This window comes from Bradyrhizobium sp. UFLA05-153, from assembly GCF_054185185.1.
The window spans coordinates 1-57,671 of record NZ_JBBIAM010000057.1; the positions used below are offsets into that span (position 1 = coordinate 1).

At 58.8% G+C, this 57,671-nt stretch carries 47 protein-coding genes and 3 pseudogenes; 27 read left to right on the forward strand and 23 right to left on the reverse strand.

Annotated features, from left to right (window positions below):
* Positions 1-771: 771 nt before the first annotated feature.
* Positions 772-975, forward strand: a complete 204-nt coding sequence (locus tag Q2941_RS28670; RefSeq protein ID WP_458194453.1) for a hypothetical protein — start codon at positions 772-774, stop codon at positions 973-975.
* A gap of 433 nt (positions 976-1,408) precedes the next feature.
* On the opposite strand, the gene Q2941_RS28675 is transcribed toward Q2941_RS28670, so the two are convergent.
* Positions 1,409-1,792: a VirK family protein gene (locus tag Q2941_RS28675; RefSeq protein ID WP_458194454.1), complete on the reverse strand. Its 384-nt coding sequence runs from the start codon at positions 1,790-1,792 to the stop codon at positions 1,409-1,411.
* A 2,158-nt stretch (positions 1,793-3,950) separates the two neighbouring features.
* On the opposite strand from Q2941_RS28675, the gene Q2941_RS28680 reads away from it, so the two are divergent.
* Together Q2941_RS28680 and Q2941_RS28685 are read left to right on the forward strand one after the other, a co-directional pair.
* Positions 3,951-4,370, forward strand: a complete 420-nt coding sequence (locus tag Q2941_RS28680) for a hypothetical protein (protein WP_458194455.1) — start codon at positions 3,951-3,953, stop codon at positions 4,368-4,370.
* Between the two features lie 547 nt (positions 4,371-4,917).
* Positions 4,918-5,238 (forward strand): DUF736 domain-containing protein, encoded by a 321-nt coding sequence (locus Q2941_RS28685; protein ID WP_458194456.1) that lies wholly within the window; start codon positions 4,918-4,920, stop codon positions 5,236-5,238.
* Between the two features lie 123 nt (positions 5,239-5,361).
* Here Q2941_RS28685 and Q2941_RS28690 read toward each other — a convergent pair whose 3' ends face one another.
* Both Q2941_RS28690 and Q2941_RS28695 read right to left on the reverse strand, forming a co-directional pair.
* Positions 5,362-5,874 carry an Mpo1-like protein gene (locus tag Q2941_RS28690; RefSeq protein WP_458194457.1) on the reverse strand — a complete coding sequence of 171 codons (513 nt, stop codon included), beginning with the start codon at positions 5,872-5,874 and terminating at the stop codon, positions 5,362-5,364.
* A gap of 532 nt (positions 5,875-6,406) precedes the next feature.
* Positions 6,407-7,372 (reverse strand): LysR family transcriptional regulator, encoded by a 966-nt coding sequence (locus Q2941_RS28695; protein ID WP_458194458.1) that lies wholly within the window; start codon positions 7,370-7,372, stop codon positions 6,407-6,409.
* A gap of 170 nt (positions 7,373-7,542) precedes the next feature.
* Here Q2941_RS28695 and Q2941_RS28700 point away from each other — a divergent pair, with 170 nt between their 5' ends.
* Together Q2941_RS28700 and Q2941_RS28705 are read left to right on the forward strand one after the other, a co-directional pair.
* Positions 7,543-8,616 carry an aromatic ring-hydroxylating dioxygenase subunit alpha gene (locus Q2941_RS28700; RefSeq protein ID WP_458194459.1) on the forward strand — a complete coding sequence of 358 codons (1,074 nt, stop codon included), beginning with the start codon at positions 7,543-7,545 and terminating at the stop codon, positions 8,614-8,616.
* Positions 8,617-8,626: 10 nt separating this feature from the next.
* Positions 8,627-9,691, forward strand: a complete 1,065-nt coding sequence (locus Q2941_RS28705; RefSeq protein WP_458194460.1) for a PDR/VanB family oxidoreductase — start codon at positions 8,627-8,629, stop codon at positions 9,689-9,691.
* Positions 9,692-10,271: 580 nt separating this feature from the next.
* Here Q2941_RS28705 and Q2941_RS28710 read toward each other — a convergent pair.
* On the reverse strand, positions 10,272-11,261 hold the full coding sequence (locus Q2941_RS28710) for a nucleotidyl transferase AbiEii/AbiGii toxin family protein (protein WP_458194461.1): 990 nt from the start codon (positions 11,259-11,261) through the stop codon (positions 10,272-10,274).
* Positions 11,258-12,055, reverse strand: a complete 798-nt coding sequence (locus Q2941_RS28715; RefSeq protein ID WP_458194462.1) for a type IV toxin-antitoxin system AbiEi family antitoxin domain-containing protein — start codon at positions 12,053-12,055, stop codon at positions 11,258-11,260. The genes Q2941_RS28710 and Q2941_RS28715 overlap by 4 nt, the downstream gene beginning before the upstream one ends.
* Before the next feature lie 641 nt (positions 12,056-12,696).
* Between Q2941_RS28715 and Q2941_RS28720 the strand changes: the two genes are divergently transcribed.
* Both Q2941_RS28720 and Q2941_RS28725 read left to right on the forward strand, forming a co-directional pair.
* On the forward strand, positions 12,697-12,933 hold the full coding sequence (locus tag Q2941_RS28720) for a hypothetical protein (protein WP_458194463.1): 237 nt from the start codon (positions 12,697-12,699) through the stop codon (positions 12,931-12,933).
* Positions 12,934-13,106: 173 nt separating this feature from the next.
* Positions 13,107-13,427: a DUF736 domain-containing protein gene (locus tag Q2941_RS28725; RefSeq protein ID WP_458194464.1), complete on the forward strand. Its 321-nt coding sequence runs from the start codon at positions 13,107-13,109 to the stop codon at positions 13,425-13,427.
* 103 nt (positions 13,428-13,530) lie between these two features.
* Here Q2941_RS28725 and Q2941_RS28730 read toward each other — a convergent pair whose 3' ends face one another.
* Positions 13,531-13,785, reverse strand: a complete 255-nt coding sequence (locus Q2941_RS28730; protein ID WP_458194465.1) for a helix-turn-helix domain-containing protein — start codon at positions 13,783-13,785, stop codon at positions 13,531-13,533.
* Positions 13,786-13,950: 165 nt separating this feature from the next.
* On the opposite strand from Q2941_RS28730, the gene Q2941_RS28735 reads away from it, so the two are divergent.
* The 3 genes from Q2941_RS28735 to Q2941_RS28745 all read left to right on the forward strand — a co-directional run bounded on the left by Q2941_RS28735 (position 13,951) and on the right by Q2941_RS28745 (position 15,162).
* Complete coding sequence (locus Q2941_RS28735) at positions 13,951-14,226, forward strand: DNA -binding domain-containing protein (RefSeq protein WP_458194466.1); 276 nt, start codon at positions 13,951-13,953, stop codon at positions 14,224-14,226.
* Between the two features lie 218 nt (positions 14,227-14,444).
* On the forward strand, positions 14,445-14,576 hold the full coding sequence (locus tag Q2941_RS28740; RefSeq protein ID WP_458194496.1) for a transcriptional regulator domain-containing protein: 132 nt from the start codon (positions 14,445-14,447) through the stop codon (positions 14,574-14,576).
* Between the two features lie 58 nt (positions 14,577-14,634).
* Positions 14,635-15,162, forward strand: coding sequence for a DUF2285 domain-containing protein (locus Q2941_RS28745; RefSeq protein ID WP_458194497.1), 528 nt, complete (start codon positions 14,635-14,637; stop codon positions 15,160-15,162).
* Positions 15,163-15,696: 534 nt separating this feature from the next.
* On the opposite strand, the gene noeE is transcribed toward Q2941_RS28745, so the two are convergent.
* Positions 15,697-16,869 (reverse strand): nodulation protein NoeE, encoded by a 1,173-nt coding sequence (noeE, locus tag Q2941_RS28750; protein WP_458194467.1) that lies wholly within the window; start codon positions 16,867-16,869, stop codon positions 15,697-15,699.
* A gap of 1,304 nt (positions 16,870-18,173) precedes the next feature.
* On the opposite strand from noeE, the gene Q2941_RS28755 reads away from it, so the two are divergent.
* The 9 genes and pseudogenes from Q2941_RS28755 (at position 18,174) to Q2941_RS28795 (ending at position 28,870) form a co-directional block, all read left to right on the forward strand.
* Complete coding sequence (locus Q2941_RS28755; protein WP_458194468.1) at positions 18,174-18,452, forward strand: helix-turn-helix transcriptional regulator; 279 nt, start codon at positions 18,174-18,176, stop codon at positions 18,450-18,452.
* 3 nt (positions 18,453-18,455) lie between these two features.
* Positions 18,456-19,298, forward strand: a pseudogene (locus tag Q2941_RS28760) (replication initiator protein A); the annotation flags it as partial.
* 386 nt (positions 19,299-19,684) lie between these two features.
* Complete coding sequence (locus Q2941_RS28765; protein ID WP_458194469.1) at positions 19,685-20,149, forward strand: DUF2840 domain-containing protein; 465 nt, start codon at positions 19,685-19,687, stop codon at positions 20,147-20,149.
* Positions 20,149-20,655, forward strand: coding sequence for a S26 family signal peptidase (locus Q2941_RS28770; protein WP_458194470.1), 507 nt, complete (start codon positions 20,149-20,151; stop codon positions 20,653-20,655). The genes Q2941_RS28765 and Q2941_RS28770 overlap by 1 nt, the downstream gene beginning before the upstream one ends.
* 212 nt (positions 20,656-20,867) lie before the next feature.
* Positions 20,868-21,566 carry a lytic transglycosylase domain-containing protein gene (locus Q2941_RS28775; protein WP_458194471.1) on the forward strand — a complete coding sequence of 233 codons (699 nt, stop codon included), beginning with the start codon at positions 20,868-20,870 and terminating at the stop codon, positions 21,564-21,566.
* 241 nt (positions 21,567-21,807) lie between these two features.
* On the forward strand, positions 21,808-23,535 hold the full coding sequence (locus Q2941_RS28780) for a relaxase/mobilization nuclease domain-containing protein (protein ID WP_458194472.1): 1,728 nt from the start codon (positions 21,808-21,810) through the stop codon (positions 23,533-23,535).
* Between the two features lie 91 nt (positions 23,536-23,626).
* On the forward strand, positions 23,627-25,603 hold the full coding sequence (locus tag Q2941_RS28785) for a conjugal transfer protein TraG (protein ID WP_458194473.1): 1,977 nt from the start codon (positions 23,627-23,629) through the stop codon (positions 25,601-25,603).
* Between the two features lie 10 nt (positions 25,604-25,613).
* Positions 25,614-26,063 (forward strand): CopG family transcriptional regulator, encoded by a 450-nt coding sequence (locus Q2941_RS28790; RefSeq protein WP_458194474.1) that lies wholly within the window; start codon positions 25,614-25,616, stop codon positions 26,061-26,063.
* An 893-nt stretch (positions 26,064-26,956) separates the two neighbouring features.
* On the forward strand, positions 26,957-28,870 hold the full coding sequence (locus Q2941_RS28795; RefSeq protein ID WP_458194475.1) for a UbiA family prenyltransferase: 1,914 nt from the start codon (positions 26,957-26,959) through the stop codon (positions 28,868-28,870).
* 197 nt (positions 28,871-29,067) lie between these two features.
* Here Q2941_RS28795 and Q2941_RS28800 read toward each other — a convergent pair whose 3' ends face one another.
* On the reverse strand, positions 29,068-29,433 hold the full coding sequence (locus Q2941_RS28800; RefSeq protein WP_458194476.1) for a DMT family transporter: 366 nt from the start codon (positions 29,431-29,433) through the stop codon (positions 29,068-29,070).
* 598 nt (positions 29,434-30,031) lie between these two features.
* On the opposite strand from Q2941_RS28800, the gene Q2941_RS28805 reads away from it, so the two are divergent.
* Positions 30,032-30,160: a hypothetical protein gene (locus Q2941_RS28805; protein ID WP_458194477.1), complete on the forward strand. Its 129-nt coding sequence runs from the start codon at positions 30,032-30,034 to the stop codon at positions 30,158-30,160.
* A gap of 682 nt (positions 30,161-30,842) precedes the next feature.
* On the opposite strand, the gene Q2941_RS28810 is transcribed toward Q2941_RS28805, so the two are convergent.
* Positions 30,843-31,487 (reverse strand): class I SAM-dependent methyltransferase, encoded by a 645-nt coding sequence (locus Q2941_RS28810; protein ID WP_458194478.1) that lies wholly within the window; start codon positions 31,485-31,487, stop codon positions 30,843-30,845.
* A gap of 124 nt (positions 31,488-31,611) precedes the next feature.
* The gene (locus Q2941_RS28815) at positions 31,612-33,372 is read right to left on the reverse strand and encodes a hypothetical protein (RefSeq protein ID WP_458194479.1); all 1,761 of its coding nucleotides are present in this window, start codon (positions 33,370-33,372) and stop codon (positions 31,612-31,614) included.
* A 593-nt stretch (positions 33,373-33,965) separates the two neighbouring features.
* Here Q2941_RS28815 and Q2941_RS28820 point away from each other — a divergent pair.
* From Q2941_RS28820 to Q2941_RS28830, 3 genes and pseudogenes are all read left to right on the forward strand, one after another.
* A pseudogene (locus Q2941_RS28820) lies at positions 33,966-35,406 on the forward strand (ISNCY family transposase).
* Positions 35,407-35,439: 33 nt separating this feature from the next.
* Positions 35,440-37,029 carry an ISL3 family transposase gene (locus tag Q2941_RS28825; RefSeq protein ID WP_458194480.1) on the forward strand — a complete coding sequence of 530 codons (1,590 nt, stop codon included), beginning with the start codon at positions 35,440-35,442 and terminating at the stop codon, positions 37,027-37,029.
* Positions 37,030-37,326: 297 nt separating this feature from the next.
* Positions 37,327-37,476, forward strand: coding sequence for a transposase (locus Q2941_RS28830; RefSeq protein WP_458194498.1), 150 nt, complete (start codon positions 37,327-37,329; stop codon positions 37,474-37,476).
* A gap of 1,021 nt (positions 37,477-38,497) precedes the next feature.
* On the opposite strand, the gene Q2941_RS28835 is transcribed toward Q2941_RS28830, so the two are convergent.
* A complete protein-coding gene (locus Q2941_RS28835) occupies positions 38,498-38,857 on the reverse strand; it encodes a hypothetical protein (protein ID WP_458194481.1) in 360 nt (119 codons plus the stop codon).
* A gap of 491 nt (positions 38,858-39,348) precedes the next feature.
* Here Q2941_RS28835 and Q2941_RS28840 point away from each other — a divergent pair, with 491 nt between their 5' ends.
* Positions 39,349-40,188, forward strand: coding sequence for an alpha/beta fold hydrolase (locus Q2941_RS28840; protein ID WP_458194482.1), 840 nt, complete (start codon positions 39,349-39,351; stop codon positions 40,186-40,188).
* Between the two features lie 134 nt (positions 40,189-40,322).
* On the forward strand, positions 40,323-40,520 hold the full coding sequence (locus Q2941_RS28845; RefSeq protein WP_458194499.1) for a hypothetical protein: 198 nt from the start codon (positions 40,323-40,325) through the stop codon (positions 40,518-40,520).
* Positions 40,521-40,650: 130 nt separating this feature from the next.
* On the opposite strand, the pseudogene Q2941_RS28850 reads toward Q2941_RS28845, so the two are convergent.
* Positions 40,651-41,106 (reverse strand): annotated as a pseudogene (locus Q2941_RS28850) (transposase family protein); the annotation flags it as partial.
* Positions 41,107-41,430: 324 nt separating this feature from the next.
* On the opposite strand from Q2941_RS28850, the gene Q2941_RS28855 reads away from it, so the two are divergent.
* Positions 41,431-41,580: a hypothetical protein gene (locus Q2941_RS28855; protein ID WP_458194483.1), complete on the forward strand. Its 150-nt coding sequence runs from the start codon at positions 41,431-41,433 to the stop codon at positions 41,578-41,580.
* 178 nt (positions 41,581-41,758) lie between these two features.
* On the opposite strand, the gene Q2941_RS28860 is transcribed toward Q2941_RS28855, so the two are convergent.
* Together Q2941_RS28860 and Q2941_RS28865 are read right to left on the reverse strand one after the other, a co-directional pair.
* Positions 41,759-44,041, reverse strand: a complete 2,283-nt coding sequence (locus Q2941_RS28860; RefSeq protein WP_458194484.1) for a PQQ-dependent dehydrogenase, methanol/ethanol family — start codon at positions 44,039-44,041, stop codon at positions 41,759-41,761.
* 38 nt (positions 44,042-44,079) lie between these two features.
* Positions 44,080-44,313: a hypothetical protein gene (locus Q2941_RS28865; protein ID WP_458194485.1), complete on the reverse strand. Its 234-nt coding sequence runs from the start codon at positions 44,311-44,313 to the stop codon at positions 44,080-44,082.
* Positions 44,314-44,386: 73 nt separating this feature from the next.
* Between Q2941_RS28865 and Q2941_RS28870 the strand changes: the two genes are divergently transcribed.
* Entirely contained in the window at positions 44,387-44,668 is a 282-nt protein-coding gene (locus tag Q2941_RS28870) for a hypothetical protein (RefSeq protein ID WP_458194486.1), read from the forward strand.
* 72 nt (positions 44,669-44,740) lie between these two features.
* Here the strand turns inward: Q2941_RS28870 and Q2941_RS28875 are convergent, their stop codons facing one another.
* The 9 genes from Q2941_RS28875 to Q2941_RS28915 all read right to left on the reverse strand — a co-directional run bounded on the left by Q2941_RS28875 (position 44,741) and on the right by Q2941_RS28915 (position 57,351).
* Positions 44,741-47,059 carry a glycoside hydrolase family protein gene (locus Q2941_RS28875; protein WP_458194487.1) on the reverse strand — a complete coding sequence of 773 codons (2,319 nt, stop codon included), beginning with the start codon at positions 47,057-47,059 and terminating at the stop codon, positions 44,741-44,743.
* 1,451 nt (positions 47,060-48,510) lie between these two features.
* Entirely contained in the window at positions 48,511-50,142 is a 1,632-nt protein-coding gene (locus Q2941_RS28880; RefSeq protein ID WP_458194488.1) for a carbohydrate porin, read from the reverse strand.
* 197 nt (positions 50,143-50,339) lie between these two features.
* Complete coding sequence (locus tag Q2941_RS28885; RefSeq protein ID WP_458194489.1) at positions 50,340-51,611, reverse strand: extracellular solute-binding protein; 1,272 nt, start codon at positions 51,609-51,611, stop codon at positions 50,340-50,342.
* Positions 51,612-51,810: 199 nt separating this feature from the next.
* Positions 51,811-52,569 carry a phosphonate metabolism transcriptional regulator PhnF gene (gene phnF / locus Q2941_RS28890; protein WP_458194490.1) on the reverse strand — a complete coding sequence of 253 codons (759 nt, stop codon included), beginning with the start codon at positions 52,567-52,569 and terminating at the stop codon, positions 51,811-51,813.
* 71 nt (positions 52,570-52,640) lie between these two features.
* Positions 52,641-53,426: a glycerophosphodiester phosphodiesterase gene (locus Q2941_RS28895; RefSeq protein WP_458194491.1), complete on the reverse strand. Its 786-nt coding sequence runs from the start codon at positions 53,424-53,426 to the stop codon at positions 52,641-52,643.
* A gap of 28 nt (positions 53,427-53,454) precedes the next feature.
* Entirely contained in the window at positions 53,455-54,288 is an 834-nt protein-coding gene (locus Q2941_RS28900; protein ID WP_458194492.1) for a carbohydrate ABC transporter permease, read from the reverse strand.
* Complete coding sequence (locus tag Q2941_RS28905) at positions 54,285-55,229, reverse strand: carbohydrate ABC transporter permease (protein WP_458194493.1); 945 nt, start codon at positions 55,227-55,229, stop codon at positions 54,285-54,287. The genes Q2941_RS28900 and Q2941_RS28905 overlap by 4 nt, the downstream gene beginning before the upstream one ends.
* The gene (locus tag Q2941_RS28910) at positions 55,226-56,404 is read right to left on the reverse strand and encodes an ABC transporter ATP-binding protein (RefSeq protein WP_458194494.1); all 1,179 of its coding nucleotides are present in this window, start codon (positions 56,402-56,404) and stop codon (positions 55,226-55,228) included. Before Q2941_RS28910 ends, Q2941_RS28905 begins: the two co-directional genes overlap by 4 nt.
* 302 nt (positions 56,405-56,706) lie before the next feature.
* Positions 56,707-57,351, reverse strand: coding sequence for a GntR family transcriptional regulator (locus Q2941_RS28915; protein ID WP_458194495.1), 645 nt, complete (start codon positions 57,349-57,351; stop codon positions 56,707-56,709).
* Positions 57,352-57,671: the final 320 nt, after the last annotated feature.

A 57,671-nucleotide genomic window follows, 5' to 3' on the forward strand; every position in this document is an offset into this window, starting at 1 on the left:
CAGGGGCGGCGCGTGAGCGCCGTCTTAGTGGACAATGAAAGCGACGGCGCAGCAAGTTGAAGGGACCGATGTGGCGGGACTCAACGCGTGCATCAGACGGGGGATTCGGTGGCGGCTCTCTTCGATTGTTTGGAGTTCCACTATTTGCGCTTGCGGTGATGCACAGAGAGCGCTTGCTCCGATTGCTGCCGTTCCGGGATAGCGGACGCACGCCGATGGCCAGGTGCTGAGCCATCCCGCGGTATTCATCGGCTACCTTAGCCGGCCTCGGATTTTGATCACCTACCTAAGCTTCCGTATACGAAACAGCGAGATTCTCGCAGATCGACGCGAACGCCTTTTTCGCTTCCGCGTCCTCGAAGCAAAAGCGTGCCCCTTTGTCACTACGCTCGATCGACCAGTCCGCCTTGTGTCCTCGTGAAACGCGGGATGCCTCTTCGCGCAACTGATCCAATAGTCTTCCGTAGGCACGCACAATCACACAGTTTTCCATCTGAACGCTCATTGGAGAAAGCAACATAGGCGAGGCAATACATAGCCGGAAAGGCGCTGCTATAACAAATGCGAATCCGAAGCTAGCCGCTGTCCAGGGTTTCCTCGGACACGATGCCCAAGCTTGAGCCGCGTGTTTTTCTCGCTGGGCAGCCCTTTTGCGTTGAATTTCTGCAGCTACCGAGGATGTCCAGCCTAAAACTCCTGCCAGAGCCTGTGCTATTTTTTCGTTGGAGGGCAGGTTTTGGTGCGCGCCTGGGCTGGGGCGATTTCTAAAAAATGCGATTGATCCGCAAAAGCGCGATGCTGATCGCGTTGTTCCCCGTGATGGCCTCAAATGTCTATTGGGGGTGGGCGAACGCTTATCTGGCCTGCCTATTTGCGCTTGCGATCGGCGCAGTTGCGGGGTGTCTGATCAAGCGAGCAATGATCCGCCGCGCCCACGCCGAGATGCGTAGGATCTACGGCGCCGATTGGGGATAGGGATAACTGACGCGCCGATTCGTTTTCCGAAGTACCGGACGGCTGATCCGCGCATGATTGGCCTTATCCAGGAATGGCTGAAGGCGAACATTTTGGAAGACCGGATCGTGACCATTAGCCGCTTCGCGGCGAACCGTTGCACTCCGCGCGGGCATGGCAGACGGTAAACCGTCAGGTTCCTCGGCTTCAGGTTCAGCGGTCGCTCGCGCAATGGGCGCTTCACGCTGAAGCGAAAGACATGTAGTTCGCCGAAAGCCCGCGTTTCCGTCAAACTCCCAACGTGGGAGCCGAGGTGCCTAAATTGGTCAGCCTCAAATCCGAGCGGGGGGCCATCAGCTATGATGGTCCCAACCGCGATCTTTTTGGATGCTCGTCGAATCCGGCCGCCGGAATCGCGAAACCGCACCGCGGTCGTGCGCCGTTCTTCTTCCTACTACCAGACGAACTTCGCGCCGTCCGGCAGTTCGCAGACGAATTCGCCCTGGTTGACGACTTCGGTCGCCCCGACAGCCAGCTTGGAGGCCCGCACCGTGAGCTTGCCTTCGCGGCTGAGGCTGTGGCGAATGTATTCCGTCACCGCGTGTCCCGAGGTGTCCACGGTTTGATGCGCATTTGCAAAGCTGATGCCGTGCTGCGTGCTCACTCTGAAGGCGCTGATAACTAGCCCGCCCTGCACAGCTGGTCCGGGCTTACCGCCATCGATGGTGGTACAGCGGCTGAGATCCAGTATGAGCTTCACATCCTTGCCGGCCTGCAGGGCGCCGAGCACCTCGGCGTATTTCGGCGAGGGCTCATCAGCCTTGGCGATCGTGCTCACGCTTGCGACCAAAAGCAAGGACAACAAGATCGACAGGCCTCTCGCACTGAACTGCATATGCTCTTCTCCTCCAAGGACCACTGGCTGCGCAAACAGCAACCTGCCCGATGTCATGTCGCAAACAGCTTGGCGCATTCCCGACCCCAGGCAGTTGTCCTTACGACAACATGTGTTGCCACCACCCACAAGCGGCTGCGAGGCCAACCTAACGTCACAACCTCGTATGTAAGGTTTACGAAGTGGCGTCACGGTTTGTGATATCCGATGCGCCCTCTTATCCGGCAGTCGCCGTTGCAAAGGGCGTGGAAACCATCCGCTTCACGCCGCGGCGGCGGAATGCCGCCGTCTGCTGCCGTCTCGGTCTGAAAAGCGCAGGTCTTCAAAAAGACGAGTACGAGGCAAGATCTCGAACTTTCATAGCTAAGCTCTTTGATCTTATCATGGAGCATTGCAAGGCGGCCAATGATGCCGCGCGTTTGACGAACTCGCTCTCCAAAGCGGCTTAGGCAGCGCTCAAGAATCTTAAGCTTACGGGGCGGCGCGCGAAATTATCGCGACTTTGCTGATGGGACCCTACGTAATGATACGGAGGCCGGCTGTCGCACTTTCTTGACCTACGAATTGCATCTTCTTTTACATGACCCCATACAGACCAATCTACGATCCGCATCTCTGGCGCGGTCGTGCGCAAGCAACGCGGATCAAAGCCGATTCGCTTGGGCCCGGAAAACCCAGAGACAGGCTTCTGAAAATCGCCGAGGAATACGACAAGCTGGCCAGGCACGCCGAAGAGGGTGGGCCCCTCGCAGACGGTGAAGGTTTAGATTCGCGTCGCGATTTCTGATCGTTCTCCGCTTTTCTCGACTAAACCCTCGAGTGGCTAGCTCCTAAGGCCAAGACAAACGTCTTGGCCCGATCTCGGCCAAGTCCTTCGCACGCCGGTGCTTCTTCGCGTGCGGACGCGGGGACCCTCAGCGAACTCACCGCATCACGCGCGTTGCCAATCCGCAACGTGCGTGCTCACTGGTGCAGATTGCTCGCAGTGCACACACTTTTGCCGATAACTGATTTCAGAACAGAGGCGACGATCAAGAGGGGCAATCAGTATTGATCCAAGCCGAAAAATGCGTAGTCGAGTACATGCTCGCATCATTGACAATCAGCGCTCTGCAGAATCGGATCGCTCCCACCCACGAACAGGTGATGCATCATTTGGAACTTGCCTGCCATCGAGCAGGTCTTGTACGGACGCCAGCATCTATGATCCGGATATTGGAGCATATCTCACGCGAGATCAGTAAGGCAGAGTCGGTGTTGGAGTTCATCGGCCGCGGAGAGGGGCAGCCACACTGAGTTGACGAATGAAGCTCCTGATGCTCCTAGTCATCATGCGATCTAAGTGGCGGAAGGGATTGGCCGGTTTGAGTTTTCGGTCTCGCATGCTTGTCCCGTCGTGATCTTTAGAGCGATGCAAAATCATCTTGGCTTTGAGGCTGCCGCCGGTTTTGGGATGCCTTAAGGAAGCTGTCGCGAGCGCGGCGGTCCGGCGCGGTCGCGAACGCGCAGTCGACAGATGCTCTCCATGTTCGGCTCGCAATTCATGGGTAGGCGAGAAGCAGCGCGTCGCTATTCTCGATCAAGCATTCGACCACCTTGTCACCCTTGGCTCGCCACCCAAATGGGCGAGGTGGGTCGTTGCGAGGTGGTGTCCGAGACATTCCAATCATCGATTGTGGAGATCCATCCGACAGGACATGGCTTTTGCAGCGTTCGAATACGCTGAAAATTTCATTCAGTGACAGATCATTTTGCGAGTAACGGAACTTGCGAATGGCGAAATGAGCTCCCAACTCAACAAGAAAGATTGTGGGTTAGAGCGATCCGGTTCGGAGTTGGCGAGGTCAGCTCGTGAGCGCCCGTCTTAGCCAACTAAAAGCTCGCTCCGCAGCTAAATCTTTCTCGACACCTCAATTGCCGCAGAACCAAATTTCATCTCCCATCCAACACGGATTGTGTCTCGATTTCATCACGTTTTCGTTCTATACGTTAAGTTGCGCCGTGGTGGTGGTGGAAGGCGCAATCCGTATATCTATGAACGGGGACCACCACCGTGCTTGCCCTTGGACTTGCCCTCAATCTCGCTGGGCTCGGCCTCCTGTTGTGGCTGACCTTTGCTCTCGCAGTATATGCGCTCCCATTCTTTGTTGCAGTCAGCGCCGGTGTAATGGCGTTGGATCGCGGCGCCGGAATTGCTGGTGCGCTCATTGTCGCCATCATCAGTGCCGCCTTGACGCTCGTCATTAGTCAGCTTGCCCATTCCATGGCGCGGCTGATCTTCTTGCGCGGCATGATCGGCGCGGTTTTTGCCGTTCCGGCAGGAATTGCTGGTTACCATGTGACGCTCGCGTTATCGCAGATCGCCGTACCATGGCCGTTCTGGCGCGAGACCTTCGCTTGCGTCGGGGCAATCTTCATCGCCTGGAGGGCCTGGATGCAGATCACTGTCTTCGAGCGAGGAGTGAAGCCGGGCGGGGTACCCAAATCTGCCTCAACCGGCCCTGGCGTCCGCGACGCTTGACGAAACCTCCTTCCGCTGCATCTGGGGTTGCTTTGCTCTAACGGGGTGTCCAGGCCATCTCGTTGATAGAGCTCTCAGCACTGACGGCCTTGGTTGCGCTCGATCGCGCTGTGCCGACGTCATTCGGCCCTTTATGAGCGATCAATGGTAGCTGTCGTCAGTGGCTGTTACCCAACGGCAAAGTCGCCTTTTCCCGCACGCTCTTTCTTTCTCTACTTCGAAACCGGTCGCCACTTGTGCTGCAAGGCGGCGCCTGCCAGGTCTTTTCCCGCTTAAGTCTGTGTTCAGCGCTCGGACGCACCTCGCCTCGTTGGCTTGATCTGGCCGAAGACCGGCTGCGCCTCGATCGTCTGAGCCGCAACGCCGTCGGTTGAGACTTTCTTCCCCTGGGCTACGCCCATTCCTCGCGAGACAAGAAAGTCTCCCCGCCGGCGTCCTCCGCGTACGCTCCGGCCCGCGGGGTGCGTCGCCGATCGTCTTCGGCCGTCAGATCGCCATCGAGGCCGCGGTGGTCGCGGGGCTCGAAACAACTCAAGGAGAAGTGAACATGGCTAGCATCGGTTCTTTCAAGAAGGTCGGCTCCGATTTCCAGGGCGAGATCGTCACGCTGAGCTTGCAGGCGAGGGGCGTCCGCATCGTCGCCGAGGCCAACCGCTCAAACGACAACGCTCCCAGCCACCGCGTCTATGTGGGCCGCGCGGAGATTGGAGCGGCCTGGTCCAAGCGCTCCGAGGAAGGTCGCGACTACCTCTCGCTCAAGCTCGATGACCCCTCGTTCAACGCGCCGATCTACGCTAACCTGTTCGAGGACGAAGGCGGCGAAGGCTACACGCTCCTCTGGTCGCGGCCGCGCAAGACCGGCGAGTAAGTCTCGCGCCGAGAGCGCCCCGCCCGATCCACTCGGGCGGGGCGACATTTTTTTGGAGCGGACAGGCGGAAAAGTGAGACGGGGAGAATGACCTCGCAAAGTGACGGTAGCAAGAAAATCCGGTCACCGGAAAGGCACCTCGCGACGCTTCCCGACGATGGCGCGAAGATCGTGCCGAAAGCCGAGCGCGACAACCAACTTCGCCATGACAAACATGGGTCCGACCAATAGATGGCGAGGATTGTCGACCATTGCCGGCCGCCGGCGCTCGAACACCAAGTGCCCAATGATCAGCGATGCAACGCCGAGCACAATCAGGGCGGCAGTAAGCGACCACATCCCGATGGTCGTCACATGGTTGAGGATCACGGCCGCAGCTTCAAGCAATGCGATCACAGCGCCAAAGATCGCGGTGCCAAGCTCGAAGTCGAGCACGATCCAAAGGATCAGCACAGGCGAGAGCGCGATAACCGCCACGCTGATGTGGATCCCGAATAGTGTGATGACCCAACGGCTGAGCGGAAGACTGACAGCCAGAAACAAGAACAGGATGCCGAAGACGTGCATCGCGCAATTCCAGGGGGCGCGATGATACTCCACGTAATCCGCGAGCAGCCGATGGAAAGAGGAGTTCATGCCGCACTGGCCTTGCTGTTGTGTCCGCGACCACGGTACGGTTCATCGACTGCCGAACGCATATGCTTGCTGGCCCATTGTCGAAAAAAAGTTTTCGGTGCTTACGCGCAGGAAAGCCTCACGTCAAATCTGCCAAAAATATCATACTTGGTAGATTCGTGTAGCTTGCTCTCTCGATGACTTGAATATGTTCGATGATGAAGACGGCGAAGGCCGCAGGCTCGTTTCGTCGTAGTCGCGCAAGACCGACGAGTAAGCTTGGTGCGCGCCCGCTGGATCCGGGCGGAAGCAGCGCTCTTTGAAGCCGACCAGCAAGGCACCGGCAACCTCGGTTTTCTCGTTCCGATCCGCGTGGCGGGACGGCCAGAGCTCGTCCGATTGGAACTTAACGAAGTCGCCTCGTCTGATCGGACTGCCAGAAACCGACTTCGTCGTGCAGGGCCGTCGGCAAGTCGGCGGCTTGTTGAGAATAGAGGAGGGGGCGTCAAATTCGAAAGTAGCGGAGACACCCAGGTGCCGGCAGGCAGGCAATTCAAGCTCTGGCATTGGCACCGCCGCGGGTGCGCCCAGACGGCGCGGCGAGAACGGCCTTGTACGGCAGAGCGCCGGCAATTCGGGCCATAAGTTGCCGCAGCCACCGGTGGGCGGCGGAATGATGCGTCCGGGAGGTCCAGGTCATCCCGATCTGAAACGGCTCCGAGAAAGGACACGACGTTGCCACGACGGATTTGGCGATGTTCGAAGCGATGCGGCTTGGCACCGTCGAGATCAGATCCGTGTCGGGGAGAATGTGGGTGAGATCTGAGATGCTCGGTACCGTGACCACCCGGTTGAGCGACAGGCCGCGTCCATCGAGCTCTCTGAGGTAGCCTGAGCGCCAGGTGCCTCCATAGGTGACCACGGCATGGCTCGCCTTGACATAGTCGTCGACGCGCAGCCTCCTGCCGGCGAGCGGATGGCCGCGGTGCATGACGCACACATAGTGGTCATCCAGCAGATTGCGATGATAGAGGCTGTCCTCCTGCACGTCGTAGGGGCCAAGGAGAAGATCGGCTTCGCCGCGTTTGAGATACGCGATGCCTTTGGCGCGTGCCGCCTTGATCTCCAGTACCAGGCGGGGCGCGTGGCGTCTGATCTCGGCGATTGTACGCGGCAGAATGATCGAGCGTTCGTAATAATTGCAGGCGATCGTGACCCGCCCGGACGCGCTGGCGGGATCGAAATCCGTCGGCTGCATGAGGCCCTCAAAGCCCTCGAGCAGGCGGCTGGCACATTCGACGATCTCGACGCAGCGAGGCGTTGGCGCGATGCCGCCGCGCTGTCGCACGAACAGCTTGTCGTGGAACGCCGCGCGTAGCCGATCCATGGTGTAGCTGATCGTCGATTGATTGGTGCCGAGCGCTTCGGCGGCCTTCGAAAAGGAGCCCAGTTCGGACACCAAGCGTAAGGTGCGGATCGCGGCAAAATCAATCGCGAATGGATCCCAATCCTTTGCCATCTCCTTAAACATCCTCCTCGCGAAGCCCAAGCCGCCGTATCGAAAGAGTAGATAAGGGATATCAACTCTGTCCGATTGTCCGATAGCTATTGCCAACGCAATCTGCTCGAAAATGGGAGTTAAGGCGGCAAGCCCGCGACCATCGACTAAATCATGGAGATAGCTGCACCGTGAACGCGCCAAAACCCTTTCCGCTCAATGCCTGGTACGCGGCTGCATGGTCCCACGAGATCGCCCGCGAGCTTTCCGCCCGCACCATCTGCGGCAAGAACATCGTGCTCTATCGCCGCACGGACGGCGCCATCGCGGCGCTCGAGGATGCGTGTTGGCACCGGCTGCTGCCGTTGTCGCTCGGACATCTCAAGGGCGATGACGTCATGTGCGGCTATCACGGGCTGGTCTTCAATTTGGCCGGCCGCTGTTCCTACATGCCTGCACAGAAGACGATCAATCCGTCAGCCTGCGTGCGCGCCTATCCGGTCGCTGAGCGACATCGCCTGGTCTGGCTGTGGCCCGGCGATCCAGCGCTGGCGGACCCCGACAAAATTCCGGATTTTCACTGGAACGGTGGCACGCAATGGGTTGGCGAGGGTGGCACGTTCTATCAACTGAAATGCGACTATCGCTTGGTGGTCGACAACCTGATGGATCTCACGCACGAGACCTATGTGCACGCCGGCAGCATAGGCGACGAGGCAATCACGGCTGCGCCCTTCGATGTGACCCACACGGACAACACGGCGACGATGACGCGCTGGATGATCGACATCGAGCCGCCCCCTTTCTGGGGCCGTCAGCTTGCTCGGCCGGGCCGCGTCGATCGCTGGCAGATCGTGACATTCCAGGCGCCGTCGGTCGTCGTCGGCGACGTCGGTGTCGCGCTGACAAATACGGGCGCGCCGCAAGGCGATCGTTCGCACGGCGTCAGCGGCGCGTTCTTGGCGGCGATCACTCCCGAAACTGAGACGACCTGCCACTATTTCTGGAACTTCGTGCGAAATTATCGGAAGGATGATCTGCAACTGACGAAAGAGCTCCAGCTCGCCCACGTCAACGGCGGGGCAGGCGTCTACGATCAGGATCACAGGATCTTGGAGGCGCAGCAGGCCGCCATCGACAAGAACCCGCGCTCGCCTTTTTACGATCTCAACATCGATGCGGGCGCGCTCTGGGCACGGCGGCTGATCGACCAGATGATGGCAGACGAGCAGGCCCGCGTGGTCGCAAACCTTGCGGCCGAGTGAGCGAAGAATTATGGCCACACCGATGGAACCGATTGGTGCACGTCTTCGTGCCACGCGCGATCTCACTCCTGACGTCCGTCTCTTCGAGATCGAGCCGGACTGCCGGTCAGCCAAGGTAACGCCTGGCAGTCACATCGATATCCTCGTGCCGATCGACGGGCGGCCGCAGCTTCGTAGCTATTCATTGGTGGGACCTTGCGGGGACGGCCTCTATCGCATCGCCGTCAAGCGGGTCGCTTCCAGCCGGGGCGGGTCGGTCGGCATGTGGCGTCTCAAGGTGGGCGAACGGCTCACGATTTTCGAGCCGCGAAACAGCTTCGAAGTGAGCTACGGCCGGCCGGACTATCTGCTGCTGGCCGGCGGCATCGGCATCACGCCGATCTACACAATGGCGCTGGCGCTGAAGCAAGCGGACGCGAATTTTCGCCTGCTCTATGCTGCGCGTAGCCACCGCGACCTGGCACTCGCGGACGAGCTCGCCCGCTATATCGGCGAACGACTCGAGCTCTTCGTCAATGAAGAGGGTCAGCGCATCGATATCGCCGGCGAGATCGCCCGGCTGGATCCGCGCGGCGAACTCTATGTCTGTGGGCCATTCGGCATGTTGGAGGCGGCCAAGCGCCTGTGGCGCGAAGCGGGCAGGCCTCCTACACAGCTCCGCTACGAGACGTTTGGCAATGCCGGCAAGTTTGCAGATGCACCGTTCAAGATCAGGATTCCCCGATTGGGTCTGGAAATTGATGTGCCTGCCAACCGCTCCATGCTAGAGGCGCTTGAAGATGCCGGCGTCGACATGATCTTCGGTTGTCGGCGGGGAGAATGCGGCCTTTGCGTATTGCCGATCCTGGAGGCATCGGCCCAGGTCGATCATCGTGACGTGTTCTTCAGCAGTGAAGAGCGGGAAATGAACGGCAAGCTCTGCACCTGCGTGTCGCGCGCGGCGAGCGGTTGCCTGAGCGTCGATACGCCTGATCGAACGCCAACCCAGCGTCATTCCCCCGACACCCCCGTGGGTAGAGCCTCAAGGCCGCATCAGACCACCAAGGAAGCTTCGCTCGACCAACGTACCGCCTGATCTGTTCGAGCGAAGCGGCGCCCTTTCGGAGCCGACAGCAGGCAAGCGCGACCGCAGCTTGTCTCGTGCCGATCGGTGCGGCCAGACGACCAGAGATACCACAGCTCGGGCGAAGCGGCCGTAGACGCATCGCCCGCCGGGCTTGTCGTGTGGACAGAGCTCCCCAGAGTGTCAGTTCAGAACCTGTCCGCAATCGCGGCGAAGAGGTGGACCACGGTTCAACCGCGCTGGTCCCTGCGCTGCAGGAACGTTCGAAATTGCCGCAAACAAGCAGTGGACTTCAAGAAACCACCATCTGTTCGGCTGAGAGCCCTGAGTTCGAGCTGACGGAGAAAAGCAACGAACGTGGTCCCATCTCCGGCCCGCGGCCGCGACGCGTTCGAGCCACTTAGCTTGATCTGTCCTCGTAGCGCTCGGTCTGAAGAAGTCTTTGACAACCATCAGATCTCAGGGAAGGAGGCCAACAAGATCGACCGCAAGTCGTCGCTCGATGGCAGCATAAATCGGCTAGTTAGGCCAGGTCGGCGTCGGCAGGGTAGGCAACGGACAATCTAGCGGGGCCTACCAACAGCACCGATCGTCATCGGCTAAGGCTCGTCAATCCGCGTTTATAGTTCCTGATATTGAGCGCCTTCCATTGAAGTGCAGGGAAGCTCTCGATGGCACGCTTAGTCGCGGCATCCGCAGTGAGGCCGTCGACATCGACCCGGCCATTTTCGTATAGCGCATCTAGAAAGGCCATTTCTCGTTCGTCGTGGTCGAACATTGGCGCAAGCTGCTCCTGGCATTCGCCTAGGATACGCTTGCACCAGGCTTCCGGATTGCCATCACCATGGAACATATCGTTCTTCACGACAGTAAGCAGCTTCCCGCGAAGCTCGTTGATGTCGTATTTGTAATGAGCCAGCGATGCTTCACGCCAATCGAGGTCCCTGGTCGCTGCCCCGATAGCGAGCGTGGCGAGTTTGATCTTCTGCCAATCCAGACCATCGGCGTGCAGCAGCCGCCAAGCGTCATAGAGGTCGCGCGAGGCGCTGCGAGCGGCCATCGCAACGATCTTTCCGGCCGCGATCTCATGAAGATCCACCAGGCGAATGTTTCTTGCGACGTACCCGCCGAGAGCAGACGAATCCCTGTCAACTGTGCCGAAGAACGGAATACGGTACATGTAATTGACGTCGATTTCGATCGTGCCAGGTCGATGGTAGGCGGATGTGTATCTGAAGCGCCATTTCTCGCCTGCGTGCTCGCTGCGAGGATCCCGGATCAGCTGATATCCATAGGTCTGCATCAGCCGGGGCAGGCGCTGCTCAATTAATTTCTTGTGGCTCAGCATTGTTTTGCGATCTTCGGCACCGATGTAGTTGAGATCGATGTCGACTGACAACCGATCTAGACCTAGATAGAATAGGTTGAGCGCGGTCCCTCCCTTCAGCGCAAACAGATTGCCGATCTCCTTGTCCTTGGTCAGACGATCGAGGACGTCAATCAACCGCACGACACGTTCGATGGTGGCGGCCTCGAAGGAAAGATCGGCTGATAGATTCTCCAACCGTTCTACCGATATCATGACGTCATCTCCGGCGATCCGCCTTCAAAGGAGGGGCGCAGGAATTCATTCGGCAAGATGACCTTCCAATTTGGATGCGGCTCACCGGCCTGGATGGTAGCCCCGAGGACGGGCCTCGTCGACGACGGTGCCGAGCGCTTCAGCTCTTCAAGAACGCCATCATCGACGAGCAGATCTTCGCGGCGGCTCTCGAGCCAGCATCCTAGGACGCCCGCGACGGATTGATTTTCGCGCGCGAGCACCAGCTCGACGAGCTTGAGCATCTCGATCGCGCTTACTGTCTGAAGCGCGTTGGATAATTCTTCATTGCCGCCTGCGAGATCGGGGCGTTCGACACAGTCGACCAGCGTTCGCTCCAGAGAGGTCACTCTGATGTCCAGGCCTCGCCGGTCAAGAACGACCGTGCCATCGAGCTCGCGGCCGGACCTGCGTAGCGCAGCCGGCTGCGCGACGAAACGCACCATTCCGACGCGCGTCTTGAGTTCGCCGGGACGCCCCTTGCTGAGGATCTGGGTCTCCACACCTTCGGAATAGGAGAGTCCGTGTAGTTCTAGTGCGGTGTGGAACGCTAGAACGCTGTCTTCCCGAATCCGGGAGGCGACCAATAGGCGGTCCGGCTGGAATGGCTTGCCAATCAGGTGCGGCGGCACGGCGGCGTACACACCGGAAGCTGCGTGAAGTATGCGACCCGTCGAGACGTGGTATTTTAGTAAGGAGTCAGCGGACGAAAGAGGCTGGCCCGGAGAGACGATTTCGCGGAACTCTCGCCGTGTGAAAACCGGACGGGAGGACAAGAACCGCTCGACCTTACGTCTATCGCGTGCCATTTTAGTGATCCATTTGGGGTAATAAATAACCCAGATCTCGCGCTAATTCAAGATGCAATAGTTTATTGTCGCGATTGGGGTATAAAATACCCGAAATACTGCGGCGTGGATTTCTCCCCCTTCCCTGCCTGACTATCGATCCAGACCGGTGCGCGGGGAAGCAGGGGAGCCGTATCGAGACTCCGATATTCGGAATTGCGGCCGGAGATCATCCGCGACATGCCCCTTCAGACAACTGGCCCTTATTGAGTGAGCCATCCAATGACGGATCGCGACCGCACCTTTCGCACCCCCCTCGCCGGTAACCCGCGAGCTTGGCACCACATCACCAAGCCCTGCTCGCGATTGAATGACCACCAGCCGGTCGGTCGCGTCCTCACGCCGAACAAGGTGCGACTCGCCTCAATTGAGTGAACGGACGAGGCGGTTGGATCTGCATCGACCGGCTCTGATCGCCTCGACACGCGAGCAATAGTCCTTTGCTCATCATTCACGGGTGGCTATCCGGTCTCTCAAGAGCGGGAAACGTTCATCGAGAGTGCTCTTTTGAATGCGACAGCCTTTGCAGCGCTGGGTCGTACCGGCCGGCGTCATTCGGCCCTTTATGAGTGTTTGATGGTAGCTATCGGCTGTGGCTGTTGCCCAACGGCGATGTCGCCTTTTCCCGCAGGCTCTTTCTTTCTCTACTTCGAAACCAGTCGCTTCTTGTGCTGCAAAGCGAGCTCTGCCACGTCTTTTCCCGCTTAAGTCTGTGTTCAGCGCTCGGACGCACCTCGCCTCGTTGGCTTGATCTGGCCGAAGACCGGCTGCGCCTCGATCGTCTGAGCCGCAACGCCGTCGGTTGAGACTTTCTTCCCCTGGGCTACGCCCATTCCTCGCGAGACAAGAAAGTCTCCCCGCCGGCGTCCTCCGCGTACGCTCCGGCCCGCGGGGTGCGTCGCCGATCGTCTTCGGCCGTCAGATCGCCATCGAGGCCGCGGTGGTCGCGGGGCTCGAAACAACTCAAGGAGAAGTAAACATGGCTAGCATCGGTTCTTTCAAGAAGGTCGGCTCGGATTTCCAGGGCGAGATCGTCACGCTGAGCCTACAGGCGAGGGGCGTCCGCATCGTCGCCGAGGGCAACCGTTCAAACGAGAACGCTCCCAGCCACCGCGTCTTTGTGGGCCGGGCGGAGATCGGGGCAGCCTGGTCCAAGCGCTCCGAGGAAGGTCGCGACTACCTCTCGCTCAAGCTCGATGACCCCTCGTTCAACGCGCCGATCTACGCGAACCTGTTCGACGACGAAGCCGGCGAGGGCTACACCCTCCTCTGGTCGCGGCCGCGCAAGACCGGCGAGTAAGCCTCGCGCCGAGAGCGCCCCGCCCGATCCAGTCGGGCGGGGCGCTTTTTGACGCCGAGAGAAAAGCCGCCAAACGGGGCCGGATCGATCGGCGTCGATCGCATCATGGATTTCGCTTTGCTGTCTTGGCACGCGGTTTGCCAAACTCCTCGTCAGGCAAGACAAGATCGACGTGACTGACGCCTAGCGTGCTTGCGAGCTCGAACAGCGTCACCACAGTCGGCTTGCGCTGACCGCACTCCAACTTACTGATGTATTGTTGAGTGAAGCCGGAGGCCTCGGCGAATTTCTCCTGCGTGAAGCCTTTCCGCTTCCGCAGCTTTAAGAAATTCCGGCCCACCAGCTTGCGCATGTCCATCTGCGCAAGTTGCGTCTTTACATACTAGGAGGTTTATCTCCTATAATATGTATTCTCGGGTTGGGACCGAGCCAGGGAATAGAGCTAAAGTGCGACCTTCAGCGAGCAAGCCCCGCGCGTCGAGTCGCCACCGACACGTTTGTTCTCATACTTTGCGGGATTCTCATGCAAACGCCGCTTAACCCCGATGTCGCGGACTTGGCGCCCACAGATGCGGCGCTGACGTCCTATGACGAGCAGCATCTGGTGACGTATTGGCGGCTGCTCGATGCCGAGGCCGATGGCGCCGATTGGAGCGAAGTTGCCCGGATCGTGTTGCATATTGATCCTGATCGCGAGCCGGCCCGCGCTCGCAATGCATTCGACAGCCATTTGGCGCGCGCAAGGTGGATGGCTGACCGCGGCTACCGCGATTTGCTTCGCGCTGGCGCACCCAAATAGCAAAAAAATGTCGCTCGGATTACGCTGTGGAGAAGGAATTGCTCCCCTTGATGGCGTGATCGACTATCTGCATCACGTGATGCACAATTAGAGACTTCCATAACAACCCTGGGATTTATAGACACTGCGCCGCAATTTTGTTTTGGCGGGAGATCACAGCAGTGTCTAAATTCGACTGGCGCTCACCGGAATCGTATCAGAGCGTCAAAGACGGCGAGATGCCGGATTTCGCTTGGGAAATCCTCCGCCGCAATCCCAAGTATCAAGCTGACTATCGGGACACGCTTTCGAAACACGGGCAGGTGACTCCTGAATTTCGGAGGAGATGGGGCCTCTGCTTTCGCTCATGACCCGCAGAGGTCCTTTCACGAGCAGACCATCTTCTGGGCGCCCGAGGCTTTGCCGGCGGTGCTGCCGATCGTTCGGAGCGCTTCCGGCTCGGATATCGTTGCCGCTGGCCTTGCGCTTGCCGATCCTGCATCGCGTCGCATCAGACGGGCAGCGGATGGTTGGCATGTTGTATTGCGCATTCACGGAACCAAGCATCATCTATGGCTCAAACAAGCCCCGCGGACGCGGTTCGGTGCCTCTTATGCATTCGAACTGCCGCCAGGCGCCGAGTTTGAGATCCGTGCTCACGCCGCATGTAGGTATTGGCGTGCGATCAACGGTCGCCCGCCAGGACCTCCGTTTCATCACCTATCGGCACAACGACGTAAGCGATTGGCGCTGGCGCTGCGCGCATTCGATGGGTGCATGGACGGCGCCTCATACCGTGCCGTTGCCGAGACATTGTTTGGTTCAAGACGCGTCTCCGAGCGCGCCTGGAAAACCCACGACCTGCGCAGCCGAGTTATCCGCTTGGTTCAGACCGGTCTGGCGCTGATGCGCGGCGGCTATCGCGCATTCCTTCGTCCACCTTCTCGCAAGGACTAAAACCGGGATACTGAAAACCGATCCCCAACCTTAGAACGTAGTTCCTTAGCGCGTTCGTGGAACCGCGAGTTAAGTCTTCGGAGTGCTGCATGGATGTCTGCCGCTGTCGCTACGCCCCCGAGGGTTCAACTAGCTTGGGGTAAGCGAACGTCTACTCGGGCGCCACACTGGCCAATCTAGATTGGGTAGGGCGGCCGAGGTCAAGCCTTCGGACGCTCGATGGCACTGCCGCTCTCTGAATTCAGCGAGCTCAGTTGTAGAAGAGCGGCTTGTGTATGGCGTGTGCGCCACGAGATCGGGACATCCTGAAGAAAGCAAGCGAGCAATCGTTCTGACCTGTGCCGGACACCTTGGCCATCCGTGGCTCAAATGCCGCAATTTGCAGTTCTCCACTTTCATGTTGCTTGCGCATGACAGCTGAATTTGTGCCACGATTGGCCTCCGAAATGACGAGGTCTGCCTAAGCCTCACGATCTCGGCCTGCAACATCATCATGCCGGCACGCCATCACGAACGGCCTCCTGGGGGCGCATCTCAATCGGCCTTCGAAGCCGTGAGCGCTTCATTCAACTGGGCCGCGATTGAATTTGCGACCTGTAACGTCTCCTCCTTCTTGGAGGCGGCCAGACGTTGCGCTTGCTGAAACATTGAGGGGCCGAAAGCCAACGTGGAGTTCTCTTCTGCTTGCGAACCATTACCGAATACGGCGCCGTCAGCGGGGATGTCAAATGATCCTTCTGTCTTGCCCTCCAGAAAATCCCAGCAGGTTCGAAATAGCTGGCGATAACCTTGGGTTACTTCCGGACCCTTATCGACGACGCCGGCTTGTTCGGCGAACCGAAGATCCTGCTCATAACCCAGCTCGATCAAAAGCTCGGTCCCAACCAGATCGGTCACAACCTGCATCTCCTCGATGCTCAGATCGGTTTGCCAAGCCTTCACTGACTGGCCATCGATGGTCTTTTTCTCCAGGATCTTGCGGTCCCCGAAAGTGCTGGACCGGAGATAGTCCATTTGCTCCATCGGTGGTGATGCCATCTCCGTTGGGGCGTAACCCAGGCCAGCAAGCACGCGCCGGATTTCATCGTCGGGGTGCGCCACGAGCACCTCGTAGTGCACGACCTGCGTCTGAGGCCGACTGCGGTACGCTGCAAGCGCAGGTAGACCCAGAACAAGATCGGCGAGAGAAGATGCGATGGCAGGCGTCGGTTGGCCCAACACGATGTCGGCAACACACGAAGCGATCGCGGGCGGGTAGCTTGCCGACAGGAGGGGAACGCCCCACGTCGTTTTCAGTGATGCGGCAATGGCGTAGGGGTTACGCATGAGAACGACTCGCGGCGCCTCCGGATAGAGGGAATCCAAAAAACCGAGCACCGTCCAATAGCGCGGAGTCTTGTCTATCAGCGTGCGCTTGCCCGCAGCTGCCAAATACCGGCCATAAGCTGCATCGGCGAAAGCGCGAGTGACGATCGTTCGATCTATTCGTCCCAGGAACTGCGAGGTTGCGGTCTGAACCAGTGATGCGCCGGCTGGGTGACGATGGTCCACCCTACCGAAGGCCTCAAGTGCCAACATGAGCCACGGCTCAGGCGGAGCCAAAATATCTGGGTGCCGCTGAAGCAAATGCGCCAGCAGCGTCGTCCCCGAGCGGGGAAGACCCAGAAGAAAGCACACCGCAGGCGAATGGTTTACATCCTGGCTCATTATTCAACATCCTATCCTTGGACAGACCGAGCGCCCGTCCTGATTCCTTCGTCCGGTCGAAAGAGGCGTTATCAGGAATGCCGTTTCAGGTAGGCTTCAACTATCCCCACCTCAGATGACGTGTCATCCGCGAGGATGACGTCATGCCGCAACTAAGTCCCATGACATTATCATCGCGCGTTGGCTTTCGCGCCGCATGCCCGGCCACTGCGCGGTTCGGATCGACCCAAGCCAGCGCGTCCGATCAAGGCGGCAGGTATGTTAAGTGCCGGTTGTTTAGCTTTGTTGCGGCAGATTGGCATCGTGTGTGATTCCCATTCGCGGCGGACCTCGAAGATTAGCCTGTTCATGTTTGGCGATCTGGCTGCCATGAAATAGATTCATTTGGCCAGACCGCAGCACTGGACCTGCAATCGGTAGCGACCAATCCTTGCGAAGCCGCAGCTGCGCAAGTCTCGTTCAATCGCGCGGTGTTAATCGATATCAACGTGGAGAGGCTCGGAAAAGCCATACTGTGGTTTATTAGAAATATGCGCTTAGCGACCCAGAGGAAGTCCTTCGCTTCGAGCCGGCACAATGCCGCTCACGTCGTCCGCCGAAGATGACGGTCGTCATAGGTTCGCCTCGGCCGATGCGCGCCGCAGACCTCAGAATTCGTCTCAGGGCCGGGGCAAAGATGATAACCCATCCCGATATCTGAGTTCTGCAAACTTACCCTTATTATCGACCATTCGTAGGATCGGAAAATCAATGGTTTTGATCGAACCATTCAGACGATGGATAGATGTCCAATCGGCCCAGCCTCTCCTGTGTCTGAAAGAGACAAGGCTGTCGGTTCGGTGCCACTTATTCTTGCAAACTGCCGCTCGATCTGGCTTTCGAGATCGGCGCAGACGCCTCATATCGTCAGTGGCGCGCGGTCAAGGGCCGTCCGCCAGAACCTCCGTTTCGTTTTCATCCAGCGCCGCGAGAGTTTGACGTTGGTGCTGCGGCCCTCGATGGATACACGCGATCGCATGCCCCCGCCATCGCCCAAATGTTGGTCGGCCTCGGTCGGTCCCTGAGCGCGCCTCTAAACCCGCCAACAATGCAGCCGCCGACCATCGCTTTGCGCAACGTTTGTCAACGGATGTGCGTTGGCTGACGGATAGTGCTCTGCCTATCATCTGCCAGGAACGGAGCCGGGGGTGCCGAAATCATGCCTGCATCTTCGGCATCCCCTTAAGCACTTCTACTCCGCCATTATGCTCGTCGGTGCGCGATCAAACGCGCGCATCCTCCAGACGAGCACGGGAGCCACTCAAATGCCCGATCCGACCGCCGGCTTGCCGCCGCGATTATTGCGCACCCCTGAAGCGGCGCGCTTTCTCGGCCTGTCCGGCCGAACTCTGGAAAAGCATCGCACCTATGGCACAGGGCCGACCTATCGCAAGCTTGGCGGCCGCGTTGTTTATGCGCTCGAGGACCTCAAAGCCTGGGCGGACCGCGGAGCCAAGAAATCAACCAGCGATCCCGGCACAGGCACGGTCTTGCCTGCAAAGCGGCACGCACCCATTCCGTATGCCGGCAAGGAGCGGCGCTGATCCATGTCGAACGGCACATGCTCTGCTTATGGGCAACGTCACTCAGCGCGCGGTCAACTCAGATCTGTTTCGCTCATTGCCCGGCGATCTGGTGCCGCGCGATGCGCCAGACCTGACGGCATATCCGTTCTTCTCGCCGGCAAAGTCGAAACGGATTGTGCCGATCGACCTCCACCCCGCGACAATCATGATACGTGTGGAGGCTGTGCCGGAATATGGCATGGAACCGAGTTGGGATGCGGACGTTTTGATCAGGGCCGCTTCGCGGAATGTCGAGGCTCGGGATGCCGGCTTGAAAACATCCGCCTTGATGGCAACCACCTCATACGAGATCCTGATCTTCGTAGTCGGCAGCAGCGTGCGCGACGGCGAACGCCGCAAGGCTGCGCTCGATCGGCTGCAATCAACAACGGTCGTGGCGCGATCGTAAGCCAACCGAGCGCCGACGGCATCCCTTCTCCTGTATCAACGAATAAGGAAACGGCAGATATGCGCCGCCATGCCTGCGCAATCGAAGTGAACTTACCGGATTGGTTCTATACGGGTGTTCTCAATGACGCCCTCATGTTGACGATCGACCGAGTCTATTTCGATCTAACTGGCGGATTTGAGCGCTGGCTCTATCGCCTCGTGCGAAAACATGGCCGCCGTCAAACGGGCGGCCGGAGCTTTGATTTCGCGCGCCTCGACGCCAAGTCGGGCAATCGGTCAACGCTCAAGCAATTTGCTTATGACCTGCGCCAGTTCGTCCGTCGGCAGGCTTTATCCGGGTATCGGCTTGTCATCACCAGTGACCCTGACGGTGTGGCGCGATCGAACTTCGCGCCACTTCAGGTCCGTCCCATTTGCAGAACGGCTGCGACGGTACGGGCGCTTCTCAAAGCCGGGGGAAAGCCAGTGAATTGCATCGTGCGAGCAGAAGCCAGACCTTTCGTGCCATTTGGGACCGGTCCCTCCTACTATCGGAGACGGAAATCATTGCCAAGAATCTGCTGTGCAACCGATTCCCGCCCACCTAACGCTGCTAATCCTGAATCCCTCGGATTGCTTCTAACGGATCGGATCCTTTCGTCTGCGATCGGCGAGGTGACCGCCGCGAAAATTCCGCAACGGCGCCAAACTAGGTTTCACCACAACGGCTCAGCCGCAGCCAAGTTTGTTGCAGGCATTCATCAGCGGAAAAGCGCCTGCTGGCGTGGACATGCGACGTCTCTGAACAAAGGAGCCATCAGATGAGCGATGTCACAACCGTCGAACTCTTGTGGGTCGAAGGGCGGTTCGAGAACCGAATTCGGTTCGGCCGGCCCGTGTCGGAAAAGATCATTGACCGCCACCGCCGCGTTCTGTCATTCGCAACCGGCAGCATTTTCGCATTCGTGCGCTGGACGTCCAACGAGTTTGGAACTGTGCTGTCCCGCATCGACATTTTGCGCGCCGCAGCGCCCCGGCAGCGATATTCGACCGTCCCTTGGGTCAATCCCGGCGGGGAGAGCCTGATGCGATTGTCAGGATGGACGAAGGTCGAGCGCGCACTGCAATTGATCGATGCGGTGGAGGCGCTTGATATCAATCCTGCAGATGCGGCGCCAGACTACTGGCATCACGTTCATAACCGTCTCTCAGTCAACGAAAACCCGCGAATCTACACCCGTGCGCGCCATCGGGCTTGGCTGCAGCGTCGAAGACGGGGGCTCTGATGGGGCGGCTATCGATTATGCTTGGGATCTGCGGATCGGCAGCTCTCGTGTTGTGCGCGGACAGGGAGGCGCCGCCCTGGTACATCTGGAACGCTTCAGAGAGTGTTCCGATCGGCTTCTATCGTCTGCAACCAGCGCGACAATTGACTGTCACTGAGCTCGTGGCCGTTCGACCACCCGAGCCACTTGCGAGCTTCCTGGACTTCAACGGTTATCTGCCGACCGGTGTTCCCATGCTCAAGCGCGTCTTGGCGCTGCCGGGACAAACCGTTTGCAGACACGGCCTCGCCATCTCCGTCGATAGCATCGAGATGGGACTGGCGCGGGAGCGCGATGCACGTGGCCGGCCGCTGCCAGTTTGGCTCGGATGCCGCCTCATAGCGCCTGACGAAGTCTTTCTCATGAATTGGCAGTCCGCGGACTCCTTTGATGGTCGCTACTTCGGGCCAATTCCAGCATCCGCCGTGCTCGGACAAGCGCTTCCCTTGTGGACAAAGGGAGACTGATCTTGTTGAGCCTGCCTCGTGGACATGCAATCTCGCCGGTCGATGGATCGCCGCACCTTCGCTCCGTCCCGGCCAAATTTTTGAAGGCGATCGTACGCGGTGCCTGTCGGCGATCGCCTCGCACCCGGCGGCCGAACCCGCTCCCCGTCACCTTCGCGAGCGCAAGCGGCTGCGTTTCAATCCTTACCATGGCGGTCTGCGTCTTGGGAGCTATGCTGGTCCTCGAATTGCACTCGAACGCTCGGGCTGAGAACGCAATCCCGGCCCTCGGCTCCAATTCGCTCAGCTCCCAGCATGTCGATCCATATGCCGCCTTCGTCGCCGAATCCTCCCGCCGATTTGCGATCCCGGAGCACTGGATCCGTGCCGTAATGCAAGTCGAGAGCAGCGGAAATGTAGACGCCATATCGTCCCGGGGAGCATTGGGCCTGATGCAAATCATGCCCCAGACTTGGATCGACCTAAGTATTCGCTACAACCTCGGTGTCGACCCCCTTGACCCGCGCGACAACATTCTCGCGGGCACGGTCTACCTTCGCGAGATGCTCGACCGGTTTGGACGGCAAGGATTTCTCGCAGCTTACAACGCCGGCCCAAAGCGCTACGAGGCGCATCTGGCTACGGGACGACCTCTACCCCAGGAAACCCAGGTTTACGTTGCCAGGCTCGTAGGATTGATCGGCATTGAGCAGAACGAGCATGCGGCTTTGGCCATCCGACGCATCCTTCCGTGGCGGCAGGCAGCATTATTCTATGACCGTTCGGACAGCTCGTCGGCTAATGCCGGATCGCCATCAGCTCTGCACTCAATGAACAATCCGAAACATCTCCCGAACGTGGGAGCGATTGCCTTCGTACCCGGTGCGACCGGGCTCTTTGTGCAGCAATCAATCCAAGAGGTGTCCCGATGATCGCAATCGCATTTCGTCGCGTGTTGTCGAAGTTTGTCGCGCGTTGGAGAGTGCTGGGGAACGAGGAGAGACTGGCCGACCGCGGATGGCAGGATAAAAGCCGCAAGGTGCGGCCGGTCGGTTGGGTGAGAATTGCCAGCAAATTCAGATACGCTCCAAACATTGCGAAGATCCGGCACAACTTGTCTTTTTCGCCAAGACACTGTTTTGGCTCGGCTTTCCCCACATTGCGGGGACCAAGATGACGCGCAACGATGATTTCCGTATTCGCCCAGGCCGAATCGGTTCGACACGCGGGCCGCGAGCAAAGCCCTTCCTGGCGCAAGCCTTGCAGGCCGCGCAGAAGGCTGGCGGTCTTTCACGTCGTGCCGGCAGTCGTGGCAGCCGCTTTGGACGTGGGCGCGCTGCGACCCTTAGGGCCAACCGGCTCCTGCAAGATCGCGGCCGCGGCGCTATGGTCAAGGCGCGCGTCGTGCGGCGGATGCGTTCGCCAGGCAGCCTGCGGGCCCATATCGGTTACTTGCGGCGCGACGGCGTCACCCGTGACGGATCGCGAGGCGAGCTATTCGATGCTGCCGGAGATGGCGCAGATGGCCGAGCCTTTGCTGAGCGCTGCGAGAACGATCGGCATCATTTCCGCTTCATCGTCTCGCCAGATGACGCCGGCGAACTGGGAAGCTTACGGAGCTTTACGCGCGAGTTGATGGATCAGGCCGCACGCGATCTCGGTACACGGCTCGACTGGGTCGCCATCGACCATTGGAATACTGAGCACCCCCACATTCACATCCTGGTGCGGGGCCGGGCCGACGATGGTTCGGACCTTGTGATCAGTCGCGATTATATAGGAAAAGGCCTGCGGGCCCGCGCAAGTGATCTGGTCACGCGCGAGCTTGGTCCCCGATCAGAGCTTGAGGTTCGGCGCGGCCTTGAGGCAGAGGTGGCGGCCGAGCGCTGGACGCGGCTCGACCGCGCGCTTGCCCGGGAAGCGGGACGGACGGACGGGGTGATCGATCTGCGGCCAGAGCGCGGCGGCGGGGCCGACGCGCTACGCGAGATCCGGATTGGCCGGATGCGGACGCTTGAGCGGCTGGGGCTCGCTGAGCCCGCCGGTCCCGCGCGTTGGGTTCTCGCCCCTGATGCGGAGCTGCGCTTGCGTGCGCTTGGGGAACGCGGCGATATCATCAAGCGGCTGCACAAGACACTCGCAAAGGATGGCACCTCTCGTGCGCCATCTTCCTGGGCGCTTGAGGGGGAACGTCATGGCGAGGCTGTCATCGGCCGCCTTATCAGCCGCGGGCTCGATGATGAGCTTAAGGGATCGGCATACGCCGTTGTCGACGGAATTGACGGGCGTGTGCATCACCTCAGGCTTCCCGACATCGATGCCGCCGGTGACGGTCCACTTGGCGGGATTGTCGAGCTGCGTCGCTTCGAGGATACGAGGGGCCGGCAGCGGGTCGCGCTTGCCGTCCGCTCAGACTTTAATCTCGACCAGCAGGTGGCTTCGGAAGGGGCGACCTGGCTCGATCGGCGCCTGGTCGCTCGTGAGCCCGTCGATCTCGCGCGTGGTGGATTCGGCGCCGAGGTTCGGGCCGCGCTCGATCGCCGGATCGATGCGCTAGTAGAGCAGGGGCTTGCCCGCCGGGATGGCGACAAAGTCACATTAGGCCGCAACCTGATTGGCACTCTGCGTAGCCGTGAGCTCGATGCCGTGGGCCGGCGCCTAGCCTCCGAAACAGGGCTGGCGCATTTACCCGCTGAGGCGGGAGAGACTGTCGCGGGGGTTTACCGCCAAAGGGTCTCGCTCGCCTCTGGTCGCTTTGCCATGATCGACAACGGGCTAGGCTTCCAGCTCGTGCCCTGGGTACCGTCGCTCGAGCGTGAACTCGGCAAACAGGTTAGCGGTATCGCCGGTCCCGGCGGTGTCGAATGGAGTTTTGGGCGCAAGCGCGACCTTTCGCTCTGACCCGCCGATCTCTTCGCCACGCTGCGCGGCACCGCGACCTCGAACGGACTACCGTTGAATGGCGCCGTCGCGGTGCGCATCAATTCTGGCCATGCCCGCGACGAAGATTCTTTGGGGTCAACTGCTCTTTGTCTCGATGGTCGTGCTCGCCTTCCTCTGGGCGGCCACCGAATGGACGGCCTGGCGCCTGGCTTTCCAGCCGCAACTCGGGCCTGCCTGGTTCCTGATCGCGGGCTGGCCTATCTACCAACCGGCTGCCTTCTTCATTTGGTGGTTCGAGTTCGACGCCTACGCACCTGTCATCTTCGTCAAGGGAGCGTGCATCGCCGCAAGCGGCGGGATCGCATCGGTCGGCGTCGCCATCTTCCTTTCGGTGTGGCGGGCAAAGGAAGCTCAGCATGTGACGACATATGGGTCGTCCCGTTGGGCTGACGCGCGGGAGGTTCGCCGAGCGGGACTTCTGGGGCTAGATGGCGTCGTGCTCGGTCGCTTTGATGGCCGCTACCTCCGGCACGATGGACCCGAGCATGTCTTGTGCTTTGCCCCGACGCGTTCCGGCAAAGGCGTCGGCCTTGTCATTCCGACACTGCTGACCTGGCCGAACTCCACGATCGTCCACGATATCAAGGGCGAGAACTTCCAGCTGACCTCCGGATGGCGCGCCCGCTTTGGGCCAGTGCTGCTATTTGACCCGACCAATCCGGCGAGCGCGGCCTACAACCCTCTGCTCGAGATTCGCCGAGGCGACTGCGAGGTCCGCGACGCCCAGAACATCGCCGACATTCTCGTCGATCCCGAAGGCGCACTCGAACGTCGCAATCACTGGGAGAAGACCAGCCACTCCCTGCTGGTCGGGGCAATTCTCCACGTCCTCTATGCGGAACCAGACAAGACGCTTGCCGGCGTTGCCAACTTCCTGTCGGACCCGCTGCGCCCGATCGAGACGACCCTGAACGCAATGTTGGCGACTCCCCATTTGAGAGAGCGGGTCCATCCGGTCGTGGCTTCGGCGGCACGGGAGCTCCTCAACAAGAGTGAAAATGAACGCTCCGGTGTGTTGTCGACCACGATGAGCTTCCTGGGACTATACCGCGACCCGGTGGTTGCCAAGGTCACGGGGCGGAGTGACTGGCGCATTCGCGATCTTGTCGATGGACCCCGACCGATCTCGCTTTACCTTGTGGTGCCGCCCTCCGACATCGCCCGGACAAAGCCCCTGATGCGGCTCGTGCTCAACCAGATCGGTCGGCGGTTAACCGAGAGCCTCGATACCGACCGACGGCGGCTGAAGCTGCTCCTGATGCTCGATGAGTTCGCAGCCCTCGGCCGGCTCGACTTCTTCGAGAGCCAGCTCGCCTTCATGGCAGGCTATGGCATCCGCAGCTTTCTGATCACCCAAAGCCTGAACCAGCTCGAGCGCGCCTATGGGGCGAACCACGCGATCCTCGACAATTGCCATATCCGCGTTGCCTTCTCGACCAACGATGAGCGCACGGCCAAGCGTGTGTCGGACGCGCTCGGAACCGCAACCGAAATGCGCGCGATGAAGAACTATGCCGGGCATCGGCTTTCGCCATGGCTTGGACACCTGATGGTCAGCCGCCAGGAAACATCGCGTCCGCTGCTCACACCCGGGGAAGTCATGCAGCTCTCGCCCAGCGAGGCTATAGTGATGGTTTCCGGCGTGCACCCGGTGCGCGCCCACAAGGTCCGCTACTACGAAGATCTGCAGTTCCAAAGCCGGATATTAGGCCCGCCGCGAGGCGTTCCAATTGGCTTGGTCTCGCAGCCCGACGATTGGTCGGCCCACACACCGATTCCGCCCTCGATCGATCTGCTTACCGCGTTAAAGCGCAACGCCCGCGATGGGAATGGCGGCATTCGACGCGAGCCAGAACTGCCGCAGCAGGAAGAGGTCGTGATCACAGCGCCGCGCGCCGACAACGAATTCGATGCCATGCTCGATGATAGCGATGCTGATGCCGCGCAACTAACGGCCCTGAACCGCTCGACGCAGGGGCTCGCACGTTCGGTCAGCCTTGACCCCGACGATAAGATGGGCCTTTGAGGGTGATGAGATGAAGAAGGCCCAGCTCAGCATCTATCTCGATCCAGAGATCTTCCGCAGCCTCGAGGCATTCGCAAAACGTCAGGGCAAGCCCAAGTCGCTGGTTGCCGAGGCTGCCATTGCCTCCTTCCTGTCTCCCGATGAGTCCGAGCGGCAGGAAGCAGCGATAGCCAAGCGGCTCGACCGGATCGTGCGGGTGCTCGAGCGACTTGAGCGTAACGACGGTGTTACGCTGGAAACGATTGCCCTGTTCATCCGCTTCTGGTTGACGGCAACTCCGGCGTTGCCGGAGCAGTCGAGCCCTGCAGCGCGCGCCAAAGGCGCTGAACGCTACGATCGCTTTGTTGAAGCGCTTGGACGGCGGCTCTCTAGCGGATCGAGTGTTCTTAAGGAAGTCAGTCTTGAATCGTATGAAGCGGGAAGCATTGATCCGACACAAGACAACGCCGGGCCCGCCTGATCAAGTCGCCGTCTCCTTCTTTCGCTACACCAGAGTGCGATCCCCATCGTCAATTAATTGAAGCACCTTCGCTGATGTCCTTCTGTCATTCCTGTCAGGTGCAATCGCTTCATCGAAATCGATCGCTGCGGCGCCGGCTGGTGTACCCTGGGAAGGAAAAGAGGGATATGCAGCTCCATGGCGAACTCAATCTGCAGGCAAATCGAGCACGAGCCCGCTGCCTCAGTGCCGCGCAAGTGTCGCTCTTAGGCGGTGCGAAAGGTGACCGTCCGGCTCAACGATGCACTCTGTGGGCCGCTCGAAGCGCAGGGCATGATTGAGAACGTCGGCGTGAAGAGCAGCTCCGCGGAATTGTCGCGCCGTTTGGCAAAAAGCCCGTCTTAGGACGAGCCCCGCGTTAGACTAGCTTCGAAACCAAAGGATCCTCAAATTCCGACCCGGGATCGTAATGGTTTGGTGATACCGCCTCGCCATACAGGTCGGTCCAATAGAGAGAGCCTCCCGTGCGGAGACACCCAAGTTGGCGCGGTCATGGCAACGACAGAAGCCTTGCCGCGACCTCTCAGTCCAACGACTAAGCCAATTTCTTTCTGACGGCGCAACGCGTGCGATTTGCGTCGAATTCATCACATCTGAACAAGGCCCGTCACGTTCACTACACCGGTCGCCTGGAGTAGATGCTTTCGAAGTATCATCAGGCGCTTAATACGCGCAAACCGTGCTGGCACGCCCGTTGCTATTGAGATTCAGCGACGCTGAGTGTGGCTGAGTGCACGCAGATACGAGACGAGCGATGCTCTCATTCCGCTGAAAATCGCCTGCCCGCGCTCCTGAGAGTGAAACGAGTCGCACGTAAAGTCGCGTAGCGCCTGGCAGTAGCTTGGAGAGCAAACATGGTGCTGCGTGTAGCGTCCATCGTTCCTGCGATCAATGTCGAGAGCTGGCTGCGCGGCCAGCCTCTCACGAGCTTTCAGCCCGGGAAAGTGTACATCATCGAATTTGGGGCAACTTGGTGCGGGGCACGTGTGGCAGCAATATCCACTCTGATACAGCTACAAGAGAAATATAAAGACAGCGGACTTGAGATAATCGGAGTCGCAACTTGTGAACGCGCACCAACGCCGGATGAGGGGCGAGCCAAGTTGGACGCGTGGTTGACCAAAAAGTTCCCGAATCTAAACTATCGAATCGCGTTCGACGAAAAAGGTGAAATGAACAAGCTTTGGATGGACGCCACTTCCCCTTTCCGTATTTCAACCTGCTTCGTCGTCGATCGTCAGGGTTACATCGCCTTTGTCGGCAATTTGGCCCGACTGGGTGACGTTTTACCGACTGTTCTCAAAGGCAACTGGCGCACCAGCGACTATATTGGAGACGCCGAGCGGGAGTTTCCCCGCGATAAGCCGTTGGTAACAGATCTAGACGGATCTTTGCTGTTAACGGATGTGCTGTATGAGTCCTTTCTAAACGCCTTGCCGCTTGGCTTCCGTGTGAGCTTTGAAACTCTCCGGGCTCTGGCCAATGGCAAAGCGGCCGTAGGGCATCATGTTGCTCAGGCGTCCAAATTGGATTATGCGACTCTTCCATACAACACCTGCGTGATGGATCTAATCCAGGCAGCCAAAGCGCAAGGCAGGAAAGTGTACCTTGGTACCGCGGCCAACGCGAAGCACGCGAGGGCCATCGCAGATCACTTGGGCGTCTTTGATGGCTGGTTTGCCTCTGACGCAAAAACGAGTTTGTCGGGATCTTTGAAGGCCAAGATACTCACAGCGGCTTTCGGTAAGAACGGATTTGATTACATCGGCAGTGGTCCCTCCGATTTCCCGGTGTGGGAGGTTGCGGATATAGCCTACGGTGTCTCTCTTCCCAATTCGGTAAGGAGTCGGCTCGTTGCGCTCAAGGGTAACTACGTTGCAGTAAATGCCGGGAATGCAGGCTGGCAGGTGTGGATCAAGGCTCTCCGCGCCCACCAATATGTCAAAAATCTTCTTGTTTTTGTGCCACTGCTGACTTCGCATGTATTTACGGTGTTCGCCGTCATCGCAGATGTGATTGCCTTTCTAGCTTTTTGCGCTTGCGCGTCAGCCGTCTACATCCTCAATGACCTGCTAGATCTTGAATCGGATCGCGCGCACCCGAGCAAGTGTACTCGACCTTTTGCGAGCGGCCTTCTCCAGCTTCGGACAGGCTTGCTTATGGTTCCGGCGCTTCTCCTAATTTCCATGATGCAGGCAACTACAATCTCGCTTGAGTTCGTTGGCATATTGGTCAGCTATTTTGTGCTAACGAGTTCTTATTCTATCTTTTTGAAGCGCAAAATGTTCGTTGACGTCGTTGTGCTGGCAATGCTCTACGCGATACGCATCGTTGCAGGCTGCGTGGCAGCGAAAGTACAGATTTCGCATTGGCTTTTCATCTTCTCTATGTTTGTCTTCACGTCGCTCGCGCTAATCAAGCGTTACGTTGAACTGGCGACGAGGCTCGATCGCGGTCTCCCAGATCGCTCAGACCGTGACTACAGGGTTCGCGATCTCGATGTCGTTTCGGCTCTGGGCGCTGCAGCCGGCTTGAACGCTGTCACGATCTTTGCGCTCTATGTTGCATCGCCCGATGTGCAGATACTTTATCGACATCCGAAGGTGCTATGGCTGATATGTCCGATACTTCTTTATTGGATAGGCAGGGCGCTGATGATGGCGCATAGGCGTTTAATGGACGATGACCCCATCGTATTCATACTTAAGGACCGCATCAGTGCGATCGCCATCGTTTCAATTGTCGCCGTAGTTATCATCGCAATTTGACGGTAGAAGATCTTTAGGAAGGTCGTCGCACCGATACGCCCAGCTTCCCCAAATTCTCGGCGGCGCGCAAAGGTAGGAAGAATAATCGACATCGACGCAGGGGCGTCGACCAGATCGCGAGCGAACTCCGCAGTGCCGCCGTGGTCGAAGCGCTGCATGACGTGCCGCAAACCCTCCACCCGGTGTGTCTTATTGGGTTACGACGACCGTCCAATTAAGACTACGCCGACGCAAATCAACCCGATGCCAACCAGTCTTGCAATGGGTATTGCTTCGCCGAGTAGAACGAAGCTAAATACAATTGCGATTACATATCCGATCGACAGCATCGGATAGGCAACACTAACCTGATTGCTTGAGAGCACAGCCAGCCACGATATAATGCTGATTGCATAACAAGCCAAGCCGCCACACAGATAGACCATAAAAATCCAAATGAGTGCTAGTGGTGCGTCGATCGAGGGTGAGGTTCCGAGCGTCATCATAGCCTTACGCAAAGCAATTTGAGCTAATGCATTCGTGCTTGCGCTAAAAACAATTAGCGCGAACGTTAAGGCGCTCAAGGTGTCCTCTCAGTTCTGCTACGCAAGTAGAGCTTTAATCCATTTTGTGGGCTGAAGCGCGTTGGAATAAATCAGCAAGATGCATGGTGTGCTCTGCCTAACCGCGTGTCGCGTCTCTGGCTAACCTACTTGCTGGTACTGACCTTCGGTGCCTTACTCGCTAGCGGTCGTGCCAGGGATAGCTTCGCACCGTCTATTGACGTGGATAGGAAGCAGGGATGCTCGGCTTTGCGGTGCTATCACGAGAGGATACAATTGACGTCACGTCAACTACCAACACTAGTAGCTGATTAGAACACACAAGCATGCCACCTGCCGTCTTGTGAGGGGCTGCTCAACGCGCGATTCGCTGACGACTTGGTGGTCACCGCTTACATGGTGATAAGAGCCGAACAGTGGACCGGACTGAGGCGAAAGCTTCAGTTTCCTGGCATTTCGACTTCCGCTATCTCAGTCTACGCGGAGCGATGCGACTTATTATCGCCCAAGCTCAAAAGGCGCACGGCGCTCTTGCGCGAGCTCAAAGAGGTTTTTCGCCGATACCGGTTGCAACCGTTCGGCAGCATAATAAGCCTGATCATCTGATGCTCGGGGATGGGTGAATTGCTTTGCGGTTGGACACTCCGGTGAGTGCTTCAGCGACATCAAAGATTGGGTGGAGAAGAAGGTCAGTCGCCATCTGGCGGCAGCTCGGAAACGAAAGGGCTTCTGGGAGGCAGTGGAATAGGCCGTGGCTGTACGACACTATCAGGCCGTTCACCGGTTATCAGTGCGCCGCGATGAGCATCTGCGCCACGATTTTCGATTACTACTATATTGCCCGCGAACGCCAGTCGTCGGGGCGTACTAGTTGGAGCGGCGGCTTATGCTGCAGATCGCTCGCTGACCTCCCCGCGGCTCGGACCAGTTCCGTCCGCGCACGGTTGTGCTGAAGGTTGCATGTTGATCCAACTCAGACTTGATCTCGGTGCTGCTCTCACTGCGTATCAGGGTAGGGAGAGCATCACCTTTTCGGTGGCGTGGATCGACTGCCTAGCGAACGGACCGCCTCGGCCGCTCGCTGATACTCCTTGGCGAAAATGCCGCTTCTGATCAACTCGGCGAAAGCAGGTCCCAAAACTGATTCCTGCTCCGAAAACTTTCTCGGATGCCGATCGATCCTCTTTCTCCTTTGTGTTGAAGAATCATTCAGCTTTTAACGAGCTCCAATTCCGGGCCGGAGCACGCAAAGCCAGCTCTCCACGCGCTGATGCCCGGGAAAAGTAGTGATGAGCGCCCGATGCGAGCGGCAGCTGGAACCACATCTGTTGTCGGCGCGCCTTCGCTCGGCACCAAAGTGTACCCCCGATTGGGACGGAGGGGCCTGCTCGCTAAGTTGAGGCCGGATTTTCTCACGTCATGCACGAGCCTCATGAGCCGTTGCGGCGGACACGGACGACGGCGAGATACTGGAGCCGATTTCCGAACAGCAAGTTATAGACCGGCGGATAGAGTCGCATCGAGGTGACCTCCTTCTCGATCTCCAGGCCATGGCGGCGATGCCATTCGGACCACTCGGCGGTGGTATTGTAGCGATAGAGGCACGGGACGCCGTAGGGAGCGTTGGCCGCCCAGTCGATCAGCGAGATCCGATGCCAGGCCAGCGGCCCCTCGACCTTGTGGTCCTTAATGACCAGCACGCGGCGGGCCACCCGGGCGCACTCGTCGATGAGCTGATGGGGGTCACGCTCGTGGTGCAGGACGTCGGCGAGCATCACGACGTCGAAGCTGGCGTCGGGGTGTGGGATGGTAACCCCGTCGTACGCCTCGATCGGGATGGCCTCGTCGCCTCGCTTCGTCCGCTCAAGGCCGAGCACTGCCAATCCGGGCGGGCAGTTGGGCGCGTCCAGGATCGCGCGGCCCAAGGTGCCGGAGCCGCACCCGACGTCGAGGACGCGGTCGTCCCCCTGCAGCCATGGGATGACCTGCCGCAGCAACTCGCGCATACGGGCCGCGTAGATCGGGCCGTGCATCCGCTTCATAAGTCCCGACAGGGGCCCGGCGTTCGTATTCATCGGCATCCCTCTGGCGTTGGTCGAGGAGAGTGGCGACGGCCCGGGCGAACGTCCCGCTTGGGCCGAAGGTGGGTTTCCTCGGAGATACAGGTTCCAAGGCCACCCACGAGGATCACGGCTCTCACTATCGGCTCCATTTCTGGCTATCCGGTCGTTGTCGCCTAGCTTCACGGCAAGATTGCTCCGCCAGCGCGGCGGGCCGTACGGGCTTGAACAAAACCTGCCTGTGAGCATTCGGATAATTCCCGGTCATCGACGGGGGTTCGAGCTTAGCGGCGGCGACGTAGTCGGCCTGCCCGGCTCCATAGGAGGCCATGACACTGGCCTCATCAAGATGACGCGGGCCCTCCGGCTCGATCAGTACCCACGCTTTGGCCAGATCGGCGCAGTTCTCAAGTCCGAGCGCTTCCACCGCGCCTGCGTTACCGCCGGGATATACCCCCCCGATCACCCATTTCACACCAAACCCTTCCACGGCTGTGTTACTGCCCGGATATGGCCCAATCAGCCATGGTAGGCCGAGCGCTCGTGCCTCGAGCACATACAGCAGGCCCGGCGAGCGACCAGAGAGATCGACCACCGGGGTACCGACTTCAAGGCCGGCCGCACGAGCCTGGGCTCTGGCCGTGGCCAGATAGTCGTAGAAGGGTTGAGAGAGCATCAATTTTCCACCACCGGGCAGGCGCGTGACAGCGGTATAAGTGCGCAGATCTTTTATCTGACGGTGCGGTTCGAGGATCGCAGCATTGACCACTGATGCAGTAAGCAATTGTGCCAACACCGTCAGGGGCAGTAGGGTGGGGGCGCTGCGTCCCTCTTGCGCAAGAGGGCTCAGGAAGGCAACGACCGCGAGCATCCAGAACAAGGCGGCAAACGAACCGACGATCCAGTAATTGACATTGGAGCCCAGTGCGGTCAGGTGAGGCAGAACCAAAAAGGTTAGCGTTAGAGCGATGCTGGTGGGAGCCTGGGTGCGCAGAACCAATCCCTCGCGATAAAACATCGTGCCGAGGCAAGTGAACGCCGCCACCAGGAACAGGGTCGAGGGATTGATGCTGATCGGATCGATTCCCAGCAGCGCAATCGCTATTGTTAAGATCAACACCGCAGCGAGAGCCAGCGATGGGAGCAACTTGTGCGTAGACCCCAAGAGAGTGCTGAGCAGAAGGGCTGTCGCCACTAACACAGCGATAGCGAGTTGTGAGCGACTGGTGGCGAGCCAGTCGATCCTAAACATGAGAGACATCTCGTGCCCGCCACCCAGCAGGACTTCCATCTTAGCGCTGTTGACCATACGGCTCACCAGCCCGGTGAAGCCGCCGTCGATCAAATACGCGGTAACTATCAGTAGAGCGAGAGCGACCAGCGCCGCGCCAACCATGTGCAGCAGCGACTTTCGGCGCAAAACGATGACATAAAGCATAACGAGGAGGGCGATGGCCGCAGCGGTGGTCGGCTTTGCCATGAAGCAGCACCAGCCGCCAACGCCGACCAGGATCCACCCCAAGACTTGGCGGATGCGCCCTGGCCGATCGGCCAACAGCAAGCCGATCATCACCATCAAGACCGAGTGAAAGGTCAGTATGTAGTAGTTGGGGGTGAGCAGCATCCAGTTCTGAAAGGCCACTAATGCCAGGCTGGCAAGCCCTCCCGATAGCACCGCCGCATGCGGCCAGCCTACTGTCCAGAGACGCCGGGTCATCAAGAAGCTGAGAATCCAGCCTAGCGCAATGGTGAGCGTGACGTTCGCCATGCGAAGCACTGCGATGTCGCCATCCGCCCACTGATATGGCCAGTGATAGACGAAGCCAAAAAGGGACGGGGGAATATTGATTGCGTAGGCGAATGGGTTCGCGATGGAATTGAGGTAGAGACCATCGACCATGACTCCGAGACCGTAACTGCTGTAGTATAGCAGCCGAGCAAAAACGATTGCTGTGGTTACGGCGGACAGAGCTAACAAAGTCCCATCTAGCAAGACTGATAGCGTCCTTCCGTTGCCAAAGTGGTTATCTCTTGGCATAGGACCTCTTACCATCAGCCTCGTAGAGGAGGCCCATTCCGATAGATAGATATCAGCCTCGAGGAGCTTCTAACTGATCTGAGCCCTGCAATCTCCTCCAAGAATTGGTAGAGTCATCACCTCGGAGAGGATGGACTGGCCAAGCCGGTTCACGGACGAACAGATGATCGGTGACCGTTATGAGCTCCCACGTCTTCGGTTATCAGCACGAGCGTCCATAGCGGATCGGCATCCAGTATTGGCGCATGGCCTCGACGGCGGCTGAAAGATCGGCGTAGGAGTTACGCAGAAGTCCCGTTCTCGCAGCCGTTTCGTGGCGGTCCGTGCATCGGCTGCCCCTGATCGTCGCGACAGTGCCGCAGGACGGCGCATTGCCTCGCCTTAATTGTGACCGGATGCTGAGCCGTTGCCTCGCGTGAGTTGCTCCCTTGGATCGGGAGCGAGCGGGGGCGAAGATGAGGTGGCTAAGCATGGCGACGCGGAAGGAACTGACGGCGGCGGCAGGCGCGCGCTAACGGACGTCGGATCGCGCAAAGAAGGCGCGGAGATTGGACGAGTTCGTCGGCATCACGGGATTCAATTGCAAGCATGCGATGCGGCTTCTTCGAGGTCAGGACGACGCACACCCGAGCCGGCGGGCGCGATGCCGGGTCTATAATGAGGCAAAATACAACGCGCTCGTACTCCTTTGGGAGGCGTCAGATCGGATTTGCGGGAAGCGGCTGAAGGCGTTAATGCCTGCGCTGATTGAGGCGATGGAACGGCACGGCCACCTCTGCCTTGCCCCCGAGACCCGCGACAAACTTTTGGCAATGAGCGCTGCGACGATCGACCGCGTGTTGGCGCGTGTCCGAGAAGGATGAGGTCACAAGCGCCGGCGGCACGCGACGCACCCGTTGCGTCGCAGTATTCTAATACGGACGTCGGCAGATTGGAACGATCCGGCGGCGGGGTTCGTCGAGGCTGACCTTGTAGCGAATAGCGGTCCATCGGCGCGCGACAGCTTCATCCAGACCCTCGTGCTCACCGACATTGCTACCGGCTGAACGGAGTGCGCTCCTCTGATCGTGCGCGAACAAACGCTTGAGCACGGTGTTGACGGAATTGCGCAAATAATTGCCCTTTGCGCTGGGGGGCCTCGATACGGACAATGACACCGTGTTCATGAATGAGACGCTCAAAGCCTACTGCGATGGGGCCAACATCGTCTTAACGCGTTGCCGGCCCTACCGGAAGAACGACCAAGTTCGTCGAGCAGAAGAACGGCGCCGTCGTGGTCGGCTATCGTCGGTTCGAGGGCCTGGAAGCGGCCAAGCTGCTGGCTGAACACTATCGATCGGCGCGACTGTGAACTTCTTCTAACTTTCGTTCAAATTGATAGCCAAGCAACGCGACGGTGCTCGTGTGCGCAAGACATACAGCGCGCCGGCAACGCCACACCAGCGCTTGGCCGCCGACGCACGCACGCCCGATGCGGTTCGCCACCATCTTGAAGAAATCTATGCCGCTCTCGACCCGGTCGCATTGTTGCGCGACATCCGCGGCGCGCAGGAACGCCTCGCGGCGCTCGCAGATACCCAGCCAATCGCCCATCCTGCTGCGGAATCGCAATCGATCGATCTCTTCCTGGCAAGCCTACGAACCGCCTGGAAGGACGGAGCTATGCGACCGACGGATCGGCCAATCGTGAAAGCGAAAAGAGGCCAGCGTCGTCCCGACCCGCTCATCGGGGCAACGCTAGATTTGCGAAAATGGTTTGAAGCCGAGCCCTGGCGGACTGGTAGCGAACTGCTCTGCGGCGCGGCGATCAAAGTGAGAGTGCAGCGTCAATCAAGGGTTCTTCCGCAGATTTGGTGCAGAGTGCAGGATTCACGGACAGTGCGAATAAGGGCATAAGGTCGGAATCGCAATCGACGCCCGTGATTCGCCTTGCTCCAAGCCTTCCGCTCGCTGGTTTCCCCCGAGCTTTCGATTGTCCAGATCCTTCCGCAGGCCGACCGGGTGGTGCTCGTGGCTCGGCCGAAGTCAGCGGTCTCGCCTTGTCCCTGTTGCGGCTGCCAGACGGATCGCATCCATAGCCATTACGTGCGACGCTTAGCCGATCTGCCGTGGCAGGGTCGTGTTGTCGAAATCCGGCTTCACGCGCGACGGTTTCGATGCGCAAATCCGCAATGCCCGCGTCGGATATTCACCGAGCGGCTGTCGGCAACAGTGCGGCCGAAAGCAAGACGCACAACCCGCCTCCGCGAGAGCCAACTGGCGATCGGCTTTGCGGTCGGCGGTGAGCCTGGCGCGCGGCTGTCGCGCAAACTGGCCATGCCGATCAGCGGCGACACATTGCTCCGAATGATTCACTCGGCTCCCTTGCCGGATTTCGTTGCTCCGACCGTCGTTGGCATCGACGATTGGGCTTGGCGTCGTGGCCAGCGATATGGAACGATCATCTGCGATCTGGAGCGCAATTGCGTGCTTGATCTGCTTCCCGATCGTAACGCCGACAGTGTTGCGAGCTGGCTGAAGCGCTGGCCCGGGATCAAGGTCGTCGCCCGAGATCGTGCGGGACTTTATGCTGATGGCACACGCTGCGGCGCGCCCGACGCGGTGCAGGTGGCGGACCGCTGGCACCTGCTCAACAGTTTGGGTGAGGCCCTGCGCCACGCGGTCGGCCGCCATCGTCACAACGTAGCCGCCGCCGTGCAAATCCTGGCGTCCGCCAAAAGAGCGAAGACCGGCAGTTCCGCGCGGCCGCCCGGCCTTGTACGGTTGCGGGCGGATCGAAAGGCCGCGCGATGCGAACGCTGGGATGAAATCTGTCGCCTACGCGACCAAGGTTACCCGACATCCAGGATCGCCCAACTGCTCGGCGTCGACAGGCGCACTGTTCAGCGCTGGCTCGCCGCTGGCGGCGAACCGGAGCACTCGCGTCCTCACAGAGCTTCGTATCTTCTCGCACCCTTTGAGGCATGGCTCGAAGCGCGGTGGGCCTCTGGCTGCCAGGTGGGCCAGCAGCTTTGGCGGGAGCTTCAGCAACAGGGTTATACTGGAAGTCGGGTGACCGTTGCGCGATGGGCCGCTGACAGGCGTGCACATGCAGACTCGCGAGGAGCAGCACAACCGCACCCGACCTGGAAAGCTCTCACGCGTCGTCGCTGTGCTTGGTATCTGAGCCGGGATCTGGATCAGATCGATGCTGAAGGCAGGCTGTTCCTCGGCCACCTGTTTGCGCAAGCTCCGGAACTCGCCACGGCGGCGGATTTGGCGAAGCGCTTTGTGTCACTTCTCAACGGTAGCGACATCGCCGAGCTCGATGAATGGATCACGCAAGCAGGCAACAGCGAGCTCAAGAGCTTCGCCAACGGCATCGCGCGCGACATCGATGCGGTTCGAGCGGCAATAACTACCTCCTGGACAACCAGTCCGGTCGAAGGTCAGATTAGCAGGATCAAAGCCATCAAACGACAAATGTATGGCCGGGCAAGCTACCCGCTATTGCGTCGACGCGTCCTTCTGGCTGCCTGAGAACGACCGAGCAACCTATCCAACCCCAGTCGTTCAAGCTGCACCAAATGTGCGGAAGAACCCCAGATTGTCGCGCTATAGACCCAGCACCAACGGCGCGATCGGCCGGCCTCTCATACCTGCATTCGCCACAAGCGCTCTCTTTCAGAGGTGCCAGCGCTTCTTTTATGTGACGAACTTGCATTCCAGATGACTAGTGTCTTCCGATGGTCGAGCGCTGAAGGGCATCGGTCTGATGTTGCGCCTTGGTTTCAGAAATTTGCGACTTCATGCGATTTGCGCGATCCGCGACAGCTAATGGCTTACCTTGGGTTGGTCCCTGGGCAGCACTCAAGTGGCAAGTCAATCGGGTCAGATGGCATTATCAAGAACGGAAACGTTCCGCTACGATCGCTTCTGTTCGAGGCTGCGTGGTGTTATCGAAACCGACCCAAAGTTGGCCAGTAGTGCTGGACCCGTAGGCCTGAAGCACAGCAAATTATCAGAGACATCGCATGAAAGGCCCAGGTCAGATTGCACGGCAGGTATCGTAAATTGATCTTCAAAGGTAAGCCGAATCAGATCGCGGTTACAGCGGTAGCAAGACAGTTGCTCGGCTTCATTCGGGCAGTATGCCAACACGTTAAGCCCTTGAAGGTCAAGCTGGCTAACAATCTAAACCTACTTAGCGCCGAAGAACGGAGAGACATTTCCCGGCATGGTCAGGGCATCAAGATACGGTATGGAGAATCCTCAGGCAAGTCAAAGGGCGAGCATCGATTCCCGCGGCCAGAGCGAGGCAGCCCACGGCGTAGAATCGATCTTGTATGCGCTAAGTTCTTGACGGACGGTCATGAGAGGACTCACGTCCCAGCGCCATCGCTCGTTCATTCTGCCCATATCGGGCAGGAATTGGAAGTTCACTACCGCTGGCATCCCTGGTTTGGCTGCAAGGTCCAGATCCGACAGCTCCAGGAGTGGGCCGACGGTTCGATATGTCAGCGTGCAAATTCCAACTGGAACGGTTGTGCTGATGGCCAGCTGGATGCTCGATCCAGTGGCGTGCGCCGTTATGACGGCTGGTCCCCCGCGCGTGGATTGGGCCGCACTGATTGAGTTGAAGCGGCTACTGATTGACGTCTTCCCTGAACAAGGCGTCCCCAGCAGAGGCCGCAATCGTTGAGGATGTGTACGGCAAAAGTGAGAAGCGCACCGAGATCATTGAAGGGCCGTGCTCGCAAGGGTTACGGCCACGATAATCAAAAATCATCACCAGGGTTACATCAGCTAGGCGAAATACGAACGTAACCAGAAGCAGCTGGCGGTCCAGCCTATGGCCGTCCCGGCGCCCCGAAGTGTAACGCTGGAGAGGAGGTGGGGACGACATCGAGTTCCATACAATCAGCAAGAGTAGATACGCAAATCAGCGCGCAAAGACTAAGTCGCAATTAATGGTTCTCTGTAGGAGAATGGAGAATATCGGAGGAGGTTAGGCAATGACAGTACATTGCGGCCGGAACGCGGAGGTCTTTCGTTCCCCGATCGTAACTTCGCGCCGCGGGGTCTCCGCCTTTGCTTTTGAATCAAGCTCGGAGCGGCCGTCTATGGCTCGCCGAGTTGGAAAGGCGCGCTCGCCACGCTTCAACTTGGTACGGAACGTGCCAATTCCTTTTCGCACAGATCTATCGGAGGAGCTGGTATCTCCACCAGCCGCGCGAATCAGCGAATCATAGCCTCTTAGTGCATCACGAATAAGGCTTTCGATATCAACCAATTTGCGCTTGAGCCCCCTTGGATTGGCCAGCAACGCGTGCATCAGCTGCATCTCGATATCCTTGGTATCAAGCACGGCAGATCGAGGCATGTACCATCCTGCATTTCGAGCCCGACCAGAATAATCCTGAGCAGGGTCGACTTGCCCCATCCAGACGGAGCGAGCAGCGTCAGCCGAAACCGTGGATTGCGCCCAGAGCGGTGCCCCGCCTACTAGGAATCGGTGTCAGCTCCATGACAGAGGTCTGACAGGCCCTGTACGTTTTGTCAAAACGTCCAACGACTTGTAACACAAATTCGCACGGCTTCGCCCAGATCGCTAACTTTGACCGATTAAGCAGAGCGGCAAGAGATCAATGGCTGCTCTCAACCGGTCATGCCAGTAAGGAGCTTGCCAAGGATAAATATCGTATTCGGGAGGTTTCAAGCAGCCGAAGGTACAAATTTCCAACACGTCCATATTTTGTCATTTCGAGCCCACTCGACAAGATTAATAATCGTCCTCGAAAGGAGACTGACACGTCGTGCAGCGCACCGCCCGGCGACTTTTCGAAACGAGGCTAGATAATGTATATCCGAGTGAATAATATCAACTTATTTGCATCTGCAGAAGGAGATGAGAACGCTCCGCTTATTCTTGCGCTGCACGGCGGTCGTGGTACTTCGGACCACGTTGGCGAGTTTGCTGCGTTCAAAATGTTAGGTGATCAATTTCGGATCGTTGCCTATGATCAACGAGGATGCGGGAGATCGCAGTTAGGAAATGAAATTAGTGCAGACCAATTAATTGATGATCTCGAGGAAGTTCGATTATTCCTCGGAGGGAGCAGGCCTGTCATGGTCATTGGTCACTCATACGGCGGGATAATCGCACTACAACATGCGCTTCGTCATCCCGGCGCCGTGTCTCACCTTGTTCTGATTGGGTGTCCTCTAAGCCATCATTTTGAGGAAACCGCTTTAAACGAGTTTGAAAGACGTCGCGCAGTTGGTGCGCCCGCAGCCAACGCCGACATGGTCGAAAAGCAGCTCCGGCGAGGCTTTGACAGTGAAACTGAGTACCGAATCGTTCAATTCGCGCTATCAGGACTTTACACACCTGGTATCTCACTTGAGAAAGCTTTGGCTTCGGCCACAAATCTTTCGCGGAAGATAGATATCGAAGTTCACAAGCGACTGTGGATGGGGCCCAAATACGATGCTCGTCCCCAGCTCAGCAAGCTTCGGGCAAAGCTCTTAGCGATCTCGGGAGAGCTTGACTGGCTAGTGCCGCCGAGTTGCGCAGAAGAGCTCTGCGTGCTCGTGCCAAGCGCCCGCTATGTGATCGTTCCAGGCGTGGGACACTATTGTCACCATGAAGCTCAAGACGCCGTCCTGAAAGAGCTTAGAGAATTTCTCGTCTCATAACCTCAGTCGGGTCTTCAGGGCAGGCAAAAATTATGGGTTAATTGACAGGTAGGTCTCCCACTGCGTAGCGGATGATGTTCGATTTTCAGAGAATCTCCTGGCGATTTGTCCCAGGACCTCGTGAGAGCGAACATATGTCTGATAGCAAGAATTTGGAGGTTATCGCGAGCTGCAGCTCAACGGCTTTTTGTCAGTCCCGGGCGGCGATATCGAGCAACGCCGTCCTCGCCGCCGTCGGCTACAACTTCCGCCGCCTGATCTGCTGGCTCAGGCTCTTGTTGTGGCAATTCCTGGCCACCCTCTTCGCCCGCCCCCGGCTCAATCCAACTTGAATTCAGGGCTCTTCACGGACGACTAATTGAAATATCGCGGCGATCGAGCCCGTGAGCGCGCGCGATCGCCGACACGTTCGCCCTTGGTGCGAAAGGTGCCCGACGACGCGATCCCCTCACGAGACCAGGTGGCGTCGCGCTCGCGATGCCAGAGATAGCTGCGGCCCATTCGATGCTCGGACTTGAGATTGCCGATGACCGGTTCGACGGCGGAACGCCGTGGCAGCTCGTGATCTGCGGCGTCGCCGCCACTTTAGCCCTAACGTGCCTGAACTTGTTATCGGGGGGGGCGTTGTGGCCGCGATAGCCCTTGTCGGCGAGAAGGCGCTCGAGGGTGTTGCCTGTGAGGGCTTCCATGTCCGGGATGACGGTTGCGAGCGTATGCCCGTCATAGGGGTTGCCGGGCAGTGCCTTTCACGTGGGTCACGAACTGCCCGGCTTTGGTGTGCGCCAGCGGGGTTGCAACCGAGACTTTGACGCCGAACTCGTAAGACCGATGGGCCTTGCCCTTGCCGATGCATTCCACCTTGGCCGCGTGCAGCGCATAGACTTTGGGTCCGCGCTGGTGCTGCTTCTGCTCAAGCAAGCACGCATCGCGCCCGCGCCAACATGGGCTCCAGCACGATCCCGGCGAGCAAAATCGACGTTGCCATCGACTTTGCTGCGGCGCGGCGATCAAAGTGAGAGTGCCTCTCTCTTTCTTATTCGTTTGATTTCGCCGGCGCGACCGTCTCATCGCTTCGCTTGCGATAAGCGGTATCGATCAGCCGACACCGTCGCATGGGTTATAGTCGAGTTTGGACGCTCCACGGCCGCGAGCCCTCGCCGGTGCTGCGCATTGCCTCGTGAGAGACGTGAACTTCGACCGCGATCGGGGCTCCGTCGGCGCCCCACACGGTGGTAGTGCCCCATGAAGGAGCCCACTGACATCGGCCAGCGCGCTTTTGATGATGCCGGCAAGCTTGCCGATCATGTGCAACTAGAACTCCTCGCCGCTCCGCAACTTCACCGAGAGCACGACGTCGACGACGGCTTATGGTGCCGCGAACGCGGGGGATGATGCCTGCGGCTTTTGCGCGCCGGCGGCGAGAGTGGAGGCGGCGGCCAGCAGCGTGATGGGCTATCAGCGGGTGAACAAGTTTGCTGTGCTCCGCATGAACATTGGCGCGATGTTCAATGCGCCCGCCGCGGGAAGTATCCCGTAATCCGGTTGCTCGCCTGGCCTCGAACTTCGCGACCTAATGATGCTTGTCCTGGCTGACGTTGATCAAGTAGGCCCGTATCGCGGTTGCGTCGTCACTCGACAGCGTAGCGCTAAAATTGCCCATTCCCTTGCTAGCGCGACTTCCACGAAGGACAGTATCGAAGAATTGCTGCTGCGCCGCCTCTTGCAAGGGGATCAGGCTCGGAGCGTTACCGCCAATATGACACATTGCGCAATTTTGTTCGAAAAGTTGGCGGCCGGCGTTCACCAGCTTTGCGTCGGTCACGTGCGTCATCCGCTCGGGCCGCGATGCGTGCGATTCAACCTGAGCGGCGATCTGAGGCTGGGTTGGCGGGGGGACGGCATTCCCGTCGAGCCGTAGCGCGACAATTCGTGACTTCGCGCCATCGCTGCGGTCGCCTGCGAGGAACGCCACATATTGAACGTCGCCGACCATATAAGTCATTGGTGCCGCCGCGATCGGGTTCCCTACGAATATGCTTTTTAGGAGTGTCCCATCGCGGGCGTTTCGCACGTCGAACGTTCCGTCCCCATAGCCTTCGAAAACTAGATCACCCGCGGTGGATATTGCGCCGCCGGGATAGCCAACAAATTTGTTGTCCTGGGTCTTTCGAGTGGTTTCTGCCTCCCATTCGATTTTGCCGCTTACGGGATCAATCGCACGCAAAAAGGATTGAGGTATGATCTCGGGTTGCCCTTTGAGAACTTCCTCCCGTCCGGGGCAGAAGTTGCCGCTCTTGCAGAATACTTCAAAATGACCATTCGCATCGGGATAGCCCCTATCGACATGATAATTGAAATGAGATTTGTTGTAGGAAAACGGTTCGGGAGATAGTGCGTATACGTCGCCCATTTCTCTCACTGGGATGTATACTAAGCCGGTCTCACGATTAAATGCCATTGGCTGCCAATTGTGTCCGCCACCCGGATTCGGGAAGATCAGACGCGGAGACTTCCAATATCGAGCCTGCTCACTCTCGATGGGGCGTCCCGTTTTCATATCCACTCTGGAAGCCCAAGTAAGCTTCCTCAAGTATGGCGATGCAGACAGAAGTTCGCCGGTGACACGATCCAAAACGTAGAAAAATCCATTTTTGGGAGCCTGCATGATGACCTTGCGAATCTTCCCTCGAACGGGAAGATCTGCGAGAATCATTTTTTGGGTGGCAGTGTAGTCCCAACTCTCGCCAGGTGTGGTCTGGTAGTACCATTTGAGGCGGCCCGTTTTTGGATTGATGGCCAATATTGAGGAGAGAAATAAGTTGTCGCCGCCGCGTGGGCTGCGGATGGTCCGAGGCCAGGGGCCGCCATTTCCCGTGCCTACATATAGAAGATCGAGCTCTGGATCGTATGCCATGCCATCAAAAGCTGTGCCGCCAAGGCCGGCGTCCCAACGGCTGTCTTTATCCCAAGTCTTGGCGGCCATCTTGAGCTCCGGATGCTCGAAGCCATTGCGTGGGTTTCCGGGGACGGTGAAAAATCGCCACGCCAACTTGCCTGTTTGAATATCGTAAGCGCTTATATAGCCTCGGGCATCAAAATCAGCGCCAGCGTTTCCGATAACTACTAGATTGCCGGCGATATAGGGCGCACCCGTGCTCGTGTAGGCGCGAGATTTATCAATGATTGTATCAGCCTTCCAGGTGATGCCTCCCGTCTTCGCGTCGAGGGCATATAGCGTTCCGTCGAACGCCGCGACATACACTCGGCCTTTCCAGAAGGCGACGCCGCGATTACCGGGACCGCAGCAAGCTTTCGCGTATAAGGCTGCAAAACTTGCCACGCCGGGATCAAATCGCCAAAGTTGTTGGCCAGTTTCCGCGTTAAGCGCGTAAACCATGCCTGCGATGCTGCTGACATACATGACATCGTCTACAACTATTGGCGTGGCCTCCAGCTTCGACGAGCCTTCGATGTCACTCGACCAGGCGTATCCAAGCTTGGCTACATTATCCTTGTTAATCTGTTTGAGCGGCGAGTCGTAGCTTTGACGCCAGTCGCGCCCGCCGGTCGTCCATTGATAAGAGTTTTCGTCAGGCTTCGTAGTTAGGTCGGAAGCGCAAACGCTTGCTACTACGGCCGAAAAACCCAATAGAAGACCGGCCAGAATGCTGGCAGTGCGAAATTTGCTCATCGTTCCTACCTCTGTTTCAGGGCGGATGGCTTGCTCCGCCTCTTCTCGAACTTCGGAGCGGCGGCGTATGCTGAAAGTCGCTCGCCGAGCCCGGCGGCTCAGACCGTTCCGTCCGCGCATGGTCATCTTGAAAGGATGCATGTTGACCGACGCCGACTTCATCCGCGCCAGATCCTCCCAGAAGTGGAGAAGTGAAGACTTCAGACTGGCGGCGTCAGGTCGTCACGGCCGGGTCTGATGCGGCTCGTCTCGAACGAGCCGTTGGGCAGCGGCTTCACAAAGGCGATCAGCTTGGCGCCGACCTTCAGATTGGTCTTGTCGACCGGCACACAGTTCACCACCTGCGCTTCCGCCGACACCACAACCTTCTTCTCGCCGTCCGTGTATTTGACCAGGCTCGTCTGGCCGCCGACGCCGACAACGCTCTCCGACACCGTCGCATGAGTTCGGGCGCAAGTCCCACGGCCGCGAGGCCTCGCCTGTGCCGCGCATTGCCTTTGGATAGACGTGAACCTCGACGACCCTCACCGCTCCGTCGGCGCGCGGCACGATGTTAGTGCCGATGAAGGAGCCGACTTTGATGTCGGCGGCCGAGCCTTTGTTGATGCCGGCAATCTTGACATCCTCGGTCATTTGCAACCTGACCTCCTCGCCGCCGCGCGATTCATCGCGAGCACGTCGCCATCGAAGGCTTCGATGGTGCCGCGAACGGCGGATGGCGCCGGCGGCTTTTTCGCGCCGGCGGCGAGAGTGGAGGTGGCCAGCAGCGTGATGGCCATCGGTGGGTGAACATGGGGCGAGCGTTGCACGGACATGACAGAACTCCGGACCGCGTTTGGTCTAGCGAAAGAGCAGAATCGGTCAGACCGTTGGAAACTCAGCGATGCGAAGTCTCGAGCAGCCATAGGGAATGAGCTCAACCACCGTCTCTGGTTGGTTGGTCTTGACCGGACTCATGGGCACCGGCGCGGCGTTGGCCCCGTTCATGCCCCATTGTGGAACTAGTCTCGCTTTCATTTTGAGTAGCATCGGGACATCGTGCTGCCAGGGAAGATATTCGGTTGCGTCAGGCGCCCGCACCGGCTGTCCCTTTTGGGCAAACGGCATTGAACTGATCTTATTGAGGATCATTTCGCACTGCGGGTTTTTCCTATCGATCGAAAGCGCGTAGTTCCAAGCGGTGACAGGCGCGATGCCCCAATCGACACATCCGGGAGGTGCAGAAGCCGGAGGCTGGTTCGCTTCATAAACGGGCAGCGCCGGAATCTTCTCGAAGGCCTCCCCAATTCGAAGGACAAAATAGAGCGGCCCCCAGGCCACGGCCACGGCATTATTTTGACGCGCTTCAGCGCGGACTTTGAAATTGAAATTCAGGGTAACTTCGTCGCCGTTCTTCCATTCGCGTTCTAGCTTGAACACTTTACCACTCTCGGGGTTCCGTGGACTAGCTTCACCGGCGACGGAAACCTCGGCTTGGCTGGACCACGTAGGAATCCTGAAGTGAAGCGGGAAGCTCACCGGCTCCTTAGAGTGAACGGTCACACGCACGCGGTCTGAGAAGGGATAATCAGTCTCTACGATGAGCTCGATTGGCACGCCATTTCCGACCTGGGCGTTGAGGCGACACGGACCATATCCCATCGCGACCAACCCGTTATCCGGAGTGGCCATCCACATAGATGCGACGTAGCGTGGCCAGGGCGAATGCAGATCGGCTAAGGGGCCCGGAAAACACGGCTTGAAGCCGTAGATATTTGTTGCGTCGGTACCCGGCGAGTTCCATGGCCGCTTCGCAACTGAGACCAGGACTTGGTTCGATTGCTGGTGGAACTGATGGGCCCACATATCCGCCGTGCACGTGCCAGGGATGGCGTTGAAGATCAGCTGCTCAAATCGATCAGCGAACTCCACATTGCCCATTACTGCTATGATGCTTTCAAGGGAGAATAGCAATTCTCCGATAGCGCCCAACTCCGTGCCCCGGACGGGGTCCGAACTTACAAACCAATTATCGGCTACCCACCGGCCTCCTACCTGACCGTACGCTGCATCGAGGTTGGCGAGTCCGTCAACAACGCTCTCCCTTTCGCTCTGATCACCGGAGATCAGCGAGTGAAGCGCCGGGTAAGCAACGGCCATCGATGTGTTAAAGCCCTGACGGCCAATTTCGGGGGAGCCTTTCAAAGGGGGTTGGCCAGGCTTACCACGAGGGTCGCAGTAATGCGGGACGAAATCGCACATCTCGGCGAATGCCTTTGGATCTTCTGGAAAATTTTTGAAGTAGTTCGTGTAATCATCGACGCAGCGCTTTGTGCAACGCTCAAGGAGGGCGAGCACCTCTGTATCGCCGGTTTGATTGTAGTACCAGATGCCGGAGCTCAACAGGACGCCCGACCACTTTGAGCTGAACACTGCAAGATTCTCAGGTTCTCGCACAGTATCCGCATAATCTAAGATGGTGCGGACGACCTGGATGGCTCGCCGATCGCCCGTGAGTTCGTAATATTGCGGCATCGATCTGGCAATCCAGGACCACGCGATAACGCTCGGTGTTATGCTCGTAAGATCCTTGATGGAGAGCGCATGCTCCAAGTATGGCTTTCCGAGAGCTTCAAGGTCGTCGTCATGAAGAACCCCTGCGAGCGTAGTCAAGCCTTCAAGCCAGCGAGGGACGAAGCGTGCGTTAGTATCGAACACACCGTCTCTGACGTTCTTGCCCGCATCACCCTTCCATGCGGATTCTCCGACGACGTCCCATAGCTCGGGAAGGTGGCGGGTGATGCCGCGCGCCTGCAAGGTCAGCTGATCGAGGAGCCACCCCGACGGACGGATCGCTCCCAAAGGAAGTTTGACATATCGGCTTTGGCCCAGTGGGGCGCGATTGTTCGGATAATTCGCGCCTGCCGCCCAGGATGCTTCGCCGTCAATAGGCAAAACCGCTAGAGGTGCGGCCTTGAGGACGTTGGCCCCAAGTACGCCGAAGCCAGCGACAGCAGCGATGAGTTCACAGAAATCGCGTCTGTTCATTTGCAACTCCTTTGGAATAAATTGTGTTTGGGCTGTTCGGATTCGACCAGAACGGCGCCCCTCTTTTGACTCGACGATGTGCTCCGTATCTGATGCGCCGATGTCGGTTCGTTTAAGCCGCCCTGACAATTCCCAGACGAATTTGCCAGACATACCCCTTCAACCGACACAAGGTTTCGGTCCGGAAAAGGAAGGCTCATTTGCTTTTTAGACTATGGCGTGCTGGAGTATGACTACAAGCTGAAGTGCGTGAGCCGCTCATCTCGAGTATAGTCATGCTGGCTCAGCCCCGCCGGTATTGCACACTTTCGCAATTGCCAATCGTGCACACCGATCGCGCACCAACAGAAGCTTCGCAAGCGTTCCGCATGACGGTGGGGAAGCGGATCCGGTGAAGGAATGGTTACCAAAGCGCACCAGCATCTCAGCAAGAACGCGAGGCCAGGCGGCGGAGATCGGATTGAGTGGCAGCTCGACATGTGAAGACATTGCGAATTTGAGCTTGTGCCAAAGACGGGGTGCATCATCGTCCACACGACAGCAAGTGCTTCGCTGCCGACGCAGAATAGCAAATGGAAAAACTGCAAGATGAAGGTCGTAACGGCGAAGAATCGTCCGTCGCCCACGATCAACAACATAGGCGCCCGGGATGGCGGCAAGTATGCCCGTCGTGACTGAATCCCAGCGCGCGCCACCCCTTAGAATTACTGCACGGGCGCCAACCTAGCTTGTCTAAATAATCCCAAGCAAGGAGCCGAACGCGAGAGCCTGCAGCGGTTGGGTCCTTCTTTCGACAACTCGATCAGCACCGCACCCAAGCCCAGTGTTCGACGATTCAATCCGCTGCCTGCCGCGATCAAATTGGACGTGGTGAAATCGAATGGTCCGTTGCGACGAGCGGCTCGTCTTGCCTGCAAACCGCCAACGAACACGACCCACCATCTGGGCGGGGTGCGAGTGGTAGTTTAACTCAAAGGGAGATGCGACGTACGGCGCGATAATGAAATGAGCGATGCCTCCACTCGATCGGATCTCATGCAGGTGCATGGAGCGATGGCAGCGTGCGAGCGAAAGCCGAAGCGAGATCAGACCATTACGATGGTCTGACGGCACTTCCCGAAGGTGCAACGAACTCTCACGAGCTCATGCGACGAATCGCCAGGGGCTCTCTAAAAATCGAACATAACCCGCTATGTGGCGGTGACCCGCACCCTTGACCCTCAGCTAGGGAAAAGCGTGCGGCCGGCTCGGGGCGAACTGCGGTTGCACCTGCCAGCCTGACTCGCCTACGATCGTATGGCCACAATTTATTGTCAATCCTGATGAGCGGGGCACAGGCCCGGCTTCATCTCTTCATTTCGTGTCTGTCAAATTCCGGGAACTGCAATGCGCTCGCCATGTGATGTGTCGCTTGGACAGAAACGGATTGTCCTTGCGGGCTCCTTGGACCGTCTCCACAGGAGATTGTTTGATTGTTTGGCGTTCGCGAGATTGTGCACCCGAGCATCCTAAAGATCCACCGCTCTACCGCCCCACGTAGTGGCCCGCGCGGCGCTTCAGTCCGCGCAGGCCCGCATCGTTCAAGCCTGCTTAGCTCGCAAGCACTACCAGAAGACGTTCAAATTGGCCAAAGCGTTCAGAGCGCTACCAGTCGTCTTAGTGTAGGTAACACTAGTGGGGTGATTTACATAACCGAGGCCCAAGCTCCCATAAATGCCCGGTGCAACATGGGCGTTGTAACTAATCGTTACTGATTTGCTGTCTGTATGGGCTAGCTTGTTGCTGAGCAAAGCTTGCTCGACCAGGTATTTGCTGAAGACCGTATCGGTCAGTACCAAGGAGATCATGTCGTCTGGGCGGCTGTTGAATAAACCCTTCCCGTACAGCCTGCCTTCGTAATACTGGCTGATGGTATTGAGCTCTGGCGGAGCGTACATCACCGAAAATCCGGCGTAAATGCCGCGGCCCGCAGAGCCCTTAACAGGCACATTCTGCCAAAGTTGCCGATCGGCCAGAAAGTAATAGAAGCTATTTCCTTCTGTTCTGATGCCCGTAATTTGCTTATTTTTATAATCACTAGTGTTGTACGCGGCGCCGGCCCGTATCCACATTTGAGGTAACGACGGTGCTGCGTCGCGTTTGTAGCCAAATTCGTCGAGGTAAAGGACGCCGGCGTTCGAGACCGTCCAATTCACAGCATTCGGATTTGCATTGACCTCAGCAACTTGGCCGTCTGGGCTGACGGAGCGTTGCGCAGTCGCCTTGTCATAGAAATGGCGATCAATATTGTATTTGAAGATCACACCTGGGGTAGGTACGTTCGTATTATTTAGCCCTCCCTGGTAATGGATACTCCCTGTTGGCCCGAACACGCTTGAGGCCAGGCTTCCGCCTACAGAAGCACCAACAAATTCCCACGCGTTGTCGATATAACCTAGTTTTAACTCGAATGTCCGATCCAAGAATGTCTGATAGAAAGTCGCCATAGTGAGCCCGGATCGGTTAGGGCCAGCGCCATACCATGTGTAGGCATTCGCCCCAGCGCCGACAACGATCTGACCATCAGGAATTCCAAATCGACTGAGATCGTATGTGATGAACATGTAATTTTGGGTACTCGCAGTAAAATTCTGCCCATTGTATAGTTGTTGAGACCACGTGGGCGCGAAAGCATGAGGCAAGGTATTGTCGTAAAAGTTATTTAGGCTCATACCTATGTAGCCGATGCCAGCTTTGGCAAGCTCAGATCGAGCGCCCCCAATGTCCGGATCAATCGTATCTGCGGGACCCGGGAGACCGATGTTCAATCCCTTTATGCGGAGAGAATTGGGGTCCACTTGCACCGTCGGCGAGGAGACCGCTCCGTTGTTGTTACTCGGCATGGTCGCATCGGCGGCGTACGCAGACGTCATTCCGCCCATTCCAACTACGGTCAAAAACGCGGCGACGGAAAGCGGCCATTTGATACTCGCAGATTTACCTGCAAATACGCGTGCGGCATATGGCTTCTCGTGTTTTGCGTGCTCTCTGTTTGTCATTGTAAGGAATAGCCCGGCATTACGCCTAGTTGCTAAGCTCATCAAACCGAGAGCGGCCGACCCAAAACGCGAAGGTGCGCAATCAATGAAAGCGGTAGTCGTGATCCATCGCGATGCGACGAACTTGCCCGATCGTCGCGGCCGCGCAACGTCAGATTTGAGATGGGCGGGGATTAGTCCGATCGTTCCTTTTGGCATTGAAGTCTCCACAAGTATGCAAACATAGATCGCTATGTTTTTCAGAGAGGCTCAATCGAACGAGACCGGGACACCGAAGCGCTCGGTCATCGGCACGAGCGTGTCTGTAGACCGGCCGCGCGTTGGCGAGGTCTTCGTTGTCGCATTCGATGAATGGTTGTCCTGCTAGTGCGCTCGCGCGCCGACTACGCCCACGCTTAGTTCGCCGCTCTGCAGGGCGGCAGCAGAGAGGTAACGGCAGCGGCGAGCTTCGGCATGGTTTCTCCGGCGCCGGCCTTGCCGGCGACGATCGCATCCACATGATCCTGGATGACGGATGAAATCTTCAGCCCGTTAGGGCCAGGCCACATATACCAATTGGTCAGCTTGCCCATTTGGGCGAGGGCGGTCGCCTGATTGGGGCGGCTCTTGTAGAAGGACCCGAGCAACGCCGGGTCATCAACCGCACGCTTGCTGACTGGAAGATAGCCGGTATTCTCTGCCATGAGGGTCTGGGCTGCCGGGCCGGTGGCAAACTTGACGTACTCCCAAGCCAGCCCCTGCTTCCGCGGATCCGGCGTGGTAACTACGAGCATGGTCCCGCCGGCAGGCAGCTTGCCGCTTGGCGAAATCATCGGGAATCGCAGGGTGCGGTATTCGAAGGCCGTCTTGATCTGCGCCTCGTTGCGCACCGTTGTGGCGCCGGAAGCGGCCGAGATTCCGATCGTCCCGGAGGAGAAGCCTTGCAGCACTTGCTGCCATGACATGGCGGGCATGCCTTTCTCGTGAAACAGCTGCAGAGTTTCGAGCGCCTGCCGCCCCTCGGGGCCGTCGAAGCCGACACCGCAGCCCTCCGGCCCGTCCATTCGTCCGCCGGCGCCTCGAATGAGTGCTTGAAGTGTCCAGTTGCCCCAGGCGTCGTATTGGAAGGTGAAGCCCGATAGCTTGGGGTCGAGAGCGGAGATTTTTTTCCCGAGCTCAGCGATGCCGTCCCAGTCTGATGGGAACGCCTCCATGGATCCGCCAGCGCGGCGCACTAGATCCACATTTACATGCAGCACCGGGAGAGAGATCGCGAATGGTATCCCAAGCTGCCGCCCAGCTACGGCGCCGAGAGACAAGATCGGCGGATAATAGCCCAACGCCGGCCATCCGCCCTGGTCCTCCACAAACCGGTCCAGCGGGATGGCGAGACTACGTTCGGCGATGAGGCCGACATGATTCATACCAACAAAGGCGACGTCGGGCGCCCCGCCGGTGAGACGGGACTTCAGCAGTTCGTTGACGACATCATCATAAGTTGCGAGCGGCGCGCGCAGGTCGATCCGTACGCCGGGATGCTCGGCCTGAAAGCGCTTGGCGATTTCCTCCTGCGTCGTCCGGTAGCTGCTCGGCAGCGCATACGACACGGCGAGCACCGTCTCGGCATGCACAGCGGCCGCTCCAAGCAGACTCAAGGCAATCGCGCCGACGCAGGCAATCCTTGTCACTGACCATCTCCGAGGCAAACGGGGGGCCCCGATGTTCCCATCCTTGGAAGCAACGGAGCGTTTCGGGGCGCGAACATGAGCCCGGCATCTGATACGCCGATGTCAGTTCGTTTAACCCCCACTGACAGATTCCAGATGAGTCAGACAAACGTACCCTTCCCGCGAAAGCTAGCGTTTGTGCCCAGGCGCCCCGGGGGCCTCATTCGCCGAAGCGAATGACCAATTCCATATGTTGCGGGGCGACTCGGGTTTTTGAGACCACGATCGGAACGCCCTCGGCGTCCACATTGATATTGGTGATCAAGATCACAGGTTGCCGGCGCGGCAGGGCGAGGAGAATGGAATCGGCCTGCGAGAGCGAACCGGCGGAAATCCGCGTCTCGAACCGACGGTAGTCGAGGATGTCGAAGTGTTTCCAGGATTCGCTGAAACTGCCGGTCCGCTCAATAAGTGTCTCAATGCCCTCAAAGCGGGGCAGCGGGAAATAGCTCGCTGCAACTGAAACAGCGACGTCGTCGATCACGTTCAACGTATCGACCCTACGCGCGAACTGACCCTGGGGCAGGCGAAGGTCGCGCGCCAAGTCCCTGTCGACTCGAACCCGTGCGGAACGGACGAAGCGGCGCTCGCCGACGCGGTCCATATCGCGCAGAGATGCGGTTAAGCGAGTCTTAGGACCCAATCGGTGGCGGACGATGCGTTCCTTGACGAAGGTGCCTCGACCCTGCTCGATGCGCACATAATCGCGCTCTTTGAGCACTGCGAAGGCGCGCCGCACAGTGTTGCGGTGAACACCGAACGTCGCCGCCAGCTCGGTTTCGGTGGGCAGGCGTTCGCCGGGCTTGTACGTCCCGCCGGTGATGTCCTTGCGGATGGCCTCGACCACGATACGCCACAGCGAGGTCGCGCCGCGCCTAGCGTAGAGGGATGATGGTCGATCCTGGTTGTCGACAGTCATCGGTCGATCTCGGGTCTCCGGGTGCTGGGAAGTCTGCGCCAAGAGTCCAGTGACGTCCAGCCGCTCCGCGATCAAACCGCTGCACCGACTGGTGTAAGGCGCGGATCCCTTGCGAGATCCGGCCGGTCGGTGAGGACGCTGTCGATCCCAAGGCGCGCGATCGCCACGAGCGCCTCGATGTCCGTCGCCGTCTGAAAGCTCGATCGCGGCGACGCAACCGCAATGGTTCCAAGACCGGCGCGGCGGATGGCGTCGATCGTGGGATGGTCATAATCTGCGGGCAGCACGCGAATCCAATTGGCACCGACGGACACCGCGACATCCAGGCCGGCGCCGCCTTCGGGAAAGAATGCGCCGATGGTCGCAGAAGCTGACCGGCGCCGGATCGCCTCCGCGATCTCAGTTGTATAGGCGGTGAAAAGGATGCGGTCGATGGCTCCGAGGGACTGGCAGCTTCCAACATAGATGTCCACCTCATTAGGAGTGGCCTGTTTCAGGTCGGCGATGACCGGTGTCCCACGAGTCATCTCCAGAAAGTCGGCGAAGGTGAGCAGTGCCGGAAAGAGCCGGCGTGCCTGGTGGATATCAATGTCGCCGATAGCGTCGGGAAAGCCAGCGACACGCAACAGGTCGCCATCGTGAAGGCAGACTATAGTCCCGTCGGCGGTTAGGTGTACGTCGGTCTCTACCGCATCGGCACCCGAGTCGAGTGCGTGGCGAAAAGACGCCGCGGTATTCTCAAGCACGTATTCCGGGGCTCCCCTATGTCCGATCACCCGAAACTTCTCCAATTTGGGCGGGGTTGACCAGAAACTGTCGACAGACGTGCCGATCGATTGAGTAGATGCTCCGTTCATTCCCCATCCTTTCCTGAAATGGCTCCGTTCACTTGACCGCTCCTCCTGTCATTCCCTCGACGAACCATTTCTGAGCGGCAAGGAAAGCGACGACGAGGGGGAGCACGACCATTGTCGAAGCGGCCATAAGGGGGCCGTAGTCGTTGCCGGCTTCCTGGTTTGCGAACGCAATAATCCCGAGCGGCGGCGGCATCAGGCTCTCCGAGCGTACCGCAATAAGCGGCCAGAACAGATCGTTCCAGTGACCGACAACGGAGAAGATCGAAAAGGCGATCACCGCAGGGAGTGCCATCGGCAGCATCACCTTCCAAACGATGGCCAGTTCCGAGAGCCCGTCGAGCCGAGCGGCGTGCACCACATCGTCGGGAATGGTCTTGAATACCTGGCGAAAGAGGAAGATGCCAAATGGCGAGACTACGTAAGGAAAGATCAGCGCGACATAGGTATTAAGGATGCCAAGCTCATAGCAGAGGATGAACAGCGGCAACGACAAAACCTGGTGTGGAAGGAGGAGGCCGATCAGCACCAGACTGAAGATAAGGTCACGACCGGGAAACCGCAGCTTAGCGAGCGCATAGGCGCAAGGGGCGCACGTCAGGATCTGAAGTACCAGGATCGCCGCACAGATCAGGAGACCATTGCCCATGTATCGCGGCAACGGCGCGGAGGTCAGCGCCTTGCTGTAGTTTTGCAACGCGTACCATTGCTCGGGAAGAAGCGAGAAGTGTTCGCGGAAGATTTCGCCCGGCGGTTTCAGCGAAAGGCTAACCATCCAGACGAACGGCAGCAAAATGAAGGAGGCCGTAATCAGCAATATGACGTGACGCAAGATCGCGGCGGGAGCCGAAAGGCGGACGCTCATTGGTAGTGCACCTTCCTGTCCATTACGCGTGTTTGAATAAGCGTCAATGCCACGACAATCACGAGGAAGACGACCGCGATGGCGGCTCCATAGCCGGTGCGGAGATATTCGAAACTCTCGCGGTATAACGTGTAAAGCAGCACATCGGATGCGTGGCCCGGTCCCCCTTGGGTCAGCACCTTGACTGTGTCGAAGGTTTGGAAGGCGCGAAGCGCCACTACGATGACGACGAACATCGAAACCGGACCGAGCATTGGCAAGGTGACAGTGCGGAGGCGATCGAACCAGAGATCTACGCCATCGATCTCGGCGGCATCATAAAGCTCGCGGGGGATCGACTTGAGTCCGGCGAGGAAGAGGACCATAGCGAAGCCGAGGTTCTGCCAGATGCCTATGACGGCAAGTACCGGCAAAGCGGTCGCCTCGTTGCGAAGCCAATTGGCGGTGGGCATCCCCACCGCCGAGAAGGTCTGGTTGACGAGGCCGATCGTGGGATGGAGGAGCGCCTCCCACGCGATTGCCATGGCGGCCAGCGTCGCCATGAAGGGCAGGAAGTGGACGGCGCGGTAGAGGGCGCGCAGCGACTGTCCGCTCTCGATCAGCACTGCGATGGCAAGGCCGAAGGTCACGGTGCCGGGCACGACGACGAGAACATAGAACACGCTGTTGAGAAGCGAGGTCCGAAATCCCTGATCGGCGAAGACTTCGCGGAAATTCGCGAATCCGACGAAGGCGAGTGTACGCGCACCGAACTGCCAATCGGTTAGCGCGATGACAAACATTGCAATCACGGGCACGAAGAACAGCACGAAAAGCAGGAGGACCGCGGGGCCTACGAGCGCGTAGGCCGCCGTGCACTCGGCGAGGCGCCTACGGCGTAGGGTGAGCTGAGTGCGACGGGGCAGCGCCTCCGCTGACTGAGTGGAACCGAGTGCGCTCACGAGGCGAACTGCCGGATTGGCGTGACCTTGCGCATTTTCGCCGAGTCGCTTGGCCTCAGCCTCTTGCCGTCCTCGCCAAAGACGAGAATGCGGTCTGGATCCACGGCCAAATGCAGCGTCTGGCCAAGCGCGATGTGGGGCGCACGCTCGGCGGCAAACCGGGCGATAAGCGGATGATCGAGGCCGGCAAGGTTGAGGTGGACGAAAAGGTCGGAGCCCATGTGCTCGATGAGCCGAACCGCTCCGGTCAAAGTGTTGGCTCCGCCGCACTCGGACATGTGAAAGGCTTCCGGCCGGATGCCGAGGGCGAGCGCCTCCCCAGGTGAAGCATCGGAGAGAAGCTGGAAGCTGGTGCCGGCGACGTTAACCGAACCACGCTCGCGCACCACCGCCTCGAGAAGATTGATCTTGGGGCTGCCGACAAATTCAGCAACACGGCGGTCGTCGGGGTCGGAATAAATTTCCTGGGGTGGGGCGACCTGGATCAATTCGCCGTCGAGCATCACTGCGACGCGATCAGAAAGCGTCATTGCCTCGGCCTGATCATGGGTGACATAGACGAAGGTGACGCCGAGCCGGCGATGGATGTCCTTAATCTCGGCGCGCATCTGGACCCGAAGCTTGGCGTCGAGGTTACTTAGCGGCTCGTCCATCAGGAAGACTGCAGGATGGCGAACCATAGCGCGTCCTACGGCGACGCGCTGGCGCTGGCCGCCGGAGAGCTGGCTAGGTTTTCGGGAAAGCAGATGGCCGATGCCGAGCGCCTCGGCTATGCGAATGACTTCCGCCTCGATTTCGGCACAGACCCGCCGGGTGCTGGGTAAGACCCATCCCAGGATCGGCAGCCTTTGCAGGGCGCTCAATCGCCGCATGCGGAGCGGCAGGGCCATATTGGCGGAGACCGTCATGTGGGGATAAAGCGCATAGGACTGGAACACCATGGCGATATCACGGAGCTTCGGCCGCACGCCATCGACCAAGCGCTCGCCGATCCTCACCGACCCGCTATCCTGCACCTCCAACCCTGCCAGAATCCTGAGAAGTGTCGACTTACCGCATCCCGACGGGCCCAGTAGCGTCACAAACTCCCCATCATGGATCGCGAGCGAAAGGTCGCGAACGACCGGCGTGGAACCAAAGGATTTGATAATGTGATGGAGGTGGATGTCACTCATCTGCCAAAGTCTTTCCAGCCGAGCTCGGCCTCCTCTCGGCGAGGCGCCTTAGGGATCTCTATCGGGCGAGGATGAAGTCGCGCTGACAAAACCAGGACGATTGCGCCAATCATACCCATTTCGATGGACATAGGGGACGCCGATCTTCGAGCCAGAATGTGTTCAGGAGCCGGATGCGGGCAAAGATATGGCCCTGGCCACCCGCCGGCCGGGATGGTACGGTCCGTACCATATCAATACTTTGCCCTCCGGGGAGAGAACCCGGCGAGTCAGACTCCCTGCCCTGAGACGGCCGAAACGAGCTAGTTGAAATTGACCGCCAATTCCATATGCTGGGGAGCGACGCGCATCCTCGACAGCACGATCGGGATGCCGGCGCCGTCGACGTTGACATTTGTCACCAGGATCATTGGCTGACGGTAGGGTAGCCCGAGCGCTTCCGAATCGGGCTTGGAGAGTGCGATTGCCGGAATCCGGGTTTCGTGGCGCTTGTCGGTCGTCACGCCGCATCTGCGCCAAGCCTGCGTGAAGCTGCCGGTTTCCATGATCATCTGCTCAATACGCTCGAAGCGCGGCAAAGGAAAATAGCTGGATGCGACGGCGATGGCGACGTCATCCATAATCGTGACCGTATCCACCTTGCGGGCGAAATGACTGCGGTCGAGCCTCAGATCGCGACCGAGTTCCCTTTCAGTTCGGACCCGGCTGAAACCGAGAACGCGTTTTTTGCCGACCCAGTGAATGTCGCGCAAAGCACCACTGAGGCGCGACGTCGGATCGATGTGATGTCGCACCACCCGCTCCTTGACGAAGGCCCCGCGTCCCTGCTTGGTCCTCAAGAGATTGCGCTCTCGCAGAGAGGAGAGCGCCTGCCGGATCGTCTTGCGGTGGACCTCGAAACGGACGGCGAGTTCGAATTCCGTTGGTAGCCGGGCGCCGGGCCCCATGTCCCGGCGCCAATCTCCTGTTCGATCGCTCGCTCGATTAGGCGCCAGCGTGAGGTCACGCCGCGCCGCTGCTGTAGCGTCTCCATGGCATCGGATCTCGCATGTTCGGCCTCGCAGTCCGCTTCATGGCCGGGCAACGTTACCACAGGCACAGGCTCTCTATTTGAAGACGAGGGTACAAGTCCGGCAGAGTGACATCATTTGTCATCGCATTGTCTCTCACCGCTCGTTTGAGAGCTGCTAGAACACAAGCAGGTTCAGAGGCAGGAAAGAGGCGCCCTCCAATGAGTCAATCGACGAATTCTCCACGTCAAAGACGA

What these genes read in the sequence shown, in the direction of transcription:
- Q2941_RS28670 (WP_458194453.1), top strand. Translation starts at nt 772, where the DNA reads ATGCGATTGATCCGCAAAAGCGCGATGCTGATCGCGTTGTTCCCCGTG.
- Q2941_RS28685 (WP_458194456.1), top strand. Translation starts at nt 4,918, where the DNA reads ATGGCTAGCATCGGTTCTTTCAAGAAGGTCGGCTCCGATTTCCAGGGC.
- Q2941_RS28690 (WP_458194457.1), bottom strand. Translation starts at nt 5,874, where the DNA reads ATGAACTCCTCTTTCCATCGGCTGCTCGCGGATTACGTGGAGTATCAT.
- Q2941_RS28695 (WP_458194458.1), bottom strand. Translation starts at nt 7,372, where the DNA reads ATGGCAAAGGATTGGGATCCATTCGCGATTGATTTTGCCGCGATCCGC.
- Q2941_RS28705 (WP_458194460.1), top strand. Translation starts at nt 8,627, where the DNA reads ATGGCCACACCGATGGAACCGATTGGTGCACGTCTTCGTGCCACGCGC.
- Q2941_RS28710 (WP_458194461.1), bottom strand. Translation starts at nt 11,261, where the DNA reads ATGATATCGGTAGAACGGTTGGAGAATCTATCAGCCGATCTTTCCTTC.
- Q2941_RS28725 (WP_458194464.1), top strand. Translation starts at nt 13,107, where the DNA reads ATGGCTAGCATCGGTTCTTTCAAGAAGGTCGGCTCGGATTTCCAGGGC.
- Q2941_RS28730 (WP_458194465.1), bottom strand. Translation starts at nt 13,785, where the DNA reads ATGGACATGCGCAAGCTGGTGGGCCGGAATTTCTTAAAGCTGCGGAAG.
- Q2941_RS28735 (WP_458194466.1), top strand. Translation starts at nt 13,951, where the DNA reads ATGCAAACGCCGCTTAACCCCGATGTCGCGGACTTGGCGCCCACAGAT.
- Q2941_RS28740 (WP_458194496.1), top strand. Translation starts at nt 14,445, where the DNA reads ATGCCGGATTTCGCTTGGGAAATCCTCCGCCGCAATCCCAAGTATCAA.
- noeE (WP_458194467.1), bottom strand. Translation starts at nt 16,869, where the DNA reads ATGAGCCAGGATGTAAACCATTCGCCTGCGGTGTGCTTTCTTCTGGGT.
- Q2941_RS28755 (WP_458194468.1), top strand. Translation starts at nt 18,174, where the DNA reads ATGCCCGATCCGACCGCCGGCTTGCCGCCGCGATTATTGCGCACCCCT.
- Q2941_RS28765 (WP_458194469.1), top strand. Translation starts at nt 19,685, where the DNA reads ATGAGCGATGTCACAACCGTCGAACTCTTGTGGGTCGAAGGGCGGTTC.
- Q2941_RS28770 (WP_458194470.1), top strand. Translation starts at nt 20,149, where the DNA reads ATGGGGCGGCTATCGATTATGCTTGGGATCTGCGGATCGGCAGCTCTC.
- Q2941_RS28775 (WP_458194471.1), top strand. Translation starts at nt 20,868, where the DNA reads ATGCTGGTCCTCGAATTGCACTCGAACGCTCGGGCTGAGAACGCAATC.
- Q2941_RS28780 (WP_458194472.1), top strand. Translation starts at nt 21,808, where the DNA reads ATGACGCGCAACGATGATTTCCGTATTCGCCCAGGCCGAATCGGTTCG.
- Q2941_RS28785 (WP_458194473.1), top strand. Translation starts at nt 23,627, where the DNA reads ATGCCCGCGACGAAGATTCTTTGGGGTCAACTGCTCTTTGTCTCGATG.
- Q2941_RS28790 (WP_458194474.1), top strand. Translation starts at nt 25,614, where the DNA reads ATGAAGAAGGCCCAGCTCAGCATCTATCTCGATCCAGAGATCTTCCGC.
- Q2941_RS28795 (WP_458194475.1), top strand. Translation starts at nt 26,957, where the DNA reads ATGGTGCTGCGTGTAGCGTCCATCGTTCCTGCGATCAATGTCGAGAGC.
- Q2941_RS28810 (WP_458194478.1), bottom strand. Translation starts at nt 31,487, where the DNA reads ATGAATACGAACGCCGGGCCCCTGTCGGGACTTATGAAGCGGATGCAC.
- Q2941_RS28815 (WP_458194479.1), bottom strand. Translation starts at nt 33,372, where the DNA reads ATGGTCGATGGTCTCTACCTCAATTCCATCGCGAACCCATTCGCCTAC.
- Q2941_RS28830 (WP_458194498.1), top strand. Translation starts at nt 37,327, where the DNA reads ATGGCTTACCTTGGGTTGGTCCCTGGGCAGCACTCAAGTGGCAAGTCA.
- Q2941_RS28840 (WP_458194482.1), top strand. Translation starts at nt 39,349, where the DNA reads ATGTATATCCGAGTGAATAATATCAACTTATTTGCATCTGCAGAAGGA.
- Q2941_RS28845 (WP_458194499.1), top strand. Translation starts at nt 40,323, where the DNA reads ATGTCTGATAGCAAGAATTTGGAGGTTATCGCGAGCTGCAGCTCAACG.
- Q2941_RS28855 (WP_458194483.1), top strand. Translation starts at nt 41,431, where the DNA reads ATGAAGGAGCCCACTGACATCGGCCAGCGCGCTTTTGATGATGCCGGC.
- Q2941_RS28860 (WP_458194484.1), bottom strand. Translation starts at nt 44,041, where the DNA reads ATGAAGTCGGCGTCGGTCAACATGCATCCTTTCAAGATGACCATGCGC.
- Q2941_RS28875 (WP_458194487.1), bottom strand. Translation starts at nt 47,059, where the DNA reads ATGTCTGGCAAATTCGTCTGGGAATTGTCAGGGCGGCTTAAACGAACC.
- Q2941_RS28880 (WP_458194488.1), bottom strand. Translation starts at nt 50,142, where the DNA reads ATGCCAAAAGGAACGATCGGACTAATCCCCGCCCATCTCAAATCTGAC.
- phnF (WP_458194490.1), bottom strand. Translation starts at nt 52,569, where the DNA reads ATGACTGTCGACAACCAGGATCGACCATCATCCCTCTACGCTAGGCGC.
- Q2941_RS28895 (WP_458194491.1), bottom strand. Translation starts at nt 53,426, where the DNA reads ATGAACGGAGCATCTACTCAATCGATCGGCACGTCTGTCGACAGTTTC.
- Q2941_RS28900 (WP_458194492.1), bottom strand. Translation starts at nt 54,288, where the DNA reads ATGAGCGTCCGCCTTTCGGCTCCCGCCGCGATCTTGCGTCACGTCATA.
- Q2941_RS28910 (WP_458194494.1), bottom strand. Translation starts at nt 56,404, where the DNA reads ATGAGTGACATCCACCTCCATCACATTATCAAATCCTTTGGTTCCACG.
- Q2941_RS28915 (WP_458194495.1), bottom strand. Translation starts at nt 57,351, where the DNA reads ATGGGGCCCGGCGCCCGGCTACCAACGGAATTCGAACTCGCCGTCCGT.